General features: G+C 69.1%; 37 protein-coding genes and 1 pseudogene. 28 read left to right on the top strand and 10 right to left on the bottom strand.

Annotation, left to right across the window (positions count from 1 at the left end; all coding sequences use genetic code 11):
• Nucleotides 1–62: 62 nt before the first annotated feature.
• Nucleotides 63–509, bottom strand: a complete 447-nt coding sequence (locus ACE3O8_RS01700) for a peptidylprolyl isomerase (protein WP_374386117.1) — start codon at nt 507–509, stop codon at nt 63–65.
• Between the two features lie 135 nt (nt 510–644).
• Here ACE3O8_RS01700 and ACE3O8_RS01695 point away from each other — a divergent pair, with 135 nt between their 5' ends.
• Nucleotides 645–2666 carry a BamA/TamA family outer membrane protein gene (locus ACE3O8_RS01695; protein ID WP_374386115.1) on the top strand — a complete coding sequence of 674 codons (2022 nt, stop codon included), beginning with the start codon at nt 645–647 and terminating at the stop codon, nt 2664–2666.
• A complete protein-coding gene (locus tag ACE3O8_RS01690) occupies nt 2666–6886 on the top strand; it encodes a translocation/assembly module TamB domain-containing protein (RefSeq protein WP_374386113.1) in 4221 nt (1406 codons plus the stop codon). The genes ACE3O8_RS01695 and ACE3O8_RS01690 overlap by 1 nt, the downstream gene beginning before the upstream one ends.
• Here ACE3O8_RS01690 and purU read toward each other — a convergent pair.
• The gene (purU, locus tag ACE3O8_RS01685) at nt 6883–7740 is read right to left on the bottom strand and encodes a formyltetrahydrofolate deformylase (RefSeq protein WP_374386111.1); all 858 of its coding nucleotides are present in this window, start codon (nt 7738–7740) and stop codon (nt 6883–6885) included. The genes ACE3O8_RS01690 and purU overlap by 4 nt on opposite strands.
• 14 nt (nt 7741–7754) lie before the next feature.
• Entirely contained in the window at nt 7755–8918 is a 1164-nt protein-coding gene (purT, locus tag ACE3O8_RS01680) for a formate-dependent phosphoribosylglycinamide formyltransferase (protein ID WP_374386108.1), read from the bottom strand.
• Nucleotides 8919–9010: 92 nt separating this feature from the next.
• On the opposite strand from purT, the gene ACE3O8_RS01675 reads away from it, so the two are divergent.
• From ACE3O8_RS01675 to ACE3O8_RS01610, 14 genes are all read left to right on the top strand, one after another.
• A complete protein-coding gene (locus ACE3O8_RS01675; RefSeq protein WP_374386106.1) occupies nt 9011–10312 on the top strand; it encodes a M20/M25/M40 family metallo-hydrolase in 1302 nt (433 codons plus the stop codon).
• 507 nt (nt 10313–10819) lie between these two features.
• On the top strand, nt 10820–12040 hold the full coding sequence (locus tag ACE3O8_RS01670) for an efflux RND transporter periplasmic adaptor subunit (protein ID WP_374386104.1): 1221 nt from the start codon (nt 10820–10822) through the stop codon (nt 12038–12040).
• 3 nt (nt 12041–12043) lie between these two features.
• Nucleotides 12044–15211, top strand: a complete 3168-nt coding sequence (locus ACE3O8_RS01665; protein WP_374386102.1) for a multidrug efflux RND transporter permease subunit — start codon at nt 12044–12046, stop codon at nt 15209–15211.
• Nucleotides 15204–16607, top strand: a complete 1404-nt coding sequence (locus tag ACE3O8_RS01660; RefSeq protein WP_374386100.1) for an efflux transporter outer membrane subunit — start codon at nt 15204–15206, stop codon at nt 16605–16607. Before ACE3O8_RS01665 ends, ACE3O8_RS01660 begins: the two co-directional genes overlap by 8 nt.
• A 180-nt stretch (nt 16608–16787) precedes the next feature.
• Nucleotides 16788–18461 carry a cytochrome-c oxidase, cbb3-type subunit I gene (gene ccoN / locus ACE3O8_RS01655; protein WP_374386098.1) on the top strand — a complete coding sequence of 558 codons (1674 nt, stop codon included), beginning with the start codon at nt 16788–16790 and terminating at the stop codon, nt 18459–18461.
• Between the two features lie 13 nt (nt 18462–18474).
• On the top strand, nt 18475–19203 hold the full coding sequence (ccoO, locus tag ACE3O8_RS01650) for a cytochrome-c oxidase, cbb3-type subunit II (protein ID WP_374386096.1): 729 nt from the start codon (nt 18475–18477) through the stop codon (nt 19201–19203).
• Nucleotides 19204–19214: 11 nt separating this feature from the next.
• The gene (locus tag ACE3O8_RS01645) at nt 19215–19382 is read left to right on the top strand and encodes a cbb3-type cytochrome oxidase subunit 3 (protein ID WP_374386094.1); all 168 of its coding nucleotides are present in this window, start codon (nt 19215–19217) and stop codon (nt 19380–19382) included.
• Nucleotides 19372–20241 (top strand): cytochrome-c oxidase, cbb3-type subunit III, encoded by an 870-nt coding sequence (gene ccoP / locus ACE3O8_RS01640; protein WP_374386092.1) that lies wholly within the window; start codon nt 19372–19374, stop codon nt 20239–20241. Before ACE3O8_RS01645 ends, ccoP begins: the two co-directional genes overlap by 11 nt.
• A gap of 5 nt (nt 20242–20246) precedes the next feature.
• Entirely contained in the window at nt 20247–21725 is a 1479-nt protein-coding gene (ccoG, locus tag ACE3O8_RS01635) for a cytochrome c oxidase accessory protein CcoG (protein WP_374386090.1), read from the top strand.
• Nucleotides 21722–22186, top strand: coding sequence for a FixH family protein (locus ACE3O8_RS01630; protein WP_374386088.1), 465 nt, complete (start codon nt 21722–21724; stop codon nt 22184–22186). The genes ccoG and ACE3O8_RS01630 overlap by 4 nt, the downstream gene beginning before the upstream one ends.
• A 3-nt stretch (nt 22187–22189) precedes the next feature.
• Entirely contained in the window at nt 22190–24376 is a 2187-nt protein-coding gene (locus ACE3O8_RS01625) for a heavy metal translocating P-type ATPase (protein ID WP_374386086.1), read from the top strand.
• Entirely contained in the window at nt 24373–24525 is a 153-nt protein-coding gene (ccoS, locus tag ACE3O8_RS01620; protein ID WP_374386084.1) for a cbb3-type cytochrome oxidase assembly protein CcoS, read from the top strand. The genes ACE3O8_RS01625 and ccoS overlap by 4 nt, the downstream gene beginning before the upstream one ends.
• Nucleotides 24519–24743: a hypothetical protein gene (locus ACE3O8_RS01615; RefSeq protein WP_374386082.1), complete on the top strand. Its 225-nt coding sequence runs from the start codon at nt 24519–24521 to the stop codon at nt 24741–24743. The genes ccoS and ACE3O8_RS01615 overlap by 7 nt, the downstream gene beginning before the upstream one ends.
• An 87-nt stretch (nt 24744–24830) precedes the next feature.
• Entirely contained in the window at nt 24831–25325 is a 495-nt protein-coding gene (locus ACE3O8_RS01610; RefSeq protein WP_374386080.1) for a DapH/DapD/GlmU-related protein, read from the top strand.
• A 24-nt stretch (nt 25326–25349) separates the two neighbouring features.
• Here the strand turns inward: ACE3O8_RS01610 and ACE3O8_RS01605 are convergent, their stop codons facing one another.
• The 4 genes from ACE3O8_RS01605 to ACE3O8_RS01590 are packed head-to-tail and all read right to left on the bottom strand — an operon-like array spanning nt 25350 to nt 30645.
• Complete coding sequence (locus ACE3O8_RS01605) at nt 25350–26465, bottom strand: glycosyltransferase family 2 protein (RefSeq protein ID WP_374386078.1); 1116 nt, start codon at nt 26463–26465, stop codon at nt 25350–25352.
• Nucleotides 26466–26470: 5 nt separating this feature from the next.
• Nucleotides 26471–28672, bottom strand: coding sequence for an RNA degradosome polyphosphate kinase (locus tag ACE3O8_RS01600; protein ID WP_374386076.1), 2202 nt, complete (start codon nt 28670–28672; stop codon nt 26471–26473).
• A 48-nt stretch (nt 28673–28720) separates the two neighbouring features.
• Nucleotides 28721–29356 carry a chromosomal replication initiator DnaA gene (locus ACE3O8_RS01595; protein ID WP_374386074.1) on the bottom strand — a complete coding sequence of 212 codons (636 nt, stop codon included), beginning with the start codon at nt 29354–29356 and terminating at the stop codon, nt 28721–28723.
• A complete protein-coding gene (locus tag ACE3O8_RS01590) occupies nt 29353–30645 on the bottom strand; it encodes a heavy-metal-associated domain-containing protein (RefSeq protein ID WP_374386072.1) in 1293 nt (430 codons plus the stop codon). The genes ACE3O8_RS01595 and ACE3O8_RS01590 overlap by 4 nt, the downstream gene beginning before the upstream one ends.
• Nucleotides 30646–30707: 62 nt before the next feature.
• Between ACE3O8_RS01590 and purM the strand changes: the two genes are divergently transcribed.
• From purM to ACE3O8_RS01575, 3 genes are all read left to right on the top strand, one after another.
• Entirely contained in the window at nt 30708–31799 is a 1092-nt protein-coding gene (purM, locus tag ACE3O8_RS01585) for a phosphoribosylformylglycinamidine cyclo-ligase (protein ID WP_374386069.1), read from the top strand.
• Nucleotides 31792–32370, top strand: coding sequence for a phosphoribosylglycinamide formyltransferase (gene purN, locus ACE3O8_RS01580; protein WP_374386067.1), 579 nt, complete (start codon nt 31792–31794; stop codon nt 32368–32370). Before purM ends, purN begins: the two co-directional genes overlap by 8 nt.
• Nucleotides 32371–32436: 66 nt before the next feature.
• On the top strand, nt 32437–33618 hold the full coding sequence (locus ACE3O8_RS01575; protein ID WP_374386065.1) for a hypothetical protein: 1182 nt from the start codon (nt 32437–32439) through the stop codon (nt 33616–33618).
• Nucleotides 33619–33627: 9 nt separating this feature from the next.
• On the opposite strand, the gene ACE3O8_RS01570 is transcribed toward ACE3O8_RS01575, so the two are convergent.
• Entirely contained in the window at nt 33628–34959 is a 1332-nt protein-coding gene (locus ACE3O8_RS01570; RefSeq protein WP_374386063.1) for an amidase, read from the bottom strand.
• Nucleotides 34960–35107: 148 nt separating this feature from the next.
• On the opposite strand from ACE3O8_RS01570, the gene ACE3O8_RS01565 reads away from it, so the two are divergent.
• Nucleotides 35108–35524, top strand: coding sequence for a hypothetical protein (locus tag ACE3O8_RS01565; RefSeq protein ID WP_374386061.1), 417 nt, complete (start codon nt 35108–35110; stop codon nt 35522–35524).
• Between the two features lie 8 nt (nt 35525–35532).
• Here ACE3O8_RS01565 and ACE3O8_RS01560 read toward each other — a convergent pair whose 3' ends face one another.
• The gene (locus tag ACE3O8_RS01560; RefSeq protein WP_374386058.1) at nt 35533–36333 is read right to left on the bottom strand and encodes an oxygenase MpaB family protein; all 801 of its coding nucleotides are present in this window, start codon (nt 36331–36333) and stop codon (nt 35533–35535) included.
• A gap of 203 nt (nt 36334–36536) precedes the next feature.
• Here ACE3O8_RS01560 and ACE3O8_RS01555 point away from each other — a divergent pair, with 203 nt between their 5' ends.
• The gene (locus tag ACE3O8_RS01555; protein ID WP_374386056.1) at nt 36537–37205 is read left to right on the top strand and encodes a TetR/AcrR family transcriptional regulator; all 669 of its coding nucleotides are present in this window, start codon (nt 36537–36539) and stop codon (nt 37203–37205) included.
• On the opposite strand, the gene ACE3O8_RS01550 is transcribed toward ACE3O8_RS01555, so the two are convergent.
• Complete coding sequence (locus ACE3O8_RS01550) at nt 37202–37912, bottom strand: TetR family transcriptional regulator (RefSeq protein WP_374386054.1); 711 nt, start codon at nt 37910–37912, stop codon at nt 37202–37204. The genes ACE3O8_RS01555 and ACE3O8_RS01550 overlap by 4 nt on opposite strands.
• Nucleotides 37913–38052: 140 nt before the next feature.
• On the opposite strand from ACE3O8_RS01550, the gene ACE3O8_RS01545 reads away from it, so the two are divergent.
• From ACE3O8_RS01545 to ACE3O8_RS01515, 7 genes and pseudogenes are all read left to right on the top strand, one after another.
• The gene (locus ACE3O8_RS01545; protein ID WP_374386052.1) at nt 38053–40515 is read left to right on the top strand and encodes a TonB-dependent receptor; all 2463 of its coding nucleotides are present in this window, start codon (nt 38053–38055) and stop codon (nt 40513–40515) included.
• Between the two features lie 151 nt (nt 40516–40666).
• The gene (locus ACE3O8_RS01540; RefSeq protein ID WP_374386050.1) at nt 40667–42247 is read left to right on the top strand and encodes a fatty acid--CoA ligase; all 1581 of its coding nucleotides are present in this window, start codon (nt 40667–40669) and stop codon (nt 42245–42247) included.
• A complete protein-coding gene (locus ACE3O8_RS01535) occupies nt 42247–43431 on the top strand; it encodes an acyl-CoA dehydrogenase family protein (RefSeq protein WP_374386048.1) in 1185 nt (394 codons plus the stop codon). The genes ACE3O8_RS01540 and ACE3O8_RS01535 overlap by 1 nt, the downstream gene beginning before the upstream one ends.
• A 68-nt stretch (nt 43432–43499) precedes the next feature.
• Nucleotides 43500–44999 (top strand): annotated as a pseudogene (locus ACE3O8_RS01530) (aldehyde dehydrogenase family protein).
• Nucleotides 45000–45082: 83 nt separating this feature from the next.
• Nucleotides 45083–46192 carry an acyl-CoA dehydrogenase family protein gene (locus ACE3O8_RS01525; protein WP_374386046.1) on the top strand — a complete coding sequence of 370 codons (1110 nt, stop codon included), beginning with the start codon at nt 45083–45085 and terminating at the stop codon, nt 46190–46192.
• Between the two features lie 4 nt (nt 46193–46196).
• Nucleotides 46197–47399, top strand: coding sequence for an acyl-CoA dehydrogenase family protein (locus ACE3O8_RS01520; RefSeq protein WP_374386045.1), 1203 nt, complete (start codon nt 46197–46199; stop codon nt 47397–47399).
• Nucleotides 47400–47446: 47 nt separating this feature from the next.
• A partial coding sequence (locus tag ACE3O8_RS01515; protein WP_374386044.1) for a hydantoinase/oxoprolinase family protein occupies nt 47447–50115 on the top strand: 2669 nt, incomplete at its 3' end.

Genomic DNA, 50115 nt, shown 5'->3' with positions numbered 1-50115 from the left:
TCTGGGGTAGGTGTTCAGGTTTTGTGGGGGGGGCCCGCCGGGGGGGGGCCGCCGACGCGTCTTCAGGCGCTCTTCATCGAGACGATGCGGCCGGGCGCGCGCGGGGGTTCGCCCTTGGGCAGCGCATCGATATGCTCCATGCCCTCGATCACTTCGCCCCACACCGTGTACTGGCGATCCAGGAAGCGGGCGTCGTCGAAGCAGATGAAGAACTGGCTGTTGGCGCTGTCGGGGTTCGAGGTGCGCGCCATGGAGCAGGTGCCGCGCACATGCGGTTCGGCGGAAAATTCCTGCTTCAGATCCGGCAGGCTGGAACCGCCCGTGCCGCGCCCGTTCGGGCATCCGCCCTGCGCCATGAAGCCGGGGATCACGCGGTGAAAGACGACGCCGTCGTAGAAGCCGCTGTCGGCCAGCTCCACGATCCGCGCCACATGGTTCGGGGCCAGATCCGGGCGCAGCCGGATGGTCACCTCCCCGGTTTCGGTGGTCAGCTTCAGCGTGTCGGCCATGTTCGATCCTTTCCTGATTGAAGCCGCGCCCTAGCCCCGGATGCGCCCGCCCGCCAGCCCCGCCGGCCGCAATCCGCCCCGGATTCCGGCCCGAACCCCTTGCCTTTGCGCCAAGACCCGTCTTTGTCTGGCGCCGTGATATTGCGCCGCCTGCCAGCTGTCCGGGGTGTGCCCGCCATTCTGGCGGGGCTGCTGGCCGTCGCCCCGCCTGCACTGGCGCAGCAGTTGCCGGCAGAGGATGACCTGTTCGCCCCGCTGCCGCCGATCCCGGAAGTGGACGCGGCGGCGGGCGAGGAAACGGGTGACCCGATCGTGCTGCCGCCGGTCGATCCGATCGAGCCGGCGCTGATGGCGCCGCTGCCGCCGCTTGCCACCTTCGATCCCGCGCCGCGCACCGATTTCACCTTCGTGGCAGCACATCAGGACGGCGTTCGCTATCGCGTGTCGGTCGACGGGCTGGCGGAAACCGGGCTCGATTCCAGTTTCCGCCGCCTGTCTGCCCTGCACCGGGGGCAGAACCGCCCTGCGACCGCCGCCCAGCTGGCTTCGCGCGCGAACGCCGACAAGCAGCTGATGCAGCGGCTCCTGTTCTCCGAAGGCTGGTACAGCGCCACGGTGGCGGTGGAGAGCGATTTCGAGACCCAGGGCCAGGCCGAGATTCGGCTGATCGTGGTGCCGGGCGAACGCTATAGCTGGCGCCAGATCGTGCTGGACCTGATCCCGGACGACCGGTCGCATCTGGCCGACGGCTTCGGCCTGCAGGTGGGCGATCCGATCCGCGCCGCCGCCGTGGAGGAAGCGGAAGGCGCGCTGCTGCTGAAGCTGAACAGCAGCGGATACCCCTTTGCGGAAATCGGCGTGCGCGACGTGGTTCTGGATGCCGACGCCCCGACGGGCACCTATCTGCTGACGGGGGATCTGGGCCCCGAAGGCGTGTTCGGCGACATCAAGCTGACCGGCTATCGTCCGTTCGACGAAGCCCATGCCCGCGTGATCGCCCGCTTCACGCCGGGCCAGCCCTATGACGCCCGGCTTGTCGACGATTTCCGCCGCGCGCTGATCGCCACCCAGCAGTTCGGCGGCGTCACCGTGAAGGCGGTGGATACGGGCGTGCGGGATGCGGAAGGCCGCGCCGTGGCGGAAATGCAGGTGCAGGGCAACCGCGGGCCGCAGCGGCTGCTGACCGGGCAGATCGGGTACGCGACGGAAGAGGGCTTCCGGATGGAGGGGAGCTGGCGGCACCGCAACTTCCATCCGCCCGAAGGCATGCTGACGGCGCGGGTCGTGCTGGGCACCGAGGAGCAGCGCGCCTCTGCCGAGCTGCTGAAGAGCAATTTCGGCCAGCGCGACCGCAGCTTCGAGGCGACGGCGGAAGTCGCCAACCTGGACCCGGCCGCCTATTCAGCGCAGCAGTTCCTGGTCGGCGTCGGCATCGGCCGGGCCTCCACCCCGATCTGGCAGAAGCGCTGGACCTGGAATGCGGCCTTCGGGCTGGGCATTTCGCGCGAACGGGGCAAGGGGCTGACGAAGGATCTGGATCCGGATGCCCGGCGTCGTGACTTCCTGTTCGCGAGCCTGCCGCTGTGGGTGGGGTATGACCGGTCAAACGATCTTCTGGACCCGACATCTGGCTATCGGCTGCGGGTGGATGTGAACCCGGAGGTGTCCCGCGAAGGCTCGCGGATCGAGACCTATGCGCGGACGTTCCTGGAAGGCAGCGCCTACAAGAGCGTCGCCGACAAGACGGTGCTGGCGGGACGGGCGCGCGCCGGCGCCATCTTCGGGGCGGACCTGTTCAACATCGCGCCCACCCGCCGCCTCTATGCCGGCGGCGGCGGATCGGTGCGCGGCTATGATTACCAGTCCGTCGGCTCGCTGGGGGTGAACGGGCGGCCTGTGGGCGGGCGTGGGCTGTTCGAATCCAGCGTGGAGGTGCGCCACCGCTTCGGCGACTTCGGCGTGGTCGGCTTCGTGGACGCGGGTTCGGTGAATGCCGATCCCGGCCCCAGCTTCAGCGACATGCGCTTCGGCGCGGGCGTGGGCGCGCGATACTTCACCAGCTTCGGGCCGATCCGTATCGACGTGGCGCGGGCGCTGAACCGGGGCCCGCTGGACCCGCCCTTCGCGCTCTATATCTCGATCGGACAGGCCTTCTGATGGCCGGGCCGGAGGCAGCCGAAGCGGACACCGATCCGTTCGAAGGCCCGCCGCGCCGGAGCTGGTGGCGCTGGCTGCTGGGCGCGCTGCTGCTGCTGGCGCTGTCGCTGGCGGCGGCCGTTCCGCTGGGGCTGTGGTGGCTGGCGGAAACGCCGGGCGGGCGCGCCTTCGTGGCGCACCGCGTTTCCGGCCTGCAGCCGGAATCGGGCATCCGCTATGAGGTGGGCCGGATCGACGGATCGCTGCTGTCGCGCTTTGAAATGGTGGACGTGGTCGTGAAGGATCTGGACGGCCCGCTGGCGGTGATCCCGCTGGCGAAGGTGGACTGGGAACCGATCACGCTGGTCCGCCGCATCGTGTCCATCAACCGGCTGGACGTGCCGGAGGTGCGCATCCTGCGGATGTGGAACATCAACCCGCGCGACCCGGACGAGCCGATCCTGCCCGACATCGACGTGCGGCTGGGGCGGTTCGATTTCCCGAAGGTCGTGCTGGAAGAGCCGCTGCTGGGCCGGCGCGAGGAGCTGGCCGCCACGGGGCGGGCGGATATCCGATCGGGCCGGGTGCTGCTGGACATGCAGGCCCGCGCCACCGCCGGAGACCGCCTGCTGCTGCTGCTGGACGCAGAGCCTGACCGCGACCGGTTCGACCTGGAGGCCGATCTGCGCGCCCCCGCCGGCGGGCTGGTAACGACCGCCGCCGGGCTGGAAAAGCCGCTGGTGCTGACGGCGGCGGGCAAGGGCAGCTGGCGCCGCTGGCGCGGGCAGATGGAGGCCCGGATGGGCGAGGGCGAGGCAGCGGCCCAGCTGGCGGACCTGTCGCTGTCGGCGGATGATGGCCGGTTCCGCGCGACCGGCCGGCTGATGCCGCAGCCGCTGCTGCCCGCAGGGTCTGCGCTGGCGCCGCTTGCGGCCCCGGCGATTGCGCTGGATGCAACCGCCAGCCGCGACGGGGACTGGTTCGACCTGAAGCTGGCGGCCGGTTCCGATGCGCTGGCGCTGGAAGGCGGCGGGCGCATCGACACGACGGACAACCTGCTGGAGGGCGTGCAGCTGGCGCTGACCTTGCGGCAGCCGCAGACGGTGTCGCCCGCGCTTTCCGGGCAGGGGATCGCCGCCACGCTGACGGCTGACGGCCCCGTTGCCGATCCGGATGTGCGCTGGCGGGCCACGGCCACCACCATCCGCTTCGCGGCGGAGGGTGGGCCGATGGGCGCGGACGGGCTGGTGGCGGAAGGTCGGCTGCTGCGGGCGACGCAGGCGCGGCCCATGCAGCTGCCCTTCACGGCGCGCGCGACGCGGCTGGTGGGCCTGCCGCCGGAAACCGCAGCCCTTCTGCAGGCCCCCCGCCTGTCGGGCACGCTGGCCTTTGCGAACGGCGGGCTGACGGCGACGGGCGTGCAGCTGCAGACCACGCAGCTGACTGCCAGCGGCAGCGGCGCGCTGGCCGCCGACGGGCGGGCGACGGCGCGGGTGAACGCCAGCGTCGCCCGGATCCTGGTGCCGAACCTGGGCCCGGTGACGGCGCAGGTGACGGCCGACATCCTTCGCCCGGCGGGCGCGGCGCGGCCATCCGTTTCGGGGCGGTTCGATGCGCGGGCGCTGGGCCTGGACAATGCATCGATGAAGACGTTCCTGGGCGGTCTTCCCAGGGTGAGCGGCGGCTTCGTGCTGGCGGCGAACGGCACCATCGCCGTCAGCAATGCGGCGCTGGCCAGCCCCAACCTCGATATTTCGGGGGCGAAGGCCAGCTATGATCCGGCGAGCGGCCGCTTCACGCTGGATGCGCAGGGCCGCAGCCGCGCCTATGGCCCCTTCACCCTGACGGCGTCCGGCACCTCCACCGCACCGCATGCCACGCTGGCGATGGCCAGCCCCGGTTTCGGCTTCGGCGTGACGGGGCTGGTGGCGGACATCGCGCCCGCGCCGGGCGGCCTTCTGGTGACGGCGCGGGGCGACAGCCCGCAGGGGCCGCTGAGCGGCCGCGCGGTGATCGGCTTCGGGCAGGGCCAGCCGCTGAGCATCGATATCGACCATGCCGCCATCGCCGGGCTGGAGGCGCGGGGCCGGCTGGTGCAGACGACGGCGGGGCCCTTCGCCGGAACGCTGACGGTGGACGGCCAGGGGGTGGACGCCACCTTCGACCTCTCTGCCGCCGGCGCGATCCAGCAGGTGGACATGGAAGCGCGGGCGCGCAACGCCCGCATTCCGCTGGAGCAGCCGATCGCGATCAGCAAGGGTGCCGCCCGCGCGACCATCCGGCTGGTGCCCGACCGGCCGGAAATTCAGGGCAGCTTCGCCGCATCCGGCGTGCGCCGCGGCGCGCTGGTGCTGACCGACGTGACCGGCGCCGCCAACCTGACGGGGCAGAGCGGGGTCGCGACCGTCACCGCCAGCGGCCGCACCGGCGACGGGCAGGCCTTCAAGGCCAGCGGCCGCGTGCAGTCCGTTTCGGACGGCTATCTGTTCTTCATGGACGGCCGCATGGGCAACCTGCCGATGAAGCTGGAGCGGCCGGCCCGGCTGGTGAAGGTGGAGGATGGCTGGCGGCTGATGCCGGCCCGGCTGATGCTGCCGCGCGGCCAGGTGGACATGGAAGGCCGGTTCGGCGCCGGGCGCGAGATCCGGATGTCGCTGAAGGACGTCGATCTCTCCATCCTCGATCTGGTGTCGGACCGCTGGGGCTTCGGCGGCAAGGCGAACGGCCAGATCGCGATCCGGGGCGACGCGAAATCGCGCATCCCCGTGGGCGAGGCGAACCTGACGATCACGGGCCTGCAGCGCGCGGGCGTGACGGGCATTTCCATCCCGATCGATGTGCGGCTGTCGGCCACGTCCGACGGGGCGGGCCTGCTGCTGGGCGCGAAGATGGCGTGGCAGGGCAATGATCTGGGCCGGCTGGTGCTGCGCGTGGATCCCGGCCCCGGCGAAACCCCGCAGGAGCGGTTCGAGCAGGGGCGGCTTTCCGGCGGCATCCGCTATAACGGCCCGGTCGAACCGCTGTGGGCGCTGGCCGGGCTGGAAGGGCAGGAACTGAAGGGCTCCATCGCGATCGGGGCCGACGTGTCCGGCACGCCGACGGATCCGGTGCTGACGGGCATCGCGCGGGGCAAGGGGCTGGTCTATCGCAACGCCGCCTTCGGCACGGAAATCGTCGACATGGCCTTCGACGGCCAGTTCGGCGGCAGTGTGCTGAAACTGAACAGCATCACCGGGCGGGCGAACGGCGGCACCATTTCCGGATCGGGCTTCGTGCGCTTCGGGCTGGAACAGCAGGTGGATCTCAATGTCGATCTGAGCCGCGCCCGGCTCGCCAATTCCGACACGCTGGAATTCACCCTGTCGGGGCCGCTGCGGCTTTCGGGCCAGGGGCGGAAGATCACGCTGTCGGGCGACCTGATGGTCGACACCGCCCGGGTCCAGCTGGTGCAGATGGAAACCAGCGAAATCCCGCAACTGCAGGTGCGCCGCGCGGGCGAAGTGCGGCTGCCCGAGCCGGAGCCGTCGCTGCGCATTTCAGATATCGCGCTGGATGTGCGGGTGCGCGCGGACGACCGGGTGCTGGTGGAGGGCATGGGGCTGGAAAGCACCTGGCGCGGCGATATCCGCGTGCGCGGCACGGCGGCCGCCCCCCAGTTCATCGGCACCGCGACACTGGTGCGCGGCGAGTTCAGCTTCGCCGGCAGCAGTTTCGACCTGACCAGCGGCCGGGTGGGCTTCAACGGGCGCCCGCTGGACAGTTCGCTGAACATCCAGGCACAGACCCAGGCCGAGGAAGTGACCGCCTTCGTGACGATCAGCGGCACGGCGGGCAAGCCGGACATCCGCTTCAGCTCGTCGCCCTCGCTGCCGGAGGACGAGATCCTGTCGCGGTTGCTGTTCGGATCATCCGTCGCCGACCTCAGCGTGACGGAAGCGGTGCAGCTGGCGACGGCCATCGCCGGCCTGCAATCCGGCGTGGACACAATGGGCAAGATCCGCCGCTCCGTCGGCGTGGACCGGCTGCGGCTGGTGGGCGACAACGCCCAGACCGGGATGGGAACCGGCATCGCCATCGGCAAGCGGCTGACGCGCAACATCTATGTGGAGGTGCTGACAGACAGCCAGGGCAACACGCTGACGACGGTGCAGCTGACGCTGAGCCGGATCTGGAGCGTGCTTCTGGAGGTCAGCTCGGTCGGCAATTCCAGCGTGAACCTGCGCTACCAGCGGGAACGCTAGTCGCGGAACACCACCGTCCGCCGGCCGTTCATCAGCACCCGGCCCTGAAGGTGCAGGCCCACGGCGCGGGCCAGCACGCGCCGCTCGATATCCCGGCCCTTGCGCACCAGATCCTCGGGCGTGTCGGCGTGGCTGATGCGTTCCACATCCTGTTCGATGATGGGGCCTTCATCCAGGTCGGTCGTCACATAATGGGCGGTGGCGCCGATCAGTTTCACCCCGCGATCATGCGCCTGGTGATAGGGGCGCGCGCCCTTGAAGCTGGGCAGGAAGCTGTGGTGGATGTTGATGCAGCGCCCTGACAGCCGGGCGGCCAGATTGTCGGACAGGATCTGCATGTAGCGCGCCAGCACCACCAGGTCGGCGCGGCTTTCGGCCACCAGTTCCAGCAGCCGCGCTTCCTGCGCCGCCTTCGTGTCGGGCGAGACGGGCAGGTGGTGGAAGGGAATCGCTCCGAAATCGGCGTTGGAATGCGCCGAAAGCTCGTGGTTCGAGATGATCCCCGCCACCTCCATGTCCAGCTCCCCGATCCGCTGGCGATAGAGGAGGTCGACGAGGCAATGATCGAATTTCGAAACCAGGATCAGCACGCGCGGGCGCAGGTCCGCCGCGCGCAGCGACAGCGTCATCCCGTACTCCGCCGCAAGCGCGTCGAAGCCGGCGCGCATCGCCGCCTCGTCCGCGCCATCTGCCAGCGTGAAGCCGGTACGCAGGAAGAAGCGGTCGGTATCGGGATCGTTGAACTGGCTGGATTCGGTGATGTTGCCGCCCGAGCGGGCGATATGCCCGGCGACGGCGGCGACGATTCCCGGCCTGTCGGCGCAGGAGAGGACGAGGATGTGGCGACGGCTCATCGGGTCTTTCCGGTTCAGTCGAGGATGCGGACGGCGGCGGCGGCCGTGCGGGCGACGGCGCGGGCGGCATCGGCCGTTTCCGCGCGGGCAAGCGCCACGCCCATGCGGCGGTAGGGCCGGGTGGTGGGCTTGCCGAACAGGCGCACGTCGACCTCGCCGCCGGGCGTCGCCAGCGCCTCGGCCAGGCCTTCGAAGCGGAATGCGGATGAATCCCGCGCCGCCAGGATCACGGCAGAGGCGGACGGCCCCCACAGCCGGACGTCGGGGATGGGCAGGCCCAGGATCGCGCGGGCGTGCAGATCGAATTCCGACAGGGTCTGCGAGATCAGCGTGACCATGCCCGTGTCGTGCGGGCGGGGCGACAGTTCGGAAAAGATCACCTCGTCGCCGCGCACGAAGAATTCCACCCCGAACAGGCCGTGGCCGCCCAGATTGTCCACCACCTTCGCCGCCATCGCCTGCGCGTCTGCAAGGGCTGCCGCCGACATCGGGGTGGGTTGCCAGCTTTCCTGGTAGTCGCCCCGTTCCTGCCGGTGCCCGATGGGGGGGCAGAAGCTGATCCCGCCCCGGTGGCGGACCGTGAGCAGGGTGATCTCGTAATCGAAGTCGATGAACTCCTCCACGATCACCCGCGCCCGGTCGCCGCGCATGTTGGCGACGGCATAGTCCCAGGCGGCGGCCATTCCAGCCGCCTCGCGCACGGTCGATTGCCCCTTGCCGCTGGACGACATCACCGGCTTCACCACGCAGGGCAGGCCGGTCACCGCCAGCGCGGCTTCCGCCTCGGACAGGCTTTCGGCATAGCGATAGCGCGAGGTGCGCAGGCCCAGTTCGGTCGCGGCCACTTCGCGGATGCGATCCCGGTTCATCGTCATCACCGCCGCCCTGGCGGACGGCACCACCGCCTGCCCCGCGGCCTCCACTTCGGCCAGCACCTCGGTGCGGATCGCCTCCACCTCGGGCACGACGAAATCGGGGCGGTGCTTCGCGATCGCGGCCTTCAGCGCCTCGGCGTCCAGCATCGAAAACACCTCGAACCCGTCGGCCACCTGCATGGCCGGGGCACCTGCATAGCTGTCGCAGGCGATCACCTCAGCGCCCAGCCGCTTGGCGGAAATCACGAACTCGCGGCCCAGTTCCCCGGAACCCAGCAGCAGGATCTTTGCAATGAAGGCCATATCGTCCTCTTGTTTCGGCGCGCCTGATGGCATGTCATGTCGCCGGACGGAAGGGCGTTGCGATAGCGGGGGAGCTTCCGTAGGAAAACCGGATGATCCGCACCGCTCTCCTCTCCGCCGCCCTGATCCTCTCAACGCCTGCGCTGGCCGCTTTGTCTCCGGCGGAAACGAAGATGGTGGGGGCGGTGGACGCCGCCTTCGACGCCGATGTGGCGCTGCTGGAGCGGATGGTGAACCAGAACAGCGGCACCAACAATATCGAAGGCGTGACGAAGGTGGCCGAGATGCTGCGCCCCGAGCTGGAAGCGCTGGGCTTCAAGGTGCGCTGGATTCCGCAAGGCGAAGTGCAGCGCGCGGGGCATCTGTTCGCCGAGCATAAGGGCAAGCCGGGCACGAAGCGCATGCTGCTGATCGGCCATATGGATACGGTGTTCGAGCCGGACAGCCCGTTCCAGCGCTTCAGCCGCGAAGGCAGCGTGGGCAAGGGGCCGGGCGCGGCCGACAACAAGGGTGGCGTGGTGGTGATGCTGTCTGCGTTGAAGGCGATGAAGGCGGCGGGCACGCTGAAGGACGCGAACATCGTGGTCGCGCTGACGGGGGACGAGGAAGAGGCGGGCAAGCCGCGAACCATCGCCCGGCGCGACCTGATCGCGGAAGGCAAGCGCGCCGACGTGGCGCTGGATTTCGAAGGGCTGGTGCGCCTGAACGGGCAGGACATGGGCTCGATCGCGCGGCGGTCTTCCAACACATGGGTTCTGAAAACCAGCGGCGAAACCGGGCACAGCAGCAGCATCTTTTCCGAGCGGATGGGCGACGGCGCGGTGTTCGAAATGAGCCGCATCCTCGCCCGCTTCCGCGCCGAACTGCCCGAGCCGAGCCTGACCTTCAACGTGGGCCTGCTGGCGGGGGGCGAGCGGGTGGAGCTGGATGGCGAAGGCGTGCGGGCGACGGCGACCGGCAAATCCAACATCATCCCGCCGACGGCCGTCGCCGTGGGCGAATTCCGCAGCCTGTCCAACGAGCAGACCGAGCGGGTGAAGGCGAAGATGATCGCCATCGCGGCGGAAAACAGCGCGAAAACGAAATCCGAACTGGTGTTCAACGATCCCTACCCGCCGATGGCCCCGACCGAAGGCAATCGGGCGCTGCTGGCCCGGCTGAACGGGGTGAACAGCGATCTGGGCCTGCCCGCCATGCCTGAGCTGGACCCGCTGCGCCGGGGCGCGGGCGACGTGGGCTTCGTGGCGGCCGATCTGGACAGCCTCGCCGGGCTGGGCGTGGCGGGCGGCGGCGACCACACCGACCGCGAGTTCGTCGACCTGACGAGCATTCCCCTGCAAGCCAAGCGTGCCGCCATCCTGATGAGCCGGATTTCCAAGGAAAAGGCGCGCTGATACCGCGCCTCCCCCGCTCGGGCTGAGCTTGGGGAGCCAGGCCCGGCCCAGATACTCGCCGATCAGGCCAAGCGCGAACATTTGCGCCGGGCCGAGGAGGATGGCGACGCTGGCTCGGACACCGGCCAGCGGGCCTGACCATGCGGCGTGGCGAGAGCAAGTGCCGCTATGGTTCGTTTGCGATCCTTGCCTGCCGCATTGCAGCAAAGTCGTTTGATCGCACGGGGCCGAACGGCTATGGCCAAAGGCGACAGGAGGGGCGATGCCGTTGCAGTCTCACCGTGCCGAACTCGCCCGCATCATCCGTTTCGGGGTGGTGGGGGCTGGTCTGCGTGATGTCTGCGGTGGCCAATTTCATCGTGCAATCACGCTTCACCTTCCGCGCGCCCATGCACAGGGCCGGGGCCATCTGCATCCTGTCGGCGACGCAATTTGAGTCGCGCTCGAATAGCTGCTATACCCACGCGTGGGTTGACGCTTCGGGGGCAGCCCGGTACCTCGCGAGGGATGACCGGGTTCACAAAAACGCACAAATGGACGGGGGTTTCACCGATGGGCCTGGACAAGCTGTGCCGGATCTCCGCCCTCGCGCTGCTGACGGCTGTTGCCGCTTGTTCGGGGGCCGAACAGCCGCAGATGCCGCCGCCTGAAGTCTCGGTGGAAACGGTGCGGGCGGGCACCATCGACAATGTGATCGAAGTGCCCGGCCGGGTGCAGGCTGTGCGCACGGCGGAAGTGCGGGCGCGGGTGACGGGGATCGTCGCGCGGCGGCTGTATGAGGAAGGCAGCGACGTGCGCGCCGGGCAACCGCTGTTCGCCATCGACCCGCGGGAGTTGCAGGCCAGCCTGTCCGCGGCGCTGGCGCAGGCGCAGCGCGCGGAGGCGACGGCGCGCAACGCCCGGCAGGATGTGGACCGTTACCGGCCGCTGCTGAGCGATCAGGCGATCAGCAAGCAGGAATATGATGCCGCCGTGGCCCGGCTGGGGCAGGCGGATGCCGATGTGCTGCAGGCGCGCGCGCAAGTGGAAACCGCGCGGCTGAACCTGAGCTATGCCACGGTGACCGCCCCGATTTCGGGCCGGGCCGGGCGGGCGCAGGTGACGGAAGGGGCGCTGGTGAACGCCGGTGAGGGCACGCTGCTGACGGTGATCGAGCAGGTGAATCCCATTTTCGTGAACTTCTCCCAATCCAGCTCGGAGTTTATCGCCATCCGGCGCGACATCGCATCCGGCGCTCTGAAGGCGCCGGGCGTGGGGCATACGCGGGTGGAGCTGCAGCTGGAGGATGGCACCATCTTCGCGCAGACGGGGCGGCTGGATTTCTTCGATCTCGCCTTCGACGAATCCACCGGGGCGGCGGCACTGCGCGCAGAATTCCCCAACCCCGGCGCGATCTTGCTGCCCGGCCAGTTCGTGCGGGCGCGGGTGTTCGCAGGCACCCGTTCCAACACCATCCTGGTGCCGCAGCGCGCGGTGCAGGTGGGGCCGCGCGGCGGCGCGGTGCTGGTGGTGACGGCCGATAACAAGGCAGAGGCCCGGCCGGTGCAACTGGGCGACCTGCGCGGTTCGCAATGGGTGGTGCTCTCTGGCCTGAAACCGGGCGAGCGGGTGATCGTGGACGGCGGGCAGAAGGTGCAGCAGCCCGGCATGACGGTGCGCATCGCCCCGCCAAAGCCCGTTCCCGGGCAGGCCGCGCAGAATCAGGCAGCTCCGGCCGGGGCGAACTAAGCCATGTTTTCCGGTTTCTTCATCGGCCGCCCGATCTTCGCATGGGTGGTGGCGCTGCTGATTTCGCTGGTGGGGGCAATCGCGCTCTACAGCCTGCCGATCGAGCAATATCCAGACGTCGCGCCGCCGTCTCTCACCATCACCGCCACCTATCCGGGCGCGGACGCAACCACGGTGGAACAATCCGTGACGCAGGTGATCGAACAGCAGCTGAACGGGGTGGAGGGGCTGCTCTACATGGCCTCCACCTCCGGCGCGAACGGCGTGGGCACCATCACCGCCACCTTCGAATCCGGCACCGATATCGACGTGGCGCAGATGGACGTCCAGAACAAGCTGACGCTGGTGGAACCCCGCCTGCCCGAAGATGTGCGGCGGCAGGGCATCCCGGTGCAGCAGGCCAATGCGGGCTTCCTGCTGCTGGTCGCCATCGAATCGCGCACGGGCGCCAACGCCGCCGAGGATCTGGGCAATTTCGCCAATTCCCGCGTGGTCGATGAACTGCGCCGCGTGCCCGGCGTGGGCGATGTGCAGCTGTTCGGATCGCCCTATGCGATGCGCATCTGGCTGGATCCCGACAAGCTCGCCAGCTACCGGCTGTCGGCGGCCGATGCGCTGGCCGCGGTGCAGGAACAGAACAGCCAGAGCCCCGGCGGCCAGCTGGGCGACCTGCCGCTGGCGCGCGACACGGAGCTGAACGCCACCATCCTGACGCAGGGGCGGTTCACCTCTGCCAGCCAGTTCGCGGGCATCATCCTGCGCGCCAATCCGGATGGCTCCACCGTGACGCTGGGCGATGTCGCCCGGGTGGAAATGGGGGCGATGAGCTATGACACGACCGCCGACCTCAACGACAGGCCGGTTGCGATCATCGCCGTGCAGCAGGCGACGGGCGCCAACGCCATCGCCACGGCCGAAGGGGTGAAGGCGCGGATGGCGGAGCTGTCGCGGACCTTCCCGGCGGACATCCACTGGTCGGTTCCCTACGACACGACGCCCTTCATCTCTGAATCCATCAGCGAGGTGGTGCGCACCCTGTTCGAGGCGGTCGCGCTGGTGTTCCTGGTGATGTTCCTGTTCCTTCAGAACTGGCGCGCCACGCTGATCCCCACCATCGTGGTGCCCATCGCCCTGCTGGGCGCCTGCATGGGGCTGGCTGCCTTCGGCTTCAGCATCAACGTGCTGACGATGTTCGCCATGGTGCTGGCGATCGGCATCCTTGTGGACGACGCCATCGTGGTGATCGAGAATGTGGAGCGCATCATGGCGGAGGAGCATCTGCCGCCGCGCGAAGCCACGATGAAGGCGATGGGGCAGATCACCTCGGCCATCATCGGCATCACGCTGGTGCTGATGGCGGTGTTCGTGCCGATGAGCTTCTTTCCCGGATCCACGGGCGCGATCTACCGGCAGTTCGCCGTCACGCTGATCGTTTCCATCGGCTTTTCGGCGCTGCTGGCGCTGACGCTGACGCCCGCGCTGTGCGCCACCTTCCTGAAGCCGCACGCGCCGGACGATCCTGACCGCCCGAAGGGACTGCTGGCGCGGGCGTTCGGCCGCTTCAACGCCTGGTTCGACCGGGTGACACACGGCTATCAACGGCAGGTGGGCAAACTGCTGTCGGCGCCGCTGCGCTGGCTGGCGGTGTTCCTGCTGATGGCGGGGCTGACGGTGATCCTGTTCGGCCGGTTGCCCGGCGGCTTCCTGCCGCAGGAGGACCAGGGCGTGCTGTTCACCGCGATCCAGGCCCCGCCCGGATCCGCCCGTCCGCGCACGGAAGAGGCGCTGAACCAGGTGAAGGGCTTCTACAAGCAGCAGGATGCGATCGCGAACATCGTGGCGGTGCGCGGCTTCAGCTTCTTCGGGCAGGGGCAGGCGAACGCGATGGTGTTCACCGCGCTGAAGCCCTGGGAAGAGCGCACCGCGAAGGCGGATCAGGCCGACACGCTGCTGGGCAAGGCGAACATGGCCTTTTCGCAGATCCGGCAGGCGATGGTGTTCGCGCTGAGCCCGCCGCCGATTTCCGCGCTGGGCAATTCCAGCGGCTTTTCCTTCAAGCTGAAGGATGTGGGCGGCATGGGGCCGGATGCGCTGCTGCAGGCGCGCAACCAGTTGCTGGGCGCCGCCAGCCAGAGCCCGGTGCTGACCGGCGTCCGCCCGGAAGGGCAGGAGGCCGCCCCGCAGCTGCGCGTGACCATCGACCGGGTGAGGGCCCGCGCCCTGGGCCTGCAGGTGGCCGACGTGAACAACACGCTCGCCATCGCCTTCGGCTCTGCCTATGCCAACGACTTCACCTATGAAGGCCGCATCCTGCGCGTGCTGCTGAAGGCGGATGCGCCCTTCCGCATGACGCCAACGGATATCCTTGCGCTGAAGGTGCGCAACAGCGCCGGCGACATGGTGCCCTTCGGCAGCTTCACGCAGGTGGAATGGATTTCCGGCCCGCAGCAGCTGCAGCGCTACAACGGCTATCCCTCCATGACGATCTCGGGCATGGCCGCCCCCGGCCGCGCCACGGGCGAGGCGATGGACGAGATGGAGCGGCTGGCCGAAGCGCTGCCGCAGGGCTTCGCCTATGAATGGACGGGCATCAGCTTCGAGGAGAAGCAGGCCGGCGGCCAGATCGGGCTGCTGCTGGGACTTTCGTTCCTGATCGTGTTCCTGCTGCTGGCGGCCCTGTACGAAAGCTGGTCCATCCCGGTGTCGGTGCTGCTGGTGGTGCCGCTGGGCGTGCTGGGCGCGATCCTGTTCACGATGATGCGCGGCCTTTCGGCGGATGTTTACTTCAACGTGGGCCTGATCGCGATCATCGGCCTTGCGGCCAAGAACGCCATCCTGATCGTGGAATTCGCGATCGAGGAGGAAAACCATGGCCGGACGCCGATGGAAGCGACCCTGAACGCGGTGCGCATGCGGCTGCGGCCCATCATCATGACCTCGCTGGCCTTCATCGGCGGGATGATCCCCCTGTTCATCGCCAGCGGGGCAGGGGCCGCCAGCCGCATCGCCGTCGGCACAGGGGTGATCGGCGGGATGGTGGCGGCGACGCTGCTGGGCATCTTCTTCATTCCGGTGTTCTACCTGTCGGCCCGGCGCTGGCTGGGGCGGGAGGATGTGCCGCCGAAGGCCCCGCCCGGATCGGGCATGGGCGGAGGCCAGGCCCATGACTAGGCCGATCGCCCCCCTTGCCCTTCTGCTGCTGGCCGGGTGCAGCCTTGCGCCCCAGCATGTGCGCCCGGAACCGCTGGCAAAGACGGCCGAATGGTATGCGCCCGAAGCGGCCGCGGACCCTGCCGGTTCCGTCCGCGCGACGGACATCGGCTATGACGCCTTCTTCCCCGATCCGCGCCTGCGCAGCCTGATCGCACTGTCGCTGGAACGGAACCGCGACCTGGCCGTTTCTGTCGCCCGCATCGCGGAAGCGCGCGGCCTGTGGCGCATCCAGGGGGCGGAACAGGGGCCGGGGCTCGCGGCCTCTGCCGCCGCCGTCCGCAGCCGGGCCGCCACGGTCGATACCGGGGGCCAGCCCGTCACCGGAAACCGGGCGACGATCGGGGTGGCGGTGCCCGCGTTCGAGCTGGATTTCTGGGGCCGGGTCCGCAACCTCACGGCGGCTGCGCGCAGCCAGTATCTCTCCACCGTGGAGGGCGAGCGGGCCGCGCGGCTGGCGCTGATCCGCAACCTGGCGGGCGCCTATTATCTGGCGCGCGAGGCCGATGAACGCATCGCGCTGGCCGAAGCGACGCTGAAGAGCCGCGAGGACGGGCTGCGCATCGCCAGGCGCCGGCTGGATGCGGGCGTCACCTCGGCGCTGGATTACCGCCAGTCGGAATCGCTGCTGACGCAGGCCGAGACAGAGCTTGCCGCGCTGAAGCTGGCGCGCACGGAGGCGCGCAACCAGGTGCTGGTGCTGATCGGCGGCGAACTGCCGGCCGACATGCCGGAGGCGCTGCCGCTTTCAGAACAGGCGCCGCTGAAGCCGCTGGCGGCGGGCCTGCCCTCTGACCTGCTGGCCGCCCGCCCCGACATCATCGCCGCGGAAGAGCAGCTGAAGGCTGCGCGGGCCAATGTGGGGGCGGCGCGCGCCGCCTTCTTCCCCTCCATCTCGCTGACGGGGAACCTCGGCTATGCCTCGTCCGATCTCAATGGCCTGTTCACCGACAGCGGCCTGACCTGGTCGTTCGGGCCCAGCATCGATCTGCCGATCTTTGACTGGGGGCGGCGCAAGGGCAATGTGGATGTCGCGGTTGCCCGGCAGGACATTGCGGTCGCCAGCTATGAAAGCACGGTGCAGCAGGCCTTCCGCGAAGTGTCCACCGGGCTTGCCGGGCGGCAGCATCTGGCGGAGGAAGTGGCCGCGCAGGAACGGTCTGCGACAGCCCAGCGCCAGATCGCCCGGCTGGCGCGCATCCGCTATCGCGAGGGCGTCGCGGACTATCTGGAAGTGCTGGACGCCGAGCGGAACCTGTTCACCGCCGAACAGTCGCTGATCTCGCTGCGGCGGCAGGAGCTGGACAACCTCGCCGCGCTCTATGCGGCGCTAGGCGGCGGGCTGCCGCCAAACTAAAGAATCCGGCGGGCTGCCGCCAAAATAGGGAATCCGGCGGGCTGCCGCCGGGCGGTTCGCCGCCCGCCGCGCCTTGACCATTTGACCGGGATCAAGGCGGGCGCCGCCCGATCCGCCGAAAGATCGGCCCACAACACCCGGGAATCCGGGTGACAACCATATGGTCAGGGCCAGAGAGACATGTCTTCCTTCTTCTCAATCGGCGCCTATCTGCTGTTCGGCATCCTGTCGCTGTTCATGATCGCGACGGCGACGAGCGCCGGATTCGCCATCCATGGCGTCATCATCCTCATCGCCTGCATCCTCGCGGTCGCGACGACCGTGGGGCGGCTGCAACCCGCCGCCGAGGGCGGCTGGCTGGTGCCGGACCGCTCGAACGGCGGCTATCACGACGGGGTCGTGAAGGCGGGCGTGATCGCCACGGTCTTCTGGGGCGTTGTGGGCCTGCTGGTGGGCGTGGTGATCGCCGCCCAGCTGACGTTCCCGACGCTGGGCTGGGGGGTGGAATATCTCTCGTTCGGGCGGCTGCGGCCGCTGCACACATCGGCCGTGATCTTCGCCTTCGGCGGCAACGCGCTGCTCTGCACCTCCTTCTGGGTGGTGCAGCGAACCTGCCGCGCGCAGCTGTGGGCGCCGGGCCTCGCCTGGTTCGTCTTCTGGGGCTATCAGCTGTTCATCGTGCTGGCGGCGACCGGCTATGTGCTGGGGATCACCCAGTCCAAGGAATATGCCGAGCCGGAATGGTATGTGGACCTGTGGCTGACCATCGTCTGGGTCGCCTATCTCGCCGTCTACATGGGCACGATCGTGAAGCGGCGCGAGCCGCACATCTATGTCGCCAACTGGTTCTACCTCGCCTTCATCATCACCATCGCCATGCTGCATGTGGTGAACAACCTGGCGGTGCCGGTGGGCTTCTCCGACAAGAGCTATGGGGTGTGGGCGGGCGTGCAGGATGCGCTGACGCAATGGTGGTACGGCCACAATGCGGTCGGCTTCTTCCTGACCGCTGGCTTCCTGGGCATGATGTACTATTTCGTGCCCAAGCAGGCCGGGAAGCCGGTCTATTCCTACCGGCTCTCCATCGTCCACTTCTGGTCGCTGATCTTCCTGTACATCTGGGCCGGTCCGCACCACCTGCACTATACCGCGCTTCCTGATTGGGCGCAGACGCTGGGCATGGTGTTCTCGATCATGCTGTGGATGCCCAGCTGGGGCGGCATGATCAACGGCCTGATGACGCTGGAAGGCGCGTGGGACAAGATCCGCACCGATCCGATCATCCGGATGCAGGTGGCCGCGCTCGCCTTCTATGGCATGTCCACCTTCGAAGGGCCGGTGATGTCGATCCGCTCGGTGAACGGGCTGTCGCACTATACCGACTGGACGATCGGCCATGTCCATTCCGGCGCGCTGGGATGGGTGGGGATGATCAGCTTCTCCAGCATGTATTTCCTGGCCCCGCGCGTGTTCGGCGTGGCCCGGCTCTACTCGCTCAGGATGATCAACTGGCACTTCTGGCTCGCGATGGGGGGCATCACGCTCTACACCGCCTCCATGTGGGTCGCCGGCATCATGCAGGGGCTCATGTGGCGGGAGTTCAACGCCGAGGGCTACCTCGTCTATTCCTTCGCGGAAGTCACCGCGGCCATGCACCCCTATTATCTGATCCGGCTGCTGGGCGGGGTTCTCTACCTGCTGGGCGCGGTGATGATGGTGGTCAACATCTGGATGACCGCGAAGGGCCGGGTGCGCGACGAGGCGCCCCTGGACGCCGGCGCGCCGCACAATCAGCACCTCGACAAACCCCTTGCGGAACGGCCGCTCGCGCCCGCCGCGCAGCCCGCCGAATAGGAGCAACGTCGCCATGGCGTTTGAAAATCACGCAAAGATCGAGCGCAACGTCACCATCCTCGCCGTCCTCACGCTGGTGGTGGTGATGATCGGGGGGCTAGTGCAGCTGGTGCCGCTGTTCTTCCTGGAAAACACCATCGAGAAGGTGGAGGGCGTGCGCCCCTACACTCCGCTGGAGCTGGCCGGGCGCAACATCTACATCCGCGAGGGCTGCTATTCCTGCCACTCGCAGATGGTGCGCCCCTTCCGCGACGAGGCCGAGCGCTTCGGTCACTACAGCCTCGCGGCGGAGAGCATGTATGACCACCCCTTCCAGTGGGGTTCGAAGCGCACGGGGCCGGATCTCGCCCGGGTGGGCAACCGCTATTCGGATGAATGGCATGTGCAGCACCTGACGAACCCGCGCGACGTCGTGCCGGAATCGATCATGCCCTCCTATCCGTTCCTGAAGAAGCGCGAGCTTTCGATGCCCGATGTCGCGGCGCACCTGAAGGCGAACCGCGCGGTCGGCGTGCCCTATACCGACGCGCAGATCGAGAATGCGATGGCCGACCTGAAGGCCCAGGCCGATCCGAACGCGGATCCGACCGACCTGCAGGCGCGCTATCCCAAGGCGCAGGCGCGCGACTTCGATGGCGATCCGGCGCGGCTGACCGAAATGGATGCGCTGGTCGCCTATCTCCAGATGCTGGGCACGCTGGTCGACTTCGACAGCTATGTGCCCGAGCAGAACCGGCGCTGAGGAGGGGTTTGATGGACTATCAGCAACTCCGCACGCTGGCCGACAGCTGGGGGCTCGTCTTCATGGTGATCACCATGGCCGCGATCGTGGGCTGGGCGTTCCGCCCCGGCGCCCGCGCCGCGCAGGACGACGCCCGCATGATCCCCTTCCGTGATGAAGAGAGCAGCAATGAGCGCTGACCCGAAAAAGCCCGAATCCGGCCCCGGCACCACGGGCCATGAATGGGATGGCATCGAGGAGCTGAACAATCCGCTGCCGCGCTGGTGGCTGTGGATCTTCTATGCGTCGATCGCCTTCTCGCTGGTGTGGGTGGTGCTGTATCCGGCGATCCCGATTCCGGGCGGCTACACCAAGGGCACGCTGGGCTATTCCGGCCGGACCGAGGGCGAGCAGGCGCTGGCGGCGCTGAAGGCGCAGCGGGCCGAGGCTCTGAAAGGCTTCGACGCCGTTCCGCTGAACGAGCTGAAGAACAATCCGCAGCTGATGCAGGCGGCGGTGGAAGGCGGCCGCTCTGCGTTCAAGATCTACTGCATCCAGTGCCACGGCACCGGCGCGGCGGGCGGCAAGGGCTATCCCAACCTGAACGACGACGACTGGCTGTGGGGCGGCAGCATGGAGGAAATCCATGCCACGCTGGTGAACGGCGTCCGCCAGCCCGGCAACGACGACACCCACATGTCGCTGATGCCGGCCTTCGGCAAGGACGGGCTGCTGACGAAGGCCCAGATCGCCGATGTCACCGAGCATGTGCTGGCGATTTCCGGGCAGGAGCATAATGCCGCCATGGCCGCGCGCGGCAGCGCGACCTTCGCCCAGCAGTGCGCCAGCTGCCACGGCCCCAACGGCGAGGGCATGCGCCAGTTCGGCGCGCCGAACCTGCGCGACGCCATCTGGCTCTATGGCGGCAACCGTGCCGACATCACCGCCACCATCACCACCGCCCGTGCGGGCGTGATGCCGGCCTGGAAGGGCCACCTGCCGGAATCGACCATCCGGCAGCTGACGGCCTATGTCCACAGCCTCGGCGGCGGGGAGTGAATGAAATGCCCGGCGTGCTGAAGCCGGCCCCCGCCACCCCGACGGGGCCGGAGGGCGACGGCAGCCTCTACAAGAAGCGGGTGAAGGTGCATCCGAAGAAGGTGGAAGGCCCCTTCCGCCGCTTCAAATGGGCCGTGCTTTTCCTCACGCTGGGCATCTATTACCTGACCCCCTGGCTGCGCTGGGATCGCGGGCCCTTCTCGCCCGATCAGGCGGTCCTCGTCGATCTTGCCAACCGGCGCTTCTATTTCGGCCCGATCGAGATCTGGCCGCAGGAATTCTATTATGTCGCCGGCCTGCTGATCATGGCGGGGCTGGGGCTGTTCCTTGTCACCACCTCGGTCGGCCGCGCCTGGTGCGGCTATGCCTGCCCGCAGACCGTGTGGACAGACCTCTACATGGCGGTCGAGCGCTGGATCGAGGGCGACCGCAACGAGCGTATCCGGCTGGACAAGGCCCCGATGAGCGCGGGCAAGCTGGCGAAACGCAGCACGAAGCATGCGATCTGGCTGCTGATCGCGGTGCTGACGGGCGGCGCCTGGGTCTTCTATTTCACCGATGCGCCCACGCTGCTGCGCGAGCTGCTGACGGGGCAGGCGCCCTTTGTCGCCTATGCCACCATCGGCGTGCTGACCTTCACCACCTATTCGCTGGCCGGGTTGATGCGGGAGCAGGTCTGCACCTACATGTGCCCCTGGCCGCGCATCCAGTCCGCCATGCTGGACGAGGACAGCTTCATCGTCACCTACAAGGCCTGGCGCGGGGAACCGCGCGGCAGCGCCAAGGCGAAGGACGCGAACCTGGGCGACTGCGTGGACTGCATGGCCTGCGTGAACGTGTGCCCCACGGGGATCGACATCCGCAACGGCCCGCAGCTGGAATGCATCACCTGCGCCCTGTGCATCGACGCCTGCAACGACGTGATGGGCAAGCTGGACCGGCCGAAGGACCTGATCGGCTACACGACGCTGGAACGCGACATCGCGGAATCGAAGGGCGAACCGCTGCCGCCCATGTGGAAGACTCTGCTGCGCCCGCGCGTGCTGATCTATTTCGCGGTGTGGGCGGCCATCGGCATCGGCATGCTGGTGGTGCTGGCCGGGCGTTCGCGCATGGACATCTCTGTCGCGCAGGATCGCAACCCCGTCTATGTCCAGCTGTCGGACGGCGACATCCGCAACAGCTATACGGTGAAGCTGATGAACAAGGAGCCCCGGCCCCGGCAGTTCGACCTCAGTGTATCGGGCCTCGACAACGCCCGGCTGGCGAACCCGCGCATGGGTGAAGCGCCGGCAAAGCGCATCCGGCTGGATGTCCGCCCCGATGGCGTCGACACCTACACCATCCAGGTGCGTGTGCCCGCCGCCTCCATCCATGCGGAACAGTCCGACATCGTCTTCAAGGCGCATGCGGCGGATGGCGACGGCGACGTGATGGAAACGACGCGCTTTTCGGCCCCCGAATCCGCGGTGAAGGCGCGATGAGCCGCCCCTTCACCGGCCGCGATGCGCTGATGGTGATCGGCGGCGGCTTCCTGCTGGTGATCGGCGTGAATGTGGCGCTGGCCGTGAACGCCAGCCGCAGCCACCCCGGCCTCGTCGTCGAGAACAGCTATGTCGCCAGCCAGAAATTCAACGGCTGGCTGGCGCAGGGCCGCGCCCAGAAGGCGATGGGCTGGACGGTGAAGGCCGGCGCGGATGCGGGCGCGCTGTCCGTTTCGGCGGCCGGGCCGACGGGGGCGCCGCTGTCGGGGCTGAAGGTCGTCGCCACGCTGGAGCATCCGCTGGGGGCGGAACGGTCGCGGGACATCGCGCTGTCCGAAGTGGCGCCGGGTCGCTATGCCGCGCCGCACGGGCTGGCGGCCGGGCAATGGCTGGCCGAGGTGCGCCTGTCGCGCGGGGGGGAGCATTATTATCTCGCCGACCGGCTGGTGATTCCGGGCTGAACCATGGCGACGCTTGCACCGCCGGCCGCGCCGTCCAGCCTTGACCTGTTCGTCGCCGAACCGTCGCCCGGCACGCGCCGGATCGACCTGCATGTGCCGGGCATCCATTGCGCGGGCTGCATCCGCAAGGTGGAAGGCGCCGTCCGCGCGCTGCCGGGCATCACCCATGCCCGCGTGAACTTCACCACCCGCCGCCTGACGGCCGAATGGCAGGATGGCCGGCAGGATGCGCAGGCGATCGTCGCTGCCGTCGAGGGCGCGGGGTTCGATGCGCGGCCCTTTTCCCCGTCCGACGTCGCAGCACAGGGCGGCGATCCGGCCTCCCGCAGGCTGATCAAGGCGATGGCCGTCGCGGGGTTCGCGGCGATGAACATCATGCTGCTCTCCGTCTCGGTCTGGTCCGGGGCGGACGGGGCGACGCGCGACCTGTTCCACCTGATCTCTGCCGCGATCGCGCTGCCGACGGTGGCCTATTCCGGCATGCCCTTCTTCAGCTCTGCCTGGGGGGCGCTGCGGCAGGGGCGCACGAACATGGACGTGCCGATTTCGATCGGCCTGATCCTGGCGACGGCGCTCAGCCTCTATGAGACGGTCACGCGCGGGCATGAGGCCTGGTTCGACGCGGCGGTGATGCTGCTGTTCTTCCTGCTGATGGGCCGCGTGGCGGACAGCCTGATGCGCGACCGGGCGCGGGCCGGTGTCGCCGCGCTGCTGAAACAGTCCGCGCCGGGCGCGCTGGTCCGCGCGCCGTCGGGCGAAACCGAATGGCGCCCCATCGAAAGCGTGGCGCCGGGGATGACGGTGCTGGTCTCGGCCGGCGGGCGCATCCCGGTGGACGGGCTGGTGCTGGAGGGCAGCTCCAGCATCGACCGCAGCCTTGTGACGGGCGAAAGCCTGCCCGAACCGGTGAAGCCCGGCGGCCAGCTGCTGGCAGGCACGCTGAACCTGGATGCCCCGATCGCCATGAAGGCGACGGCCGTGGGCGAAGCCAGCTTCCTGGCGCAGGTGGTGCGGCTGATGGAATCGGCGGAGCAGGGCCGCGCGCGCTACACCCGCATCGCCGACCGCGCCGCGCGGCTCTATGCGCCCGTCGTCCACCTGACGGCGCTGCTGACGGCGATCGGCTGGCTGATCGCGGGCGCGGGGCTGCACCAGGCGCTGGTGACGGCGATCGCCGTGCTGATCATCACCTGCCCCTGCGCGCTGGGGCTTGCCGTGCCCGCCGTGCAGGTGCGGGCCGCCAGCGTGCTGATGCAGCGCGGCATTCTGGTGAAGGACGGCAGCGCGCTGGAGCGGCTGGCCGACTGCGACACCGTCGTGCTGGACAAGACCGGCACGCTGACGCTGGGCCGCCCCGTTCCGGCCGGGCGGTTGCCCCTGTCCGCGTCCGAACTGGCGCTGGCGGCGGGGCTCGCCGCGAAGAGCAGCCACCCGCTGTCCCGCGCGCTCCTCGCTGCCGCGAAGGCCGAAGGGGTCACCCCGGTCGTGCTTGCGGATGTCAGCGAGCATCCCGGCCTGGGGCTGGAGGTGCAGCACGAAGGGGAAACGCTGCGGCTGGGCCGGCCCGACTGGGCAGGCGCAAGCGCTGCGGCAGAAGGCCATCTGCTGACGCTGGCGTTCCGGCGCGGCGACGCGCCCGCCGCCCTGATCCCGTTCGAGGACCCGCTTCGCCCGGATGCCGCCGCGGCGGTCGCCCGGCTGAAGGCGGACGGTTTCGATGTCCGCATCCTGTCCGGAGACCGGGAGAGCGCCGTTCGCCACGCCGCCCGCGCACTGGATATCGGCACCTGGGCCGCCGGGCAGACGCCCGCCGGCAAGCTCGCCGCCATCGAGGCGCTGAAGGCCGAAGGCCGCAGGCTGCTGGTTGTGGGCGATGGGCTGAACGATGCGCCGATGCTGGCGGCCGGCCATGCCTCCATCGCGCCCGCCTCCGCCTCGGATGCGGGGCAGACGGCGGCAGACCTGCTGTTCCTGCGCGACAGCCTGATGGCGGTGCCTCTGGCGGTCGAAACGGCGCGCCGCGCCGACGTGCATGTGCGGCAGAACTTCCGCCTCGCCATCGGCTATAATATCCTGGCGGTTCCCATCGCGATGGCGGGCCTTGCGACTCCGCTGATCGCGGCGGTCGCCATGTCGCTCTCGTCCATCATCGTGGTGGGGAATGCGCTGAGGTTGAGGGCCCCGAAATGACGACCATCGGTTTCCTGCTGCCCATCGCCCTGCTGCTGGGGCTTGGCGGCCTTGCCGCCTTCCTCTGGTCCATGCGGTCGGGCCAGTATGACGATCTGGACGGCGCGGCGCAGCGCATCCTCACCGACGAGGAGGACGGCCCGTGCTGAGGCAGGCGATGCCCGCCCTGCTGCTGCTGGCGCTGCTGAACGCCACCGCGCCGGCGCTTGCGCGCGGGCTGGTGCCCGTCTGCTCGGCCGCCGGCACCCAATGGGTCGATCTGGATGGACGGCAAAGCCCCGGGCGGGAAAGCGAAAGCGCCTGCCCGCACGGCTGGTGCACCCCGCGCAAGCCGAAGGCGGACCGCAGCCCCGGATGCGCGCCTTAACGATAGAGGTGTTTGCCGCCCCGCCCGCCATGCGCTAAGTCTCTGCCGGGAATAAGCAACCGGAACAGGGTGACTCGGGGAGGGCTGATGCACAGAAGGCTGGCCCGGCTTCGCACGCGGCTCTATCGCACCTCCAGCGCGGTGCAGACATGGTATTACCGGCGCGTCTGGGGAATGACGATCGGCGACGACTGCCGCATTTCCCGCTCTGCCAAGCTGGACAAGACCAACCCACGCGGCATCCATATCGGCAACAGCACGCTGGTGTCCTTCGATGCGGCGATCCTGACGCATGATTTCGTGGGCAACCGCCACCTCGACACCTTCATCGGCAGCAACTGCTTCATCGGCGCGCGCTCGATCATCCTCGCCGGCATCCGCGTGGGCGACAACAGCGTGGTGGGCGCCGGATCGGTGGTGATCGCGGATGTGCCGCCCAACAGCATCGTCGCCGGAAACCCGGCGAAGATCATCCGCTCCGGCGTGGAGACGGGGCGCTGGGGCATCTTCGACAAGCGCTTCCTGGAGGTGGAGGCCGAACGCCTTGCGCGGGAAGGCGCGCGGGAGGCGGCGAAGGCCTGAGCCTGCGCCGGGGTCGCCCGCCGGTTACAGCGGGCGGAAGAACAGCGCCTTCGTCATCGCCTTCACGCTGTCGGGCTGGCGTCGAAGCACGCGCCGCGCTGTCTGCGCCCAGCCCTGCACCCAGATCAGCGGCAGCAGCAGCGGATGATATTTGCGGTAGAACAGCAGCCGCGCGCGCAGCAGCCAATATTCCGACTGCGCAGACCGCCCGCCCTTCTTCGCGGACGATCCGATCGAGCCGCCATGCTTGTGATACACGACCGACCCGCGCGACAGGCCGATGGAGAAGCGGCCCCGATTGCGGCGGGCCCAGTCCATCTCCTCGAAATAGAGGAAATAGTCCTCGCCCATCAGCCCCACGGTATCCACGAAGCGGCGCGTCACCGTCAGCGAGGCGCCCAGGACGCAGGCGGCCCTGCGCGCCGCCGCCCGGCCATCCCAGGGGGCCTTGAACGGCTTGTTGCCATGGATGCCCGCATTGCCGCCGGTCAGCGGGTTGAAGGTCATCCCGCCCAGCGCCTGCACCTTTTCCGGCGCGCTGTAATAGCGGATCACGGTGCCGATCATGCCCTGCGCCGGATCCGCGCGGATCTGCGCCAGCAGCGAACGCGCCGCCGCCGGTTCCACCACCGTGTCGTTGTTCAGCAGCCAGACGGCCTCGATCGCCGGATCCTTCAGCAGGTGGCGGAGGCCCAGGTTGTTGCCGCCCGCGAACCCCAGATTCTCGTCCGACCGGATCAGCGTCAGCAGCCGGGCGCCGGGGGCATGGGCCAGCGCCTCGGCGGCATCCAGCACCTCCATCGGCACGGGCTTGTCCAGCGGCGGGGAGGACAGCGCGCCCAGCGGCCCTTCCGGCGGCGTGTAGGGCTGCTGGCCGGACGCCCAGTCGATGATCCTGCGGTCCGATCCATCGGCGGAGGCGTTGTCCACCACCGCCACGCGCAGCGGAATGTCGGATCGGAGCAGCGATTCCAGGCACTCCAGCGTGTCGGCCGCGCCCTTGTAGTTCACCAGCACCACGCCCAGCCGCGCGACGGGGTCGCGCTCCGGCGGGGCCCAGTCTCCGTCGCCGGCATCCACCTCTGCGGGCCATGGCTGCACGCCCCAGGGGGCTGAGATCAGATCGGTTCCCTGGTGCATCGCGCTCAGCTCTTCGCCCCTTCCGCCCCATCGCCGGCAAGCCCGTCGCCGGCAAGCCCGTCGCCCACCAGAAGGCGCGGTGCGGTGCCGCCCCTCAGAGCCTGTCCGCGGCCCGACAGGCTGGGGTTCGTCATGAAGTAGCGGTGCAGGTTGAAGCTGGGCCTGCCCGGCTCCAGCCGCCGGTAGCTGCCGTCGGCCTGCATCTCCCAGCTCTGCTCGTCGTCCTTCAGGTTGGCGACCATCACCTGATCCAGCACCTGGGCGTGCACGGTGGGGTTCAGGATCGGGATCAGCAGCTCCACCCGCCGGTCGAAGTTGCGCGGCATCCAGTCGGCGCTGGTGATCCACACCTTCGCCTCGCGGCTGGGCAGCGGATGGCCGTTGCCGAAGGCGACGATGCGGCTGTGTTCCAGGAAGCGGCCGATCACCGAGCGGACGCGGATATTCTCCGACAGGCCCTTCACGCCGGGCCGAAGGCAGCAGATGCCCCGGATCACCATGTCGACCTGCACGCCCGCATCGCTCGCTTCGTAGAGCTTCTCGATGATGGCGGGATCGACGAGGCTGTTCATCTTCACCCACACCGCCGCCGGATGCCCGGCTTTCGCATGTGCGATCTCGGCGTCGATCCCGTCCATCAGCGTGGACCGGAGGTTCAGGGGGCTCATCGCCAGCCGCCGCAGGCCCTGCGGCTCCACATAGCCGGTGATATAGTTGAACACCTGCGCCACATCGCGCGCCAGATCGCGGTCTGCCGTGAAGAAGCTGAGATCGGTGTAGATGCGGGCCGTCACCGGGTGATAATTGCCCGTACCGAGGTGCAGATAGGTGTTCAGCTCGCCGCCCTCGCGCCGGACGACCATCGAGGCCTTGGCGTGGGTCTTCCAGTCGATGAAGCCATAGACGACCTGCACGCCCGCCCGCTCCAGCGCGGCCGCCCATGTCAGATTCTGCTCCTCGTCGAAACGGGCCTTCAGCTCGACGATGGCGGTGACGGCCTTGCCGTTTTCGGCGGCGTCGATCAGCGCGCGGACGATGGGGCTGTTCTTGCCGGTGCGGTACAGCGTCTGCTTGATGGCCACCACGTCCGGGTCGGCGGCGGCCTGGCGCAGGAAGGCCAGCACCACGTCGAAGCTCTCATAGGGGTGGTGGACGATGATGTCCTTGGCGCGGATCGCGGCGAAGCAGTCCCCGCCATGCTCGCGGATGCGCTCGGGGAAGCGGGGGGTATAGGGCTCGAACTTCAGGTCGGGCCGGTCCTCGTCCACCAGCCCCGCGAGATCCGCGATGCCCAGGATGCCGTCCACCACCATCACGTCGCGGTCGTTCACGGCCAGCGCCTGTTTCACGGCGGTGCGCAGCCGGCGCGGGGTATGCTCCTCGATCTTCAGGCGGATCACCTGCCCGCGGCGGCGGCGCTTGATCGCCGTCTGGTAGAAGCGCACCAGATCCTCGGCTTCTTCCTCGATCTCGATGTCGCTGTCGCGGATGATGCGGAAACTGCCCTGTCCCAGCCGCTCGAAGCCGGGGAAGATCAGCCCGAAGAAGCGGGTCAGCACCTGCTCCATCGCCAGGTAGCGCGCCGATTTTCCCGGCAGGCGCACAAAGCGCGGCAGCATCTGCGGCAGCATCAGCAGGGCGTTCAGCCGTTCGCCATCGGCCTGCCGCTTCATGTCGAACACCAGGCTGAAGCCCTTGTTCGGGATGAAGGGGAAGGGGTGCGCCGGATCGATCGCCTGCGGCGTCAGCACCGGGAAGATCTGGTCCAGGAAATGGCTTTCCAGCCACTCGGCCTCCGCCTTGCCCAGCTCCTCATGGTCGAGGATGGCGAAATCCGCCGAGCGCAGCGCCTTGCGCAGCACGCCGAACACCTGCTGCTGCTCCGTCATCAGCCGTTCGGCCGCGACGGCGATTTCCGCCAGCTGCTGCGCCGGGGTCAGCCCGTCGGGCGAGGGCGTCTCGATGCCTTCATCCACCTGTCCGCGCAGCCCCGCCACGCGCACCATGGTGAATTCGTCGAAGTTGTTGCCCGAGATCGACAGGAAGCGCAGCCGTTCCAGCAGCGGATGGGCGGGGTTCATCGCCTCTTCGAGGACCCGGCTGTTGAACGCCAGCCACGAGAGTTCGCGGTTCAGATAGCGGCCGGCGCCGAGCACCCGGTGCGGCTCGACTGGCTGGATCGGCAATGGTCGATTCACGCTGGCCATCGCATGGTCCTTAGCATTGCTGCGGCTGCGAAGCCATCGCAGGCGGGGTTAACGCTCGTCCAGGTCGAGGTCGATGAACACCTCGCGCGCCAGCGGAATGGAAAGCGGCCGCTGCTGCGACAGCGCCGCCTTGTCCAGCGCATCAACGGTCCGCGCCACGCCCTCGAAACTGCGCTCGATGCGGGACAGCACATATCGGGTCACATCGGCCGCCGCCTCGATCCCGCGATCCCTCCACTGCTTGCGGAACACGGCCTCCAGCAGCGCGTCGTCGGGCGCGCGGATCTGCACGCGCGGGGTGGCGGCCAGCCGGCTCTTCAGGTCGGCCAGCGTCAGGTTCCAGTCCGCCGGCATGGACCGCGCCGTCATCAACAGCGGGCGCCGTTCCTCCATCGCGGCGTTCCAGGCGTGGAACAGCGCTTCCTCGGATGCGGTGCGGTCGGCATCATCCCACAGCCGGGCATTGGCGCGGCGCGCGAAGATGGCGGCCAGATGGCTCTTGCCGCTGCCGGTGGGGCCGATCAGCAGCGCGGCCGGCACCGGCCAGGTGGACCAGCCGTCCAGAAAGGCCACCGCCTCGCTGTTCGCATCGGAGACGAAGAAATCCTTCTGCCCCTGCGCCGCCCGCCAGCGCAGCGGCAGCACCATCTGTTCCTCATGCGGCTTCGGGGGCGCCTCCGTCATGCGCCGCCCTCCGGGCCGGGCGATTCCTGCAGCTGCTCCTCCTGCACTTCGGGCACCGGCGGCGGCAGCGCTGCCTCGGCCGATCCGCGCCGGCGCAGCGTGCCGCCCTCCAGCCGCAGCCCGCGCCGGTCCAGCGCATAGCGCAGGTCCGCCAGCGGCACGGCAGAAACGATCTCCAGCACCGATTCGCCGCCCAGCACCAGGCTCTGCAACCGCACGCCGTCCACGCCGGGGGTGCCCGCGATCAGCGCCTGGATGGCCTGCAGCGTCGCGTCGTCCGGGGTCGCCACGCGCACCGCGATCCCGCCGCCGCCTTCGAAGCCGCCGCCGATTTCGGGGCCGGTGTCCTCCAGCGCGGCAGCGGGCACGTCGGGTTCGATCAGGCTTGGATCGGGCAGCAGGTTGCCCGCGCGCAGGGCTGCCACATACAGCTTGTCCGATTCGCGGACGGCAGTGTCCATCAGGCCGGCGACATCGCCGCTGCGGTTCGTCAGCCGCACCCGCCCGATTTCCCGCCCGGCGGGGCCGAAACGCACCACCAGCAGGCCGGAAACCGGCCCGCCCTGCCAGCTGCGGTCCAGGATCAGCTCGGGCATCAGCACGTCCGCCACCTGATAGCGGTCGATCAGCGCCCGCCACAGGAAGATGTGCCGCCGCTCTGCCTGCCAGGCGTTCAGCAGGATGGTGTCGCCGGGCGTGGGCTGGATGCGCACATAATCGATCGGGCTTTCCCCCGCGCGCAGCCGCGCCCAGGCTGCAAGCCAGGGGGAGGCGGGCTCGTGTGCCATGCGCGTCGCGGCATCCTGCAGCACCGGGATCACCAGGAACGGCGGCGAGGAGCTGAGCGCCGCGAACCGGCCAAGGTAGGACGACGCGCGCGCCCGGTCGAACACGATGGCCAGCCTTGCGACATAGCGCGCCGGGCCGATCTGCTCGCGCTCCACCTCGATGGCGGAAATCATCGAATCGAGCGCGCTGTCGGGCAGGCGGGGCGCGGTGGCGGCCGCCTGCCCCGACATGCGCGCCCACAAGGCCGGCCAGGCCAGCCGCTGCGCCTCGCGCCAGCCGTTCAGCCGCGCGTCCGACGGGCTCTTGCCGCCGACATCCACATCGATTCCGGAAACGACCAGCCCGCCGCTGCCGCCGATGGCGGTGGGCACGTCCGGGTCTGCCGATTTCGCCTTCGGCTTCGCATCGGCCGCCTTCAGCCCCGCCTGCGCACAGACAGGCGCCGCCGCCGCGAGCGCCAAAGCTGCCATTCCACCTGCGAACCCGCGCCAGAGCTTCATCTTGCCCTGCCTTTGGCGCATGCAGGGTGGGATTCCAAGGCCCAAGGCGCTAGAGCGCGCCAATGACCACGCCCAACCGCCCCGCCACCTATGCCGACGCCGGCGTCTCCATCGAAGCCGGCAACCAGCTGGTGAAGATGATCGCCCCGCTGGTGCGCGCCACGCGCCGCCCGGGCGCCGACGCCGAGATCGGCGGGTTCGGCGGCATCTTCGATCTGAAGGCGGCCGGATTCACGGATCCGCTGCTGGTCGCGGCGACGGATGGGGTGGGCACCAAGCTGAAGCTTGCCATCGAAACGGGCCGCCACGGCACCATCGGGCAGGATCTTGTCGCCATGTGCGTGAACGACCTGATCGTGCAGGGCGCGGAGCCGCTGTTCTTCCTGGACTATTTCGCCACCGGGAAGCTGGAGACGGGCGTTGCCGAAGAGGTTGTCGCCGGCATCGCCCGCGCCTGCGCCCAGGCCGGCTGCGCGCTGATCGGCGGGGAAACGGCGGAAATGCCCGGCATGTATGCGCCGGGCGATTATGACCTGGGCGGCTTTGCCGTGGGCGCCGTGGAGCGCACCGCCCTGCTGACCGGGGACCGGGTTGCGGCAGGCGACATCCTGCTGGGGATCGGATCGTCGGGCGCGCATTCCAACGGCTATTCGCTGCTGCGGCGGCTGGTGGAGGGCGAGGCGCTGGATGCCCCGGCCCCCTTCGATCCGGAAACGCCGCTGATCGACACGCTGCTGGCGCCCACCCGCCTGTATGTGAAGCCGCTGCTGCCGCTGCTGAAGGCAGGGCGCATCCACGCGCTGGCGCACATCACCGGCGGCGGGCTCTTGGAAAATGTGCCGCGCGTGCTGCCCTCTGGCACGCGCGCCGTGATCGATGCCGCAAGCTGGCCTTTGCCCCCGCTGTTCGGCTGGCTGCAGCAGCAGGGCCGGATGGAAGCCGCCGAACTGGCGCGCACCTTCAACTGCGGTATCGGCATGATCCTCGCCGTCGCCCCGGCAGAGGCCGCCGAGGTGACGGCGGCGCTGAAGGCCGCGGGCGAAACCGTCTTTGCCGTGGGCGCGATCGTTGCCGGGGCGAAGGGGTGCGAGCTGCGCGGCGGCGCCGGGCTCTGGGGTCAGGCGGAAGGCTGGGTTGCATCCCATAATGCCTAGGAAGCGGATCGCCGTGCTGCTGTCCGGGCGCGGCTCCAACATGCTGGCGCTGGCCGATGCCGCGCGCGATCCGGGCTTTCCCGGCGAGATCGTGCTGGTGCTTTCGAACCGCGCGACAGCCGCCGGGCTGGCGGCCGCGCAGGCGCTTGGCCTGCCGACAGCGGTGGTTTCCGCAAAGGCCCACCCCGACCGGGAGAGTTTCGACGCCGCCGTCAGCGCCGAACTGGAGGCGCATGGCGTGGAGGCGATCGCGCTCGCAGGCTTCATGCGCATCCTGACGCCCGGTTTCGTCCGCCGCTGGGCGGGCCGGATGGTGAACATCCACCCCTCGCTCCTGCCGCTCTATCCCGGGCTCGACACCCATGCGCGTGCGCTGGCGGCAGGCGATGCAGAGGCCGGCTGCACCGTGCATCTGGTGACGGAGGAGCTGGATGCAGGGCCCATCCTGGCGCAGGCGCGGGTGCCGGTGGCGCCGGGCGACACGCCCGAAACACTGGCCGCCCGCGTGCTGGCGGCCGAACACCGGCTTTACCCCGTTGCTGTCGCGGATTTCCTCGCCCGGCTGGACTGACGGGTTGCAGCACCCCGGCCTTGCCGCCAAACTCCGGCGCGGGCGGCGTGGTCAGGAGGGCGACCGATGAGAATTCCGGCACTGCTTGCGGCTGCGATGATTGCAGCACCGGCCAGCGCGCAGTCGGGCGTGCCAGAGGCCATCAAGACCCGCGTGAACGAACTGGTGGCGCGATGCGCGCAGGCGGGCGGAACGCTGGGCAGCATGACGGGGCAGGGCCGCTTCGTGATCCCCGCCGATTTCAGCGGCGACGGGCGGACGGATTTCATCGTTTCGGAAGGCAATATGCCCTGCGTCGGCAAGCCGGCGCTGTTCCGCCCCGACGGCGCGTCCCGGCTGGAGCTGTGGGTGGGGGAGGGTGGCAACGCCCGCCTCGCCTTTGCGGACCGGGTGATCGCCTATCGCGTGCTGGCGGGGAAGCCGGCCCGGCTTCAGATCGCCCGGTCCGGCCCGGCCTGCGGCGGCCCGGCGCGCTGCGGGGATGAGCTGCGCTGGAACGCGGCCGCAAGCCGCTTCGACGAGGTGGCAACTGACGGCCGCAAGATTGCCGCCCGCCCGGCGACGGGGACTGCGGTCGCAGCGGGCGCCCCGCCCGCTGCCCCGGCGCAGGCGGCCGGCGGCAAGCCCGCCCCTGCTGCCGCCGTTCCGCCCGTGGCGGCGGATGCCGAGGCGCGGTTCAAGGCGGCCTGCCGCAAGCGCTATCTGGCCGATCGGCCCGCGAAGACGGATTGGATCGATCCGGCCTGCGCCGAGGAGTGGGGGCGCGTCGCCGCCAGCCAGCAGGTGGCAGAGGCGCTGCTGCGCGCCGGTCCCGGCGGCCCCGGCGCGCCGCCCCCGCTGGCAGACCTGCGCCAGCGGATGCAGGGTGTGCGCTGGGCGGCGCGGCCGGAAAAGGGGCAGCTTGCCAGCGGCCAGCTGGGTGGTTTCACCATGGTCGTCGAAGGCGCGGGGCGGCCCGAAAAGGCAAGCGTCGGCTGGACGAAGGTGGGCGAGATGCTGCCGCTGAACATCCCGGAGGCCTTCGCCGCGCGCGGCGCGAAATTGACGCTGACCCGCTGCGAGAAAATGGGCGCGGGCGAGGGCGAACGCAGCTGGCTGGTCGCCTTTCCGGGCCGGCCGCCCTTCGATCTGACGGTCTATGAACGGACGGCGCCCACCGCCAACGCCTGGAGCCATTATACGGCGACCGTGCGGCTGGATGGCGCGCCACCCCCGCGCGGCCCGACGAATTGCGAGCAGTTCTGGTAGGCGCGGCGCCTATCGAAAGGCGGCGGGAGGGCGCCAGGCGTTCAGGGCGGTTTCCAGCCGCGCGCCCAGATCCAGCAGCGCAGGTTCCCCGCCGTCGCGGCCGATCAGCTGCACGCCCAGCGGCAGGCCGTCGGCCGTCCACCCCGCAGGCACCACCAGCGCCGGCAGCCCCGCGAAACTGGCGAGCGAGGTGAAATCGGCCAGCGTCGCCGGGCCATGCTCTCCGTGCGGGAAGGCGGCCTGCGGCGTCGCAGGCAGCAGGATGGCATCGGCCATCCGCAACAGGGCGCGCACCTCTGTCGCGGCGGTTTCGATCGCCTTCAGCCCCTGCGCCCGCGCCGATGGGTCGATGTCGCCCGCAAAGCGCAGATAGGTGAGGAACGCGGGGGAGAAGCCCGATGGCTCCTGCTCTGCCGCCGTGCCGAAGGCATCGCGCGCGCCGATGGAAGCCTCCAGGAATCCGGCGAGCCGCAGGCGGTCGAAATCGATGGCCGCATGGCGGCTGCGCACCTCGATCCCCAACCCTTCCAGCAGCGAGGCGGACAGCCGCACCGCAGCATCGACGGCGGGATCAACCTCTGCGCCGCGCCAGCCCGACAGCCGCGCGACCCGCGCCATGGCAGGCGACGGCTGCCCGTCCGCCAGCACGGCGAACAGCGCCGCGCAATCCGCCGCCGACCGGCCCAGCGGGCCGATCACGTCCCACCGGGGCACCAGCGGGATCAGCCCGTCGGGCGGCACCCGGCCCGGCCCCGGCTTCAGGCCCGAAATGCCGCAATAGCTGGCCGGAATCCGGATCGAACCCAGCGTGTCGGTTCCCAGCGCCGCCGTGCACAGCCCGGCCGCGACGGCTGCGGCCGAACCGCCGGAGGATCCGCCCGGCGTATGGCCGGGGCGATGGGGGTTCTGTGTCTGCCCGAAGAAGGGGTTGTCCGTTGTCGCCCCCAGCGCGCCTTCGTGCAGGTTGGTGAGGCCGATGAGGATCGCGCCGGCCGCCCTCAGGCGTGAAACGGCGGCGGCGTCGCGGGGCGCGCGCCGGTCCCGCCAGGCGTTGAGGCCGGCGGAAACCGGCCAGCCCGCCACGTCGATATTGCCCTTGATGGCGATGGGCACGCCTTCCAGCGGCCGTGCCGTCCCGGCCTCGAAGCGGGCGGCGCTGTCCTGCGCGGCGGCCCGTGCGCCCGCCGCATCCACGAAAGTGAAGGCCCTGAGGTCGGAATCGAACCGCTCGATCCGGGCGAGGTGGTGATCGATGGCGGCCACGACGCTGACCCGCCCATCAGCATAAGCTGCGCGCAGGGCGTTCACGCCCATCATGTGGATTCCGGCTGCCAACCCCATGCTCTCCGTCTGTTCCGTTCCGCTTCGTGCGGGCCGGGCGGCCGTTCGGTCAACTGGAGAAGCAGGGGGGATGGTTGCGCCGATGTCAGCCCCGGTTCATAGGCGCTGGTGTCTGCTTGGCCGGACACCTCGCTGGAAAGGACGACCGATGCGCTGGATCCTCGCACTTGCACTGGCGGCTGCCCCGCTCGCGGCCGTCCCGGCTGCCGCGCAGGACGGCGGCTATCGCTCGCGCACGGTGGTGGTGTTCGGGGAGGATCCCTGCCCCAAGGCCAGCAATCCGGACGAGATCATCGTGTGCGCCCGCCGCCCCGAGGAAGAGCGCTACCGCATCCCCAAGGATATCCGCGAAGCCGACAAGGCCGCCCAGATCGCCCGCGAGGACCAGGTGGCCGCCAACCGGGCCGCCATCGTCAGCGGCCGCACGGCCGCCACCGGCATCGGCAGCTGCTCGACCGCAGGTGCCGGCGGCATCACCGGCTGCACCCAGGGGCTGAACGTGGTGGGCGCGGCGAAGACCGTGGTCGAAGGTGTGAAGGCCGCGACCGAACCCGTCGACGACTGATCGCCGGGCTATCCGGCCCGGTTCGCCAGGATCCGCTGCTGCGCGCGGTCCGGCAGCCAGGCGAATTCGCCTGGCAGGCCCAGCCGGATCGCCGCCTGCCAGGCGGGCGACTGGGGATCGCGCTTGCGGTCAGCCATCCGTCCGAAGGCCTTCAGCATCAGCCGGTCGCGCCAGGTCAGATCCCATTCGCGGCCCAGTTCCAGCACGGCGCGGACTTCCGGCGGCAGGATGGAAACGCTGGCCCTCGCCACCGCGCGGTGGATGAAGTTCGGCAGCGACGGCTGCGCCTTGCCGGACTGGATGATGTCCAGGAATTCCAGGTTGATGGGGTGCGGTTCGAAGCCGGGGAGCAGTTTGCGCATCATCCGGTCGAACTGGGCCTCCGTCTCGACCGGCTCGGTCACGCCATAGAGTTCGGCGACGGGCCGCCCCTCGGCCAGGAACCGGTTGCGACTGGCCTCGTCCAGCGGCCTGACGAACCGGCAATAGGCGGTGAGGAAGCCATAGGCGGCCGTGGCATGCACCCAGTTCAGCAGCTCCGGCTCCAGCGCCCGATAGCTCTGGCCGGAGGGCGTTTCGCCGCCCACCTTTGCGTGCATGCGGGTGATGCCCGCGATCAGGTTGCGGGCGGCGGGCGCCGGGCCATAGACGCCGATCATCGCCGCCATGCCCGTGCGCATGGACCGGCCGATCGGATCCACCTTGTAGACGCTGTGATCCCACACGCCGCTGCGGATGCGGGCGTCCGCGAACTCCATCAGCACGGCGGCGATCCCGCCGATGCCCATGGCGATCGGGTTGCGGAACACCCGCCACTGGATCGAATCGGGGGCCAGAAGCGCCGCTTCGCCCGCCGGCTTCGTGAAATCGAAATTCAGCGCCGCGGCCGTGCGGCCCGGCGGCCTCCTCTCATTCGCGGGCGGGGCATTCAGTTAGGTCCGCCATCCTATCGCGTGATAGGATTATCGCATGACAGGCTGTGCGGCAAGCCTGTTGCTGCTATCAGGCCCGCATGACGATGCCCGAACCCCGCGATCCCGGCCGAGACGGCACCCGCGCCCGCATTCTGGACGTCGGCCTGCGCTGCTTTGCGCAAGAGGGCTGGTCGGGCGCGACGACACGGATGATCGCATCGGGCGCCGGCGTGACGCTGCCGGTGATCTCTTACCATTTCGGCAACAAGGAAGGCCTCCACCGGGCCTGCGCCGAAGCCATTGTCGAGGCCTATCGCGCCCATATGCTGCCGCTGGCGATGGCGGCCCGCACCGCGGCGGATGCAGAGGGGCTGTCCCGCGCCGGTGCGCGCGGCTGGTTGCAGCGCATCCTGGAATCGCTGGTGGCCGGCATGTCCGGAACGGCGACGGGGCAGCTGGAAACCGCGTTCGTGCTGCGGGAACTGAGCGAACCCGGCCCCGGCTATGAGCTGCTTCTGAACGAACTGTGGAAGCCCGGCATCCTGCTGGTGGCGGACCTGATCGCCGCCGCACGCGGCCTGCCGTCTGCCGGAGAGGCCGAGCGGGCGGCCGCGATGATGTTGCTCGCCTCGCTCACGGCCTACAGCACCCATGCCCCCGTCACCATGGCGATCCTCGGCTGGCAGGGTGTCGATGAAACGCGCCGGCAGATGGTCGCCGCGCTGGCCGGGCGGATGCTGGACGGAATTCTGGCCGATCCGGCCTAGGCCGGGTCCGCCAGCAGGCCCTTCATCAGCGTTTCCACCGTGTGTGCCCTGTAACGGGCGTGCAGCAGCGGATCGGCATTGGGCAGGCCCCCGAACACGGCAGACAGTGTGAAGCGGTTGGCATAGAGCCCGTCTGCCGCGCCGATGGTGTTGAAGTAGAAAAGCTTCGGGTCCACCGGCCGGAACTCGCCACTGGCGACGCCCGCCTCGATGATGCGCGCCTGCGCATTGGCGATGGGCTGCAGCAGTTCCTCCCCGATATGGCGTACCCGCGCCGGGTCTGCTTCGCGCACCATCTGCTGGATCAGCCGGTTCAGATAGGGAATCGCGAAATAGGTGTCGAGGATGCCGCTCAGGTGGATGCGCATCCGCTCTGTCGGGGTCACGTCCAGGTGGAACAGCCGGCCCAGCTGCCGGATCCGCCGGGTAACGTCCCGGTCCAGCAGCGCCATCAGCAACCCTTCCTTGCTGCCGAAGAAATAGCGGATCATCGCATGGTTCACGCCCGCGCGCGCGGCGATGTCCACGATGCCGATCTCCGTCGTGTCCAGTTCGCGCATCAGCGCGCTCGCGGCATCCAGCAAGGCTTCGCGGCTGTTCTCGCGCGCGGCGCGCTCCGGCGCCTGCGGCTGGTCCGTCCCGGCCGGCGTCCCGGCCCCGGCAAGGCCGCGCCTTGCGGAATGGCCCCTGAAATGGGCTGTGCTCATGGCCGCGCATAGTGGCCATCGCGGCGGCGAATGCAATGCCCGGTTCGTCGCTGCATTCCTATTCACTATCAGGATTGATAATAACCTGTCAGGCGATAGTCTGCTTGGAAGCCGGGCAACAAGCCTTGGGGAGAGATGAAATGCGCCAATTCCACCGCGTGCCGCTGCTGCTGTGCACTGCCCTTGCGACTTCGCTGACTGCCGCGCCCGCGCTGGCGCAGGATGCCACCGCGGCAGAGGACGACGCCGGCATCGCCGACATCGTGGTCACCGCGCAGCGCCGGGCGCAGGCGCTGTCCGATGTTCCGGTGGCCGTCCAGGCCTTCAACGGCGACACGCTGGAGCAGATGAACATCCGCTCCACCGCCGATCTGCAGATGGTGGTGCCCAGCCTCAATGTCTCGCAGGGCTATCAGGGCATCCCGATCTACACGCTGCGTGGGATCGGCTTCAACACCATCAACCTGTCGTCCACCTCCACCGTCGGCACCTATGTCGATGAAGTGGCGCTGGCCTATCCGTTCATGAACTCCGGCCCGATGTTCGATCTGGAACGGGTGGAGGCGCTGAAGGGCCCGCAGGGCACGCTCTATGGCCGCAACACCACGGCCGGTCTCGTCAACTTCATCACCAACAAGCCGAAGGACGAGTTCTCGGCCGGCATCGCGGTGGAAGTGGGCAGCTATCAGATGCTGAACACCGAAGGGCATGTGAACGTGCCGCTTGGCGACCGCGCGGCCTTCCGCATCGCCTTCCGCACGGAAGACAGCTACCAGGGCTGGCAGCGCAGCCGCACCCGGCCCGAGGAATCGCTGGGCGAAACCCACCGCTATGGCCTGCGCGGCACCTTCGCCGCCGAGCCGGTCGACGGCCTGCACATCGAACTGACCGCCAACTACTGGAAGAACAAGTCGGACACGCTGGCGGGGCAGGGCGTCGGCTATACGCCCAACACCGATCCGGCCAACGGCACCCTCTTCTCGCTCTTCAATGCGCCCGGACTGCCGGCCTTCATTTCCGCCAACAAGGACAGCTGGAACGCCCGCTATGCCGACTGGGCGCCCTATTCCGTGCGCTCGCCCGATATCGGCCGCGGCGCCGGCATCAGCGACCCGCAGCGCGAGGACAGCAGCTTCATCGGCCTGCGCGGCCTGGTGGAGGCCGAGATCACCAGCGACATCAGCTTCATCTCGCTGACGGGCTATAACAAGGTGACGCGCAATGCCGTCGTGGACTGGAGCGGCGCGCCGTTCGAGATCCTGCTGCAGGATACCTATGGCCGCGTCGAATCGCTGTCGCAGGAACTGCGCTTCCAGGGCACGACAGGCCCGGCCGACTGGGTCGTCGGCGGCTATTACGCCAACGACAAGGTGCTGGATACCAACCAGACGCTGCTGGGCCAGAACGCCAATGTCGGCGCCATCCGGGCGACGATCCTGCAACTGGGGCTGCTGAACTCGCCGTTCAACTCGCAGGGCTTCACCGTCACCGACGTGATGCAGTCGTTCCGCACCTACAAGGACGAGGCGACCTTCGACATCGAGACGATGAGCCTGTTCGCCAGCGCCGACTGGGACCTGGCCGAGGCGCTGACCCTCACCACCGGCATCCGCTATACCCGCGACATGCAGAACTACGAGGGCTGCTCGCGCGACCTCGACGGCAGCATGCTGCCAAACGTGAACCTGTTCAACCGCGCCTTCTTCTATCAGGTCTATGGCACGCTGACGGCGCCGATCCAGATGAACCAGTGCAACACCTTCGATCCGCCCTCGGGCACGTTCGGGCCGGTGAAGACCTACATGAGCGAGGACAATGTCGCCTGGCGCGTGGCGCTCGGCTATGAGGTGAACGACGACACGCTGCTGTTCGCCTCGGTGACGCGCGGCTACAAGTCCGGCTCGACGCCGGTGAACGCCGCCAACATCTCCACCCAGAACTTCCCGGCCACGCAGGAGCAGCTGACCTCCTACGAACTGGGCGTGAAGGCGGGCCTTGCCGACCGCAAGCTGAACGTCAACCTGACCGGCTTCTATTACGACTATCGCGACAAGCAGCTGTCGATCTATTTCGCCGATCCGATCTACACCACGCTGCTGCGCCTCGATAACGTGCCGAAGTCGCGCGCCTACGGCATCGACGGCGACATCACCTGGTCGATCATCCCCGAACTGACCGCCACGGTCGCCGGCACCTGGCTGCAGACGGAGATCCAGGGCTTCCAGGGCATCGACGCCGCCGGCAAGCCGCTGGATTATGACGGCTACACCTTCCCGCTGAGCCCCGAATGGTCGGGCGCCGCCAGCCTGATGTGGGACAGCGAGATCGGGCAGGACCTGGGCTTCCGGGCGATCCTCAACGGCCGTTACCAGAGCTCGTCCAAGAATGCGCTGCAGCCCAGCGACATCCTCGACATGCGCGCCTATGGCCTGCTGAACGGCAGCCTCGCGCTCTACAGCCAGAAGGGCTGGGAAGTGTCGCTGTGGGGGCAGAACCTGCTCGACAAATATTACTGGGTGTCGGGCGCGACCAACGCCAACGTCGCTGTCCGCTTCCCGGGCCGGCCGCGCACCTTCGGGCTGACCGGCAAGTTCAACTTCTGAACCCCAGGCCGCCCCGGGCAGCGTTCACGCTGTCCGGGGCCAACCCCTGCGAAAGAACAGGAGGCGAAACGCCCGAACTGCGACAATCAGGCCGGGGAGATTCGATATCCGGGATGGCGGGCCGGCGACGGGCCAAGGGGAGAGTGACGGGATGACGACGGTGAATTTCGAACGGATGCAAACGCTCGGCGATGTGACGCGGGTCCACGCCGGGGAGCGGCCGGACGCGATCGCCTTCGAGTTCGAAGGGCGCTCCACCAGTTTCGCCGCGCTCGACGCTCATGCCAGCCAGGTCGCCAACGCGCTTCTGGCCTCGGGCGTGAAACAGGGCGATCGCATCGCATATGTCGGCAAGAACAGCGATCATTATTTCGAGCTGCTGCTGGGTGCGGCCAAGGCCGGCGTGGTGATGGTGCCGATCGGCTGGCGGCTGGCCGGCCCGGAAATCGCCTTCATCGCGGACAATGCCGAGGCGAAGATCCTGTTCGTCGGCGGCGAGATGGTGGAGGCCGTGAAAGCCAATGCCGAGCTGGCGGGCGGCCGCCGCATCATCGCCATGGAGGCAGGCACGGACTGGCCGGCCTATGAAGCCTGGCGCGACGCGCAGCCCGCGACCGAACCGGCCGTCACGGTGAAGCCGTCCGACGTGACGATCCAGCTCTATACGTCCGGCACCACCGGCAAGCCCAAGGGCGCGATGCTCACCCACGACAACCTGCTGTCGGGGCGCAAGATCAGCATGGCGAACCCGATGCCCTGGAACGACTGGGGGCCTGACGACATCAGCCTCGTCGCGATGCCGGTCGCCCATATCGGCGGCACCGGCTGGGGCCTCGTCGGCCTCGTCAACGGCGCCAAGGGCGTCGTCGCGCGGGAATTCGATCCGCTGAAGGTGCTGGACTATATCGAGCATGACCGCGTCTCGAAGATGTTCATGGTGCCCGCCGCCCTGCAGATCGTGGTGCGCCAGCCGCGCGCCCGGCAGGTGGATTACAGCCGGATGAAATACATCCTGTATGGCGCCTCCCCGATCCCGCTGGACCTGCTGCGCGAATGCATGGAGGTGTTCGGCTGCGGCTTCTGCCAGCAATATGGGATGACGGAGACGACCGGCACCATCGTCTATCTGCCGCCGGAGGATCATGACCCGGCCGGCAACCAGCGCATGCGCGCGGCGGGCCTGCCGCTGCCCGGCGTGGAGATCAAGGTGGTGGACGCCGACGGCAACGAGGTGCCGCGCGGCGAGGTAGGCGAAGTCGCCACCCGCTCCTATGCGAACATGGCCGGCTACTGGAAGCTGGACGAGGCGACCGCCTCGACCATCGGCAGCGACGGCTGGCTGCGCACCGGCGACGCCGGCTACATGGACGAGGACGGCTATCTCTTCATCCATGACCGGGTGAAGGACATGATCATCTCCGGCGGCGAGAATGTCTATCCGGCCGAGGTGGAAAGCGCCGTCTATGGCCACCCTGCGGTCGCGGAAGTGGCGGTGATCGGCGTGCCCGACGAGAAGTGGGGCGAGGCGGTGAAGGCCGTGGTGGTTCCAAAGCCGGGCATGACCATCGACCCGGACGAGATCATCGCCTTCGCCCGCAGCCGCATCGCCGCCTTCAAGGCGCCCAAGAGCATTGACGTGATCGCCGCGCTGCCGCGAAATGCGTCGGGCAAGATCCTGAGGCGGGAACTGCGCGCGCCCTATTGGGCCGGCAAGACACGGCAGGTGAACTGATGGAATTCGCGCTCTCGGCCGACGATCTCGCCTTCCGCGAGGAGGTCCGCAGCTTCCTGAAGGAACGGCTGACGCCGGAACTGCGCGAAGCGGGCGCGCGCATGACATCGGTGTTCATCGACAAGCCCTGGTCGATCGCCTGGCAGAAGATCCTGCACGAAAAGGGCTGGGTCGCGCCCGACTGGCCGGTGGAACATGGCGGCACCGGCTGGACGGAAACGCAGCGCTACATCTTCGCCAGCGAATGCGCGCTGGCCTCGGCCCCGGCGCTGGCGCCGCAGGGGCTGAAGATGGTGGGGCCGGTGCTGATGCACTATGGCACCCCCGAGCAGAAGGCGCATTACCTGCCCCGGCTGCTGTCGGGCGAGGATTTCTGGTGCCAGGGCTATTCGGAACCGGGTTCCGGCTCCGATCTCGCCTCGCTGCGCATGGCCGCCGTGCCGGACGGCGACGATTATGTGCTGAACGGCTCCAAGATCTGGACGACGCATGCCCATTTCGCCAACCGCATCTTCTGCCTGGTGCGCACCAGCACCGCCGGAAAGCCGCAGGAGGGCATCACCTTCCTGCTGATCGACATGGAAACGCCCGGCATCACCGTGCGCCCGATCCTGTCGCTGTCGGGCGATCACGACCTCAATGAAGTGTTCTTCGATGATGTCCGCGTGCCGCAGGCGAACCGTGTCGGCCGCGAGAATGACGGCTGGACGGTCGCCAAATATCTGCTGGAATTCGAACGCGGCGGCCGCGCCTCTGCCGGGCTGAAGGTGGGCCTGGGCCGCGTGCGCGAACAGGCCCGCGCCGAGGGCGTGCTGGCCGATCCCGCCTATCGCCGCCGCATGCTGGAGGCCGAGGCGAACCTGTCCGCCATCGAAATGACGGAACAGCTGATCCTGTCCGCGCTGACGGGCGGCAAGAACCCCGGCCCGCTCTCCTCGCTGCTGAAGATCCAGTCGACGGAAGCGATGCAGAAGATCGACGAACTGGGGATCGAGGCGGCCGGCCTCTACGGCAGCGTCGAGCAGACGGCGGCGCGCCAGCCGATGAGCCAGCTGCCCTATGTGGGGCCGGAACATTCGCTCACCGCGATGCCGCGCTATTTCAACAACCGCGCCGCGACGATCTATGGCGGTTCCAACGAGATCCAGCGCAACCTGATCGCGAAGATCGTGCTCGGCCTCTAGACCGGCCGGTTGACGGCCATGGCCTGATCGGCAAACAGCGGGCGCCCCGCCAGCCGAAAGGACTGCCCATGCCCGCCACCCCCGCCCGTCAGGCGCTCGACATCCTGTCCGGGCTGGGCGTCGCCCTGTCGGCCTCCGGCCTCGCGTGCCACTCCCCCGTCGATGGGGCGCTGATCGGCCATGTCACGCCCGCGACCGGCGCCGACATCGAAGCCGCGATCGCCGCCTCGGCAGAGGCATTCCGCAGCTGGCGGCTGGTGCCCGGCCCGAAGCGGGGTGAACTGGTGCGCCTGTTCGGAGAGGAATTGCGCCGCGCGAAAGAGCCGCTGGGCCGGCTGGTCACGCTGGAGGCGGGCAAGATCCTGTCCGAAGGGCTGGGCGAAGTGCAGGAGATGATCGACATCTGCGACTTCGCGGTTGGCCTGTCGCGCCAGCTCTATGGCCTGACGATGACGACCGAGCGCCCCGGCCACCGCATGATGGAGACCTGGCATCCGCTGGGGCCTGTCGCCGTGATCTCGGCCTTCAACTTCCCCGTCGCCGTCTGGTGCTGGAACGCCGCGCTGGCGCTGGTGTGCGGCGATCCCGTGATCTGGAAGCCATCGGAAAAGACCCCGCTGACGGCACTGGCGGTCGCGGCGGTGTTTGCCCGCGCCGTCGCCCGCTTCGATGGGGCGGTGCCGAACCTCAGCCAGCTGCTGATCGGCGGGCCGGAGGTTGGCAATGCGCTGGTGGAGGACGGGCGCATCGCCCTCGTGTCAGCCACCGGGTCCACCCGGATGGGCCGGGCGGTGGGGCCGAAGCTGGCGCAGCGGTTCGCCCGCGCGCTGCTGGAACTGGGCGGCAACAACGCCCTCATCGTCACCCCGTCTGCCGATCGGGATCTGGCGCTGAAGGCCATCGCCTTCGCGGCCATGGGCACCGCCGGGCAACGCTGCACCACGCTCAGGCGGCTGATCGTGCACGACAGCGTGAAGGACGGGCTGCTGGCGCGTCTGAAGGCAGTGTGAGCCAGCGCCACGGTCGGCGACCCGCTTGCCCCCGGCACCCTCGTCGGCCCGCTGATCGACGCCGACGCGTCGGCCGGGATGACGGCGGCGCTGGAGGCCGCCCGCGCGGCCGGCGGCACCGTCCATGGCGGCGAGGTGGTCGATTTCGGCGGCGGCGCCTATCGCCGCCCGGCGCTGGTGGAAATGCCGGCGCAGCGCGGCCCCATGCTGGCGGAAACCTTTGCGCCCATCCTCTATGTCGTCGGCTACACCACGCTCGACGAGGCCATCGCGCTCAACAACGGCGTCGGGCCCGGCCTCTCCTCCTCGATCTTCACGACGGACCTGCGCGAAGCCGAACGCTTCCTGTCGGCGGCCGGGTCCGATTGCGGGATCGCGAATGTGAACATCGCGACGTCGGGCGCCGAAATCGGCGGCGCCTTCGGGGGAGAGAAGGAAACCGGCGGCGGTCGGGAATCCGGCTCGGACAGCTGGCGCGCCTACATGCGGCGCGCGACCAACACGATCAACTATTCGAACGAGGCCCCGCTGGCGCAAGGCGTCCGCTTCGACATCTGAGCGGCCGACACGCGAATTTGCATAGCTTGGCCCCGGCGGCGGCGGCGGCGATGGAACGGCATCTTCAACGCCGGGAGCATCGCATGACAACCCGCCTCTCCGCCGATGAGCTGGAGGCCTTCCTCGACTCGCTGCGTCGGCTGCTGGCCGATCGCTGCACTGAAGCAGACGTCCGCCGCCTGATGGAGACGGCCGACAGCCATGATGCCGGTCTGTGGCGGCAGCTGTCCGACATGGGGGTGCCGGGGCTGCTGGTCGATCCGGCGCACGGCGGCCTGGGGGCGGGGCCCGCCGTGCTGGAGCGCGCGATGGAGGAACTGGGCGCGGCGCTTTGCCCCAGCCCCATTCTCTCGTCGGTGATCGCCACCGGCCTCGTCTCGGCGCTGGAGGACAGCGTCGCCGCCCGCCTGCTGCCGGGGATCGCCGACGGCTCCACCATCCCGGCCGTCGCGCTGACAGGCCCGGCCGCGAAATGGACGGCCGACAGCGTCGCGGTCAGCGCCTCGCCCCGCGGCAACGGCTGGCAACTGGACGGCAAGGCGGCCTTCGTTCTGCACGCGGCGGTCGCGAACCTGCTGCTCGTCGTCGCCGGCACCGCAGACGGCATCGCCCTGTTCGAAGTCGCCCCCGATGCAGCCGGGCTGGCGCAGACCCGGCTGCCCGCCTTCGACCGCACGATGCAGATGTCGGATCTCGACTTCGCCGGGGTGGAGGCCGTGCGCCTCTCGCCCGAGGGGGACTGCTGGGCGCTGGTGGAACAGGCGCTGGATCTCGGCCGCGTGGCGCTGGCGGGGGAACAGGCCGGCGGCGCGCGCCGGGTGTTCGAGTTCACGACCGATTATGCCCGCGCCCGCCACCAGTTCGGCCGCGCCATCGGCAGCTTCCAGGCGATCAAGCACATGGCGGCGGACCTGCTGCTGGAAACCGAATCCGCGATTTCGGCCGCCCGCCACGCCGCGCAGGCGCTGGCAGACGGCGCGGAGGACGCGCCGCAGGCCGTCAGCCTTGCTGCCTTCGCCTGCGCCGACGCCTATGTCCGCACCACGGCGGATGCGGTGCAGATGCACGGCGGCATCGCCTTCACCTGGGTGCATCCCGCCCACCTCTATCTGCGCCGCGCGCGCGCCGACGCCCAGCTGCTGGGCACCCCGGCTGCCATGCGCGAGCGCTTCATCCGGCAACTGGGGGGCTGACGCCATGACCGATGAGCAACTGGCAGCCGAAGTCCGCGCCTGGCTTGAAGCCAACTGGGATCCCGGCCGCAAGGTGAAGGCCGAAAGCTTCGGTCGCAGCCCCTATCAGCCCTTCCTGGAGCAGGTGCTGGCCGCCGGCTATGCGGTTCCCACCTGGCCGAAGGAACGCTGGGGCCTGGGCCTGAAGCCGGCGCAGGCGCGGATCATCGAACAGGAGTTCGCGGCCGTCGGCGCCCCCGGCGCCGCGCAGGACAAGCACAATCTGTGGGCGAACACGGCGCTGGCCCATGCCACGCCAGAGTTCCGGGACGAGATCGTCCCGAAGCTGCTGACGGGCGCGGTGGGCATGTGCCTGCTTTATTCCGAACCGGGCGCCGGATCCGATCTTGCCGCGGTGCGCACCCGCGCCGACCGGGAGCAGGGGCCGGACGGCGACCGGTTCCGCGTGAACGGCCAGAAGGTGTGGACGTCGGGCGCGGCGGTGGCGGACTATGGCATGCTGATTGCCCGCACCGACTGGGACGCCCCCAAGCACAAGGGCATCAGCTTCTTCTTCCTGCCGATGAAGCAGCCCGGCGTGGAGGTGCGGCCGCTGCGGCAGATCACCGATGAGGCGCATTTCAACGAGGTGTTCATCACCGACGCCTTCGTTCCAGCCGCGAACCTGCTTGGCCCGCTGAACGGCGGCTGGGGCGTGCTGCAGACGGCGCTGGCCTATGAACGGTCGGTGATGGGCGACGCCGCGCGCGGCCCCCGCAGCGGCAAGGCCGGGCCGAAGGGCGACGGCGCGCTGGTGGAACTCGCGCGGGAGGCGGGCGTGCTGGACGATCCGCTGATGCGCCAGGATATCGCGCAGGTGACCGCGTGGAAAATCCTGAACCGGCTGAACAACGCCCGCGCCAAGGCCGATCTGAAGCGCGGCACCTCGTCGCCGATCATGTCGCTCGGCAAGCTGGCGATGAGCCGTATCCTGCACCAGGAAGCCCGGCTGCGCACGCAGATGCTGGGGGCGGAAAGCCTGCTGGAGGGGCCGGACCACCCCCGGGCCGAGGACGCCAACTTCCTGAGCCTGAACGCCTATTTCACCTCCATCGGCGGCGGAACGGATCAGATCCAGCGCAATATCATCGGGGAGCGGGTGCTGGGCCTTCCCAAGGAGCCGGAGATCGACCGCGAAATGCCCTTCCGCGAGGTGAAGAGCGGCTGACGAACGCGCCTCTCGACACCGGCACGCCGCCTGCCTAGCAGGGGGCGATGGGTGAAGACGGGTCTCGCGCGGGGGATGGGTGGCGGTTCTGGATCGACCGGGGCGGCACCTTCACCGACCTTGTCGCCCGTGCGCCCGATGGCCGCCTGCACACGCTGAAGCTGCTGTCGGAAAACCCCGAGCGCTATGCCGATGCCGCCGTGGAGGGCATCCGCCGCCTGCTGGGCATCGGCGGCGGACCGCTGCCGCCGGGCCTCGTCCATGACGTGCGCATGGGCACCACGGTCGCCACCAACGCCCTGCTGGAACGCAAGGGCGAGCCGACGGTGCTGGCGATCACGCGCGGCTTCGGCGACGCGCTGCGGATCGGCTGGCAGGCCCGGCCCGAGCTGTTCGCCCGGCACATCCGCCTGAACAGCCAGCTGCACGACCATGTGATCGAAGTGGATGAACGGGTGCGGGCGGATGGCACGCTCGACCGGCCGCTGGACGAGGCGGCGGCCCGCGCCGCCTTCGCCGCCGCCCGCGCGCAGGGCTATCGCGCCATCGCCATCGTTCTGATGCACGGCTGGCGCTTCCCGGCGCATGAACTGCGGCTGGCCCGGCTGGCGCAGGAGGCGGGGTTCACGCAGGTCTCCGTCAGCCACCAGGTGGGCGCGCTCATCAAGCTTGTCGGGCGCGGCGACACCACCGTTGCCGATGCCTATCTGTCCCCCATCCTCGCCGCCTATGTGGATCGCGTCGCCGGCGAACTGGGGGCGGCGACGTCGCTGACATTCATGCAATCGTCCGGCGGGCTAACCGAGGCGCGCGCCTTCCGGGGCAAGGATGCGATCCTGTCCGGGCCTGCGGGTGGCGTCGTCGCCATGGCGGAAACGGCGAAGGCGGCCGGGTTCGACCGCGCCATCGGCTTCGACATGGGCGGCACCTCCACCGATGTCTCCCAATTCTCAGGCGATTACGAACGGACCTCGGATTCGGTCGTGGCGGGCGTGCGGCTGAGGGCGCCGATGCTGTCGATCCACACGGTGGCGGCCGGCGGCGGCTCCATCTGCCGCTTCGATGGCGGCCGCCTGCGCGTGGGGCCTCAATCGGCGGGCGCCGTGCCCGGCCCGGCCGCCTATCGCCGGGGCGGCCCGCTGACAGTGACGGACTGCAACGTCATGCTGGGGAAACTCAGCCCGGAGTTCTTCCCGGCGGTGTTCGGCCCGGGGGCGGATCAGCCGCTGGACGCCGGGATCGTCAGCGCCCGGTTCGAGGCCATGGCGGCCGAAGTGGCAGCGGCAACCGGGCGGGCCGTGACGCCCGCCGAGCTGGCCGAAGGCTTCGTCAGCATCGCCGTTCAGCACATGGCAGAGGCGATCCGCGCCATTTCCATCCAGCGCGGCCATGATGTCACGCGCTACATCCTCAACTGCTTCGGCGGCGCGGCCGGGCAGCACGCCTGCCTCGTCGCGGATGCGCTGGGCATGACCAAGGTGCTGCTGCATCCGTTCGCCGGCGTGCTGTCGGCCTGGGGCATGGGGCTGGCAGAGGTCCGCTGCATCCGCCAGCAGACGGTCGCGCGCCCGCTCGACCCTCAGGCAGACGCGGAACTCGCCGTCGAGGTTGCCCGGCTCGACGCGGCGGCGCGTGCCGACCTTGTTGCCCAGGGGTTCGATGCGTCGGCGCTGAAGGCCGTCGCCCGCGCGGAGGTGAAGTTCGCCGGATCGGACACGCCGCTGACGGTGGCGTTCGGCCCGGCGGCCCGGATGGCCGCCGACTTCGAGGACCAGCACCGCCGCCGCTTCGGCTTCTTCGCGGCCGACAAGCCGCTGGTGGTGGAAACGCTGGAGGTGGAGGCGATCGCCCCGTCCGGCCAGGCCCCGTCGGCGGCAACGGCGGACCCCGGCGATGCGCCACAGCCGGTCACGCGGCTGCCGGTGCGGATGGCCGGGGCGGATCATGATGCGCCCGTCTACCGGCGCGCGTCGATGACACCCGGCCATGCGATCGACGGCCCCGCGATCCTGCTGGAGGACACCGGCACCACCATCGTGGAGCCGGGCTGGCGCGCGGCCGTCGATGCCGCCGCCAACCTGCTGCTGGACCGGGTGGTGCCGCTGCCAGCGCGCGCGGCCGCCGGAACAGATGTCGATCCCATCCTGCTGGAGCTGTTCAACAGCCGCTTCATGGCCTGCGCGGAACAGATGGGCGAAGCGCTGTGCGCCACCGCCCATTCGGTCAACATCAAGGAGAGGCTGGATTTTTCCTGCGCCCTGTTCGATGCGACCGGGGCGCTGATCGCCAATGCGCCGCATATCCCGGTGCATCTGGGTTCGATGGGCGAAAGCATTCGCACGGTGATCGCATCGCGCGGCGGGCGGATGGCGCGCGGCGACGCCTATATGCTGAACGCCCCCTACAATGGCGGCACCCACCTGCCCGACATCACCGTGATCATGCCGGTGTTCCTGGATGCGGATGCTGAGCCCGCCTTCTTCGTGGCGGCGCGCGGCCATCATGCGGATGTGGGCGGCCTCACGCCCGGCTCGATGCCGGCCTCCTCGCGCACGGTGGCCGAGGAAGGGGTGCTGATCGACGATTTCCTGCTGGTCGAGGCGGGGCAACTGCGCGAGGCGGAGACGCGGGCGCTCTTCGCATCCGGCCCCTTCCCGGCCCGCAACATCGATCAGAACATCGCCGATCTGAAGGCGCAGGTCGCGGCCTGCGCGCG

It is taken from the genome of Sandaracinobacter sp., assembly GCF_041909755.1.
GTDB lineage: Bacteria > Pseudomonadota > Alphaproteobacteria > Sphingomonadales > Sphingomonadaceae > Sandaracinobacteroides.
The sequence above is the reverse complement of the archived record's forward strand: the minus strand, read 5'-3'. Positions and strand labels throughout refer to the sequence as shown.

Bases quoted from the DNA above. Each gene is read 5' to 3' on its own strand.
- ACE3O8_RS01550 (WP_374386054.1), bottom strand. From the start codon at position 37,912: ATGAGCACAGCCCATTTCAGGGGCCATTCCGCAAGGCGCGGCCTTGCC.
- purM (WP_374386069.1), top strand. From the start codon at position 30,708: ATGACCACGCCCAACCGCCCCGCCACCTATGCCGACGCCGGCGTCTCC.
- ACE3O8_RS01555 (WP_374386056.1), top strand. From the start codon at position 36,537: ATGACGATGCCCGAACCCCGCGATCCCGGCCGAGACGGCACCCGCGCC.
- ACE3O8_RS01605 (WP_374386078.1), bottom strand. From the start codon at position 26,465: ATGCACCAGGGAACCGATCTGATCTCAGCCCCCTGGGGCGTGCAGCCA.
- purU (WP_374386111.1), bottom strand. From the start codon at position 7,740: ATGAGCCGTCGCCACATCCTCGTCCTCTCCTGCGCCGACAGGCCGGGA.
- purN (WP_374386067.1), top strand. From the start codon at position 31,792: ATGCCTAGGAAGCGGATCGCCGTGCTGCTGTCCGGGCGCGGCTCCAAC.
- ACE3O8_RS01665 (WP_374386102.1), top strand. From the start codon at position 12,044: ATGTTTTCCGGTTTCTTCATCGGCCGCCCGATCTTCGCATGGGTGGTG.
- ACE3O8_RS01675 (WP_374386106.1), top strand. From the start codon at position 9,011: ATGATCCGCACCGCTCTCCTCTCCGCCGCCCTGATCCTCTCAACGCCT.
- purT (WP_374386108.1), bottom strand. From the start codon at position 8,918: ATGGCCTTCATTGCAAAGATCCTGCTGCTGGGTTCCGGGGAACTGGGC.
- ACE3O8_RS01600 (WP_374386076.1), bottom strand. From the start codon at position 28,672: ATGGCCAGCGTGAATCGACCATTGCCGATCCAGCCAGTCGAGCCGCAC.
- ACE3O8_RS01690 (WP_374386113.1), top strand. From the start codon at position 2,666: ATGGCCGGGCCGGAGGCAGCCGAAGCGGACACCGATCCGTTCGAAGGC.
- ccoO (WP_374386096.1), top strand. From the start codon at position 18,475: ATGGCGTTTGAAAATCACGCAAAGATCGAGCGCAACGTCACCATCCTC.
- ACE3O8_RS01630 (WP_374386088.1), top strand. From the start codon at position 21,722: ATGAGCCGCCCCTTCACCGGCCGCGATGCGCTGATGGTGATCGGCGGC.
- ACE3O8_RS01670 (WP_374386104.1), top strand. From the start codon at position 10,820: ATGACCGGGTTCACAAAAACGCACAAATGGACGGGGGTTTCACCGATG.
- ACE3O8_RS01700 (WP_374386117.1), bottom strand. From the start codon at position 509: ATGGCCGACACGCTGAAGCTGACCACCGAAACCGGGGAGGTGACCATC.
- ACE3O8_RS01525 (WP_374386046.1), top strand. From the start codon at position 45,083: ATGACAACCCGCCTCTCCGCCGATGAGCTGGAGGCCTTCCTCGACTCG.
- ACE3O8_RS01575 (WP_374386065.1), top strand. From the start codon at position 32,437: ATGAGAATTCCGGCACTGCTTGCGGCTGCGATGATTGCAGCACCGGCC.
- ACE3O8_RS01565 (WP_374386061.1), top strand. From the start codon at position 35,108: ATGCGCTGGATCCTCGCACTTGCACTGGCGGCTGCCCCGCTCGCGGCC.
- ccoN (WP_374386098.1), top strand. From the start codon at position 16,788: ATGTCTTCCTTCTTCTCAATCGGCGCCTATCTGCTGTTCGGCATCCTG.
- ACE3O8_RS01590 (WP_374386072.1), bottom strand. From the start codon at position 30,645: ATGAAGCTCTGGCGCGGGTTCGCAGGTGGAATGGCAGCTTTGGCGCTC.
- ACE3O8_RS01570 (WP_374386063.1), bottom strand. From the start codon at position 34,959: ATGGGGTTGGCAGCCGGAATCCACATGATGGGCGTGAACGCCCTGCGC.
- ACE3O8_RS01540 (WP_374386050.1), top strand. From the start codon at position 40,667: ATGACGACGGTGAATTTCGAACGGATGCAAACGCTCGGCGATGTGACG.
- ACE3O8_RS01545 (WP_374386052.1), top strand. From the start codon at position 38,053: ATGCGCCAATTCCACCGCGTGCCGCTGCTGCTGTGCACTGCCCTTGCG.
- ACE3O8_RS01625 (WP_374386086.1), top strand. From the start codon at position 22,190: ATGGCGACGCTTGCACCGCCGGCCGCGCCGTCCAGCCTTGACCTGTTC.
- ACE3O8_RS01535 (WP_374386048.1), top strand. From the start codon at position 42,247: ATGGAATTCGCGCTCTCGGCCGACGATCTCGCCTTCCGCGAGGAGGTC.
- ACE3O8_RS01610 (WP_374386080.1), top strand. From the start codon at position 24,831: ATGCACAGAAGGCTGGCCCGGCTTCGCACGCGGCTCTATCGCACCTCC.
- ccoP (WP_374386092.1), top strand. From the start codon at position 19,372: ATGAGCGCTGACCCGAAAAAGCCCGAATCCGGCCCCGGCACCACGGGC.
- ACE3O8_RS01595 (WP_374386074.1), bottom strand. From the start codon at position 29,356: ATGACGGAGGCGCCCCCGAAGCCGCATGAGGAACAGATGGTGCTGCCG.
- ACE3O8_RS01520 (WP_374386045.1), top strand. From the start codon at position 46,197: ATGACCGATGAGCAACTGGCAGCCGAAGTCCGCGCCTGGCTTGAAGCC.
- ccoS (WP_374386084.1), top strand. From the start codon at position 24,373: ATGACGACCATCGGTTTCCTGCTGCCCATCGCCCTGCTGCTGGGGCTT.
- ccoG (WP_374386090.1), top strand. From the start codon at position 20,247: ATGCCCGGCGTGCTGAAGCCGGCCCCCGCCACCCCGACGGGGCCGGAG.
- ACE3O8_RS01660 (WP_374386100.1), top strand. From the start codon at position 15,204: ATGACTAGGCCGATCGCCCCCCTTGCCCTTCTGCTGCTGGCCGGGTGC.
- ACE3O8_RS01645 (WP_374386094.1), top strand. From the start codon at position 19,215: ATGGACTATCAGCAACTCCGCACGCTGGCCGACAGCTGGGGGCTCGTC.